A 56,909-nucleotide genomic window follows, 5' to 3' on the forward strand; every position below is an offset into this window, starting at 1 on the left:
TATACCAATAGGCATCGCAGGCGATAAAAAGCTTCGGGGTAATCTGGCCAAAGCGGTCCAGCACCCCTTGCTCACCGAAATCGGGAGAACAAGACGACCAGATGGCGCCGATCGAGGTTGCCGCCAGCATGGCGGCCACCGTTTCCGGCATATTGGGCATCATGGCGGCAATACGGTCGCCCTCACCAATACCGAGCGCGCGAAAGGCCTGCTGGAGCCGTGAGACGAGCGCGCGCAGGCGATCCCACGACCAGCGATCCCTGACCTTGTCCTCGCCGCGGAAAATAATGGCGTCGCCCTGCCCGCTTCCGCTCAGCAGGTTTTCGGCGAAGTTCAAGCGTGCCTGTGGGAAGAACCGCGCTTTCAGCATGCGGTCGCCGTCGACAAGTATATCTGCGCCGCGCTCTCCCTTCACGCCGCAGAAATTCCACAAGGCCAGCCAGAAATTTTCCCGATCGGCGAGCGACCAGGCATGCAAATCCTCAAAGCCTTTCAAAGCGAGACCGAAGTCTCCGTTGCAGTACTCCATGAAGACGTGGATCGGGCTATTTTCGATTCCATCTTCAGAGGGTATCCAAAGCGGTTGGTTTTCCTGCATTCAATCTCCTCCCCAATGCACGAGTTATATCATGCTGCATTGCATTATAAAGTGTGCAACGACGCGATCCGCCGCGCGTGGGGATTTGCATATGCCCGGTATTTCATATATCCGGCGAAATCAGGAAATAACGGGTAACCGGCTGAAATTCGGCGGAGCTCATGGGTACGTCAAGACAAGGCAGATGGCGAAGAAGGATCGGCCCCGCCTCGCGCTGGCTGCCGGCCTTTGCCCGTGTCTCCACCATTGCGCTGCTGATCGGGCTTGCCTTCTTCCTCGCACTCAGGATTGCTGCTCCCTATCTCATCACAACCGGCTTCGTGCGCTCGGGCATCGAAGATGCTCTGTCGAAATGGACCGGCTACCACGCCGAGATCAAAGGTAATCCGGTCCTCGAATTCTGGCCGACGCCGCGCATTACCCTCAACGACGTCACCATCCGCCAACCGCGCAAAAGCGGCGACAAGCTGCTCGGCCGCATCGAGAGCCTTTCGGCCGATTTCAGCCTGATCGATGCTCTGCGCGGCCGCACGCGCTTCCATGAATTTCACCTGCTGCGACCAAACCTTGCGCTCACGCGCGATGAGAATGGACTGATCGACTGGAGTTATGCCGGCCTTCTGGCCCGAGCGATCAGCGGCGTAAAGGACGAAAACGGCACGGAGGTTCTCGATCCGAAGCTCGATGCGGAGATCGGCGCCGTGACCGTCGAGGATGGGACACTGACGGTGACCGATACGCTCACGGGCAATGTCTATCACTTGGACAGCGTCGCGGCCGATATTGCCTGGCCGAAGCTGTCGAAAGCGATTTCGGCCGTGCTCATTGCCCGTTTCAACGGCCAGGATCTGAAGATCGACTTCGCCTCAGCTGCGCCGCTGCTGGTCTTTGCTGGCAAAAACGCGGAGATGAAAGCCTCGATTACCTCGAATCTCATGACAGCGCGCTTCCAGGGCGTCGGCAGCATGGTGAGCCTTTCGGCTGTATCAGGCAATATCAACGCCAGCTTTCCAGATGTGCCTGCACTGCTGAAATGGTCCGGCAGGTCGATGCCGGGAATCGAGACGCTAAAGAGCGCATCGATGACGTCAGATATGATGTCGGCGCCTAATGGTTTTCGCTTCAACAATCTCAGTATGGCGCTGAACGATGCGAGCGCCACCGGCGCGATGGATTTCACTGCCGCGCCCGGCAAGCGGCCGAAGATCGGGGGGACGCTCGCCTTCGATCAGATGAACCTCAAGCCGTTCCTCGACGCTTTCGCGCTGCGGCTTGCCGCCGGTGGTCTGGGCGATCTGCTCAAGCCGAGCCCTATCGGACCGCTGCAACTCCTTGATCTCGACGTGCGGCTTTCCGCGCGGCAGGCGCAAATGGGGATATTCTCGCTTGCGGATGTCGGCGCCAGCGTGATCGTGTCGGGCGAGGAGGCGAGGTTCGATATCGGCGACAGCCAGTTCGAGGGTGGCGAAATGACAGCCCACCTGGAAGCAACCCGCCGTGACTTCGATGGCGGCGGTAAACTGCAGCTTTCGATTCGCGACGCGGACTTCAACGCACTTGCACAGAAATTGCAGCTCAAGGGGCCGCTGCCGCATGCCATCGGCTCGCTTGATCTTTCGCTGCAGACGCCGAAGGCGATCTGGACGACAGGGCTGGCCGACGTCACGGGGAAGCTGAAGTTCTGGACCTCCGCCGGTTCCATTCCCGGCGTCGATATCTCTGCGGTTCGTGCGCAGGCAGCCCAGAAGGCATTTTTCCCTTTAAGCACCGCTGCAAACGGCGCATTCGCCTTCAACAGGCTGGATTTCCAGGCCGATTTTGCCAATGGCACCGCGGAAATCCATGATGCACGCTTTGCCGGCTCTGAGCAGACCCTCGCCCTGTCGGGCGTCATCACCTATGAATCGAACGGGCTTGCTCTCGCCGGTTCGCTGGAAGCAACTGATCCGGCAAGAGCAGTCGATCTGCCGCTCCTGCCCTTCTTTATCGGCGGCTCATGGCCGAATCCGGTGATTTCGCCGGTGCCGCTGCTCACCGCGCCCGGGAAAACCCAGCCTTAGGGTTGCTGTACGCAATCCCTGGAATTGGCGCTCCTGTTCCACGCAATTCCGGACGCAAAACCGCTACGCACTTTTTCTGGAATTGCTTTAAGCGGTCGCCGCCGCTGCCCGCTCGTCGCGCTCACGCTGCACTTCGCGGCGCTTGGTAATGGCGGATGCGCAGATGACGCCAGCCGTCACTATGGCAATCAGGATGGTGCAGACCGCGTTGATTTCCGGCGTCACGCCGAGACGTACCTGGCTGTAGATCTTCATCGGCAGCGTGGTTGCACCCGGACCGGACGTGAAGCTTGCGATCACGAGATCGTCCAGCGACAGGGTGAAAGCTAGGATCCAGCCAGAAAAGACCGCCGGCGAAATGATCGGCAGCGTGATTTCGAAGAAAGTACGCACCGGCGGTGCGCCGAGATCCTGCGCAGCTTCCTCGATCGACTGGTCGAAGCTCAGAAGCCGTGACTGAACGACGACCGCGACAAAGCACATGGTCAGCGTCGTATGAGCCAACGTGATCGTCCAGAATCCCCGGTCAAGACCGATGGCAACGAAAAGCAGCAGCAGCGACAGGCCAGTGATGACTTCGGGCATGACGAGCGGCGCATAGACCAGCCCTGAAAAGAGGAGGCGGCCACGGAAGCGGGTGAAGCGCACCAGCGTGATCGCCGCCATCGTGCCGAGGATCGTCGCAAAGGTCGCCGACAGCAGGCCAACGCGGATCGTCACCCAGGCAGCATCAAGCAGCGCCTGATTGGAGAGCAGCGAGATGTACCATTTGGCCGAAAAGCCACCCCAGACGGTGACGAGTTTCGACTCGTTAAAGGAGAAGACCACCAGCAGCACGATCGGCAGGTAGAGGAAGGCAAAGCCAAGCACGACGGAGATGATGTTGAAACGGGTCCATCTCAGCATGACTTATTTCCCCCGCTCTTCGGCCTTGGCCTGAATGTTCTGGAAGAAGACGATCGGGATCACCAGGATCAGCAGCAGGATGGTCGCGACCGCCGAGGAGACCGGCCAGTCTCTGTTGGCATTGAATTCGTTCCAGAGCGTCTTGCCGATCATCAGCGTCTGCGAGCCGCCGAGCAGATCGGGGATGACGAACTCACCGACGGCGGGAATGAAGACCAGCATGCAGCCGGCAATTACACCTGGGATCGACAGCGGGAAAGTGACGCGCCAGAAGGCCTGGATCGGCGTGCAGCCGAGATCCTGGGCCGCTTCGATCAGCGTGCCGTCCATCTTTTCCAGCGCCGAATAGAGCGGCAGCACCATGAAGGGCAGATAGGAATAGACGATGCCGATATAGACGGCAGTGCTGGTGTTGAGGATAATCAGCGGGCTGTCGATGACGTGCAGCGACAGGAGAAGCTGGTTGAGAAGCCCTTCCGGTTTCAGGATGGCGATCCAGGAATAGACGCGGATCAGGAAACTCGTCCAGAACGGCAGGATGACAAGCATCAGCAGTGTCGGCCTGATAGTACGAGGCGCCTGCGCCATGCCATAGGCAATCGGATAGGCGATCAGCAGCATCAGCAACGTCGAAATCGCCGCAATGACGAGGCTCGAAATATAGGCCTTGAAATAGAGCGGGTCGTCGATGAGGTAACCGTAATTGTCGAAGGAGAAGGTCGCGACCTTGCTCCAAAAACCGCTCCAGCCATCCGCAAGCGAAAAGACCGGCTCATAAGGCGGTATGGCGATTGCCGTCGTCGACAACGAAATGCGGAAGACGATGAAGAACGGCGCCAGAAAGAAAAGCAAAAGCCAGGCGTAGGGAATGATGATAACGAGGCGACTGTAGAAGCGTGAGGCAAGCGTTCCCATGATCTCAATCCTTCAGCAGCACGCCGCCGTCTTCATCGAAGGAGACCCAGATTTCCTGATCATAGGTGAAGGGGTCGTCGACGGCGCGCTGTGCGTTGAGGGAAGAGGCTCTGACGAATTTTCCGCTTGGCAGTTTTATGTGGAAGACAGTCATGTCGCCGAGATAGGCGATATCCCAGATCTCGCCCTTGGCGGCATTGACCGAGGCATTTGCGGGCGCCTCGCGCGTGACACGCATCTTTTCCGGGCGAATGGCGAAACCGACCGCGTTGCCGACGGTAGGAGTTTCGGTGGCGGCGGTGCGGATCGTAAAGCCGCTTTCGACTGATATCTCGACAGCCCCATTTGCCGCTGCGGTCACCTTGCCGTCGAAGATGTTCACGTCGCCGATGAAATCGGCCACGAAGCGGGAATTCGGCGCCTCGTAGATTTCGGCCGGGGTCGCCACCTGTACCACCTTCCCATGGCTCATGACGGCGATACGGTCGGCCATGGTCATTGCCTCTTCCTGGTCGTGGGTGACCACGACGAAGGTGAGGCCGAGAGTCTGCTGCAGATCCATCAGTTCGAACTGGGTTTCCTCGCGCAGCTTCTTGTCGAGCGCACCAAGCGGCTCGTCCAGCAGCAGCACCTTCGGGCGCTTGGCAAGCGATCGGGCGAGCGCCACACGCTGGCGCTGACCGCCGGAAAGCTGGTTCGGCTTGCGAGAGGCGAACTGTTCGAGCTTCACAAGCTTCAGCATCTGCGACACGCGCTCGCCTATCTCATCCTTCGGCATGCCATCCTGCTTCAGCCCGAAAGCGATGTTCTTCTCGACCGTCATATGCGGGAAAAGAGCGTAGGACTGAAACATCATGTTGACCGGCCGCTTGTAGGGCGGCGTCCCGGCGAGATCGGTGCCGTCGAGGACGATCTCGCCTGATGTCGGCTGTTCAAAGCCGGCGAGCATGCGCAGCAGCGTGGACTTGCCGCAGCCGGACGCGCCGAGCAGCGCGAAGAATTCGCGATGATAGATGTTCAGCGACAGATCATTGACGGCGGTAAAATTGCCGAAGCGCTTGGTGACATTCTTGAAAGCGATGAAGGGTTTTGCAGACGGATCGGTCCAAGGCGCAAAAGCGCGGCGGATATTACCGAGAGACTTCATATTATTCCCCGAAATACAATGTTCTGCCGGCCTCCACCCGGGCCGGGAATTAAAAGGCCCGGACGTTTCCGTCCGGGCTTGGTATCGACTTACTGGCCGGTGACGACCTTCGTCCAGATGCGTGTCGCAGTTCGCTGGGTCTTCGGATCCCACGGCCGCACCGTGAAGAGACCTTTCATCACCTCATCCGTCGGATAGACCGCCGGATCTTCCAGCACGTCCTTGCTGACAAATTGCTGTGAGGCCTTGTTGCCGTTCGCATAGAAGGTGAAGTCGCTGGCCTTGGCGATGACTTCCGGCTTCATCATGTAATTCAGGAATTCATGTGCTTCGGCCACATGCTTGGAATCGGCAGGGATCGCCATCATGTCGAACCACATCTGTGCGCCCTGCTTCGGGATCGAGTAATTCACCTCGACGCCGTTATTGGCTTCGGACGCACGGTCGCGTGCCTGCAGCATGTCGCCGGAATAGCCGAAAGCGATGCAGATGTCGCCGTTGGCAAGGGCGTTGATATATTCGGAGGAGTGGAATTTGCGGATATAGGGACGAACGGCCGTCAGCAGGTCCTCGACCTTCTTGAAATCCTCCGGCTTGGTGGAGTTCGGGTCGAGGCCGAGATAACGCAGCGCCGTCGTCATGACGTCCTTCGGCGTATCGAGCACATAGATGCCGCAGTCCTTGAACTTTTCGGCGACTTTCGGATCGAAGATGACCTCGAGGCCGGGCTTGACATCGGGACCGAGGATTTCGGCGACCTTCTTGACGTTATAGCCGATACCATCGGTGCCCCACATGTAGTCGACAGCGTATTCGTTGCCGGGATCATATTCGCCCGTGCGCTGCTGGATCACATCCCACATGTTGGAAAGGTTTGGCAGCTTGGACTTGTCGAGCTTCTGGAAGACGCCGGCCTGGATCTGGCGCTGCAGGAAGTCGGCGGTCGGGACGACGACGTCATAACCCGTGCCGCCGGCGAGCAGCTTAGTTTCCACGGTCTCATTGGAATCGAACGTGTCGTAGACAACCTTGATGCCGGTTTCCTTAGTGAAATCCTCAAGGATCGAATTGTCGATATAATCGGACCAGTTGTAGACATTGACGACGCGCTCCTGGGCGAAGGCCGGCGCAGCGGCGAGGAGAGCGACAACGGCGACTGCCGTCAGGTTGGCGATTCTTGACCTCATAATATCTCCTGTCTGCAGAGGTATCGCGCGCCCGGACACCTCTTCTTCCCTCTGGTTTGGCTGCAGATTAGAAAGGAATTTCAGAGCCTACAAGCGTAAATTCCTGCAGTGTCAATCATTTCACAATCACTGAAAATCGAAGCTTCCAAGGCCGGAGGAAGTCTCGCCCAGAGCGAGTGGACGCGTCAGCGGCGGCTCGGCCCGAGAAAGGCATCCGCGCCTTTCGCAAAGACGGCAGGCGGGGCCGATCGCGACCGGCGCGACATCGCTTCGTCCGTAGACCAGACCGTCGCGCAGGGCGGCATCGCAGCCGAGCAGCAGGGCCGTGCGCCGCACCCTTTCACCGAATTCCGCGACTGGCCCTTCGAGCGTGCGTGCAATCGTCAAGAAGACAGAACCATCCGGCATGGCGACGGTTTCAGCCAATATCCTGCCCGGCTCCTGAAAGGCTGCGTGGATAGCGAGCTTCGGACAGTTGCCCCCGAACCGAGCCTGCGGAAAGCCCAGGGCGCCTGCCCTGCGAATGACATGGCCCGCAGCATCGCTTTCCATCAGAAAGAACGGAATGCCAGCAGCGCCGGGACGTTGCAGCATGACGAGGCGTGACGCAGCCTGGCTGAAGGAAACGGCAAAACGAGCGCGAATGAGATCGATGTCATAGCGGGTGTTTTGTGCAGCCAGAAAAAAAGCGCCATAAGGCATCAGCAGGGCGAGCCCCGCGCTGCGCGTTACCTCGAAGCGGGCGATGCGCCTCGCCTCGTCGGAAGAGAGCGGCAGATCCTCAAGCGCGGCTTCGATCTCGGGCCGCAGGGCAAGCCTAGCCACTTCAATCGCAATTTCCTGTGCCTGATCGGCCGCCGAGAGACGCTCGGAGAGAAAAAGGCGCATCGAATGACGGTCGAAACGCCGGCGAAGATCCGGCATGACATGGACAGGCAGGATGCGCGTGCTGATGCCGTGCTCGTTCTTCAACCAATCCTTCAGACCAGTGCCGGCAGCAAGTCCGTTGGTGAAGCGTTCTGCCGCCGCCTCGATATCAGCGAAATAGGCGGAGCGGCGCTCCAGCACTTCCCTGACCTCGTCCAGCGGCAAGCGGCCGGTGGCGACAGGCGCACGACCTTCGCCTGCCATCAGGGCTGTCAGATCGGAAAGCCGGGCCGCCTGTTCGCGGTAGGCGCGGTAGAGCTTGATCATGCCACTTGCCGCATTGGGCGCTGCATCGGCCACCTCGACAAGCTCCTGGTCGCCCGGCAGTTCACCCGATAGCAACGGATCGGCGAAAACCTCCTTCAACTCGCCAAGGCCGCCGGCGGTTTCACCCTGCAGTTCATCGAGATCGATGCGGTAGGCGGCGGAAAGCTTCAGCAGCAGTTGGACGGTCAAGGGGCGTTGATTGCGCTCAATCAAGTTCAGGTAGGAGGGCGAGATTTCCAACGCCTTGGCCATGGCCGTCTGCGTCAGCGCCAGCGCGTTGCGGATGCGCCTGACTTTCGGGCCTGCGAATATCTTCCGTTCAGGCATGTCACATCCTTTACATCATGTTATTTACTAATTTTTACAAAATTACAAACAAACCTGTAAATTTTCCTCATCGTAACCTTTTTCCTGTTCTGAAATCAAAGGATTTCTGGACAATTCGTCCAATTTGTAAATCCTGTCATCATCGCTCGAGCGTGGGAAGTCAATGAGGAGATTGCCATGTCTGATTTTTACAAACTCATCCGCAATGCACCGGCTAACCGTTTCGACGGCATCGAGCGGCCCTATTCCGCTGATGACGTCGAGCGGCTGCGCGGCTCCGTAACGCTGCGGCATACCTTGGCTGAGATGGGGGCTCAGCGCCTCTGGCAGCTTCTGCATGAGGAGAATTTCGTCAACGCGCTGGGCGCGCTCTCCGGCAACCAGGCCATGCAGATGGTGCGCGCCGGGCTGAAGGCAGTCTATCTCTCCGGCTGGCAGGTTGCCGCTGACGCCAACACCGCATCATCAATGTATCCGGATCAATCGCTTTATCCGGCCAATGCCGGGCCGGAACTGGCCAAACGCATCAACCGCACCCTGCAGCGCGCCGACCAGATCGAGACGGCAGAGGGTAAGGAGCTTTCGGTCGAAACCTGGTTTGCCCCCATCGTCGCCGATGCCGAAGCCGGTTTCGGCGGGCCGCTCAATGCCTTCGAGATCATGAAAGCCTATATCGAGGCGGGTGCCGCCGGCGTTCATTTCGAGGACCAGCTGGCATCCGAGAAGAAATGCGGCCATCTCGGCGGCAAGGTGCTGATTCCGACTGCCGCTCATATCCGCAATCTGGACGCGGCGCGGCTTGCGGCCGATATCATGGGCGTGCCGACGCTTGTCATTGCCCGCACCGATGCCGAAGCGGCCAAGCTTCTGACCTCGGATATCGATGAACGCGACCATCCCTTCGTCGACTATGATGCCGGGCGCACGGTCGAAGGCTTCTATCAGGTGCGCAACGGACTGGAGCCGTGCATCGCACGCGCCGTTGCCTACGCGCCGCATTGCGACCTCATCTGGTGCGAAACATCGAAGCCGGACCTGGAGCAGGCGCGCCGTTTTGCCGAGGGCGTGCACAAGGTGCATCCCGGCAAGCTGCTCGCCTATAATTGCTCACCGTCCTTCAACTGGAAGAAAAACCTCGACGACGCGACGATCGCCAGGTTCCAGCGCGAGCTCGGCGCCATGGGTTACAAGTTCCAGTTCATCACGCTCGCCGGTTTCCACCAGCTGAATTACGGCATGTATGAACTCGCGAGCGGCTATCGCGAGCGGCAGATGGAAGCCTATTGCGAGCTGCAGCAGGCGGAATTTTCCGCCGAGGCGCGCGGCTATACCGCCACCAAGCATCAGCGTGAAGTCGGCACCGGCTATTTCGATGCCGTGTCGCTCGCAATCACCGGCGGCCGCGCTTCTACGACGGCCATGGGAGAATCAACCGAACACGCTCAGTTCAAGCCGGCTGCCGAATAGAGGAGGAAGTGACATGGCATCCATTGCACGCGTCCGCGAACGGACGGAAGAGCAGGCAAGCAGCATGACGGACAATCAGCAAGCGGCAATCCGTATGCTCGCCAATGATCTGCACAGGCTGAACCAATCAGTGATGACGGCGGTCGAGGCCGGTGTTTCGGTCGAGCTGGTGCGCTCTGCGCGGCATCACGGCGGTGAAGGAAACTGGGGCGATCTGCTGATACCCGTCATCGTCGCAAACAGGAGCTGACGCCAGAGGTCCGGCGGCACACAGTCTGCCGGACCTACGCTTTTTGACCCAGTTGTCGCCACAGCGGAGTCACCGCACAATGAGGATTCCCTCGGACGGAACTGCATATGCCCGGTTCGCCGCATGAAAAAACTCGAAGTTCGATCTGGTCTACGGCGCGCTTTTTGGCGAGACGTCGTGGCAGGAATTTACTCGATGCGCTGACGGCGACGATGCCGAACGCCAAGTCCGCGCTGTTCTCCCATGATGCTGCTGCGCGGACCGGCGGGCCCTCCCTTTCCTCAGGTCTCGAAAACGCGCAAACCGAGGCCTGCAATCGCTATTATGCGGCCATTAATCCCTGGATGTCGGCCGCAGGGCACTTCCAATTAACTACGGCTGGCGCGCCGGCCGGCGAAGAGGTCGGTATAGCTTTTCAGAAGTCTCGTCATGCGGTCGGTAACCGTGCGGATTTCAGGGCGATGACGATCCTCGGCATTCATGACGATCCATTGGCGATGCCGGAGTTGCGGCAGCTCACCTCCGCAACGTTCAAGCTCCGGATCGAGATCACCGACGAAGCAGGGCAACACTGCCTTTCCCGCACCCGCACGCACCAGATCCGGCAGGGAGCGCGGGCGGTTGACGGTTGCGACAATCGCGGATCGGACATGCTGATACGGCCAACGCAGGTAGGCGGAGATGGCGTCCTCTTCACTGACGGCGATCCATCTGATGTCGTCCTGGTTGGCATTGCGGCGAATATAGACGGCATAGGCGACCTCGCCCAACCGGCGGGCGGCGAGATTGCTTTCTTCCGGCTCAAAGGCGCGGATACCGATATCGCTTTCCCGGTAGTTCAGGTTCGCCCGCGCTTCGCCGATCGTCAGGGAGATACCGAACGCATCGCCCGGCATGCGGATTGCGGAAAAATTCTCCGTCAGCAGCCAGGAGATCCAGGTACCGGCGGCGATCCTCACCGTCGTGCCACCTTCGGCAGATTGCCGCCATGCCTCGACCTTGCGGGCGGCCGCTTCCATCTCCAGCAGATGATCAACCAGGGTCTGTCCATCTGATGTCAGGCGATAGCCGGTCTGGCTGCGGTGGAACAGCGCGCGGCCGAGTTCCTGCTCAAGATCAAGCATGCGACGGCCAATCGTCGCCGGACTGAGAGAAGTGGCAGAACTTGCGCCTGTCAGGCCACCGGTGCGGGCGACTTGCAGGAACAGCTGATAGGAATCCCAATTGGTGTTTTTCATGGCTGAAAAACATAATGGGATTTAGCCTGTTCAAGAAGCGAATTTTGATGTGTAGATCAAGCGATGTCCATAAGATGAAAGGACATCACCATGATCGACTATTTCGTGATGGCGGCCATCGGCGGCCGAAGGCAGCAAGCGAGACTGTTGCTGCCCGCTGGGCCACGCGACCGGATGAAGGAAGAAGACGCCTTTTACAATGAAGCTGGGAACAGCTTTCTGATACGACTTGCGGCCTGGCTGACGCTGGCGGCAGACAATGCTGACGGCTGCGCGAAGGTTCGGCCTGACGAAGCTGAATGCAGATGCGAGGCTGCCTGTATAACCGCTGCATGATTTGGCGGCCGATAAGATGGCCCCGAAACGGGGCCACCTTGTCATTCCCTACGGCCCCGGTCAGGCGGCGCGGTACAAGTGCATGTCGCTGTCGCCGTCGATCTTGAACTGCTGGACGAGATGCAGCAGCGCATCCGCCTCGTTGGCCAATTCGCGGCTGGCAGCCGTGGTTTCTTCCACCATTGCAGCGTTCTGCTGGGTCATCTGGTCCATCTGGTTGACGGTGGAATTGACTTCCTGCAGCGCGCTCGACTGGTCGTGGCTGGCGCGCGCAATCATTTCAACATGCTGGCTGATCGTGACGATCTGGGCGCTGATTTTGGCAAGAACCGTGCCGGTCTCCTGTACGAACTGCGAACCGGAATTGACCTCGTTCGTTGACTTGTTGATGAGCCCTTTGATTTCCTGCGCAGCAGCGGCAGAGCGCTGAGCAAGCTCGCGGACTTCCATGGCGACAACGGCAAAGCCCTTGCCGGCTTCACCGGCACGCGCGGCTTCGATACCGGCGTTCAGCGCCAGCAGATTCGTCTGGAAAGCGATTTCGTCGATGACGCCGATGATCTGCTCGATCTGGCGCGACGCGTCTTCGATACGGGTCATGGCCTCGATTGCATTGTTGACGACGACGGCGGAGTCATCGGCGCTGCGCTTGGCCTGACGGACAATCTGGTCGGCGTCCTTGGCGCGCTCGGCAGATGAGCGGACGGTGACCGTGATCTGGTCGACGGCAGCAGCGGTTTCTTCGAGCGATGCAGCCTGCTGCTCCGTGCGCTTGGAAAGATCCTCGGCGGACTGAGCCATCTGGTTGCCGTTGCCCTGGATCATCTGAACATTATCGCGGATCTGGCTCATCGTCGCCTGCAGGCGCATCATCGAACCGTTGAAATCCTGACGGAGCTGTTCGAGGCGGCCAATGAAAGGCGTATCGATCGTCGTCGAGATATCCCCCTGCGACATGCGCTCGAGGCCGGCGGCAAGCTCGTTGACGGCGAACTCGATCTGGCGGTCCATCTCGCGCTTTTCGGCGTCGTTGCGCTGGCGTTCATGTTCGGCAGCCTGGCGCTCTTCGTCGCTCTGCTCCTCGATGCGAATCTTGGAGATGGCATTTTCCTTGAAGATGCCGAGCGCACGAGCCATGTCGCCGATTTCGTCGTGACGCTTTTCGCCTGATATGTTGGTGTCGAGCGCACCTTCCGCTATACGGCGCATGGCGGCGGTGATCTGAGCGATCGGCCGCTGCAGCGTCAGCACCAGCGCGATGCCGCCGACGATGGACACCAGGATGCCGAGCGCGGTCGTGCCGACGGAGATGCTGTTTGCCTGTTCGCGTTCCGCGCCCGCAGTTTGCTTCTGCTCTTCCGCGAAGCTGGTCAGCTGGCCCCAGACACCGTCGAGTTGCTGACGCGCGGCGACATAGTCAGCCGTACGCTGATTGATCACATCAACGAGGCTTTGTGCACCCTTATCCATCGAAGCGAGGGCGGGTGTAATCGCATCGACGATATCACCGGCGAAATTCATACCCTTGGCGCTGGCCTGAAGGGTGTTCAGCATGGTGTTGAGCGTAGCGATTTCCTGGCTCAGGCGAACACGATTTTCCTTGTTCGGCTTGGCATTGAAATCGGCAAGCACGAGCTGCAGCGAATAAATGGAGCTTTCAAGGCGCCGCGTATCCTCCAGCACCGAGTTGGTCTGGGCGATGCGGCCGTCGAGTTCCACGAAGGTCGTCGTCGCCTCACGCATCATCTGCGTAGCGGTGAGCTGTGTGTAGGTCGACATCTGGCGGAAGCGGGAAACGAGACGGCCGAGATTGGCAACGCCATCATCCGTGCTGGCGTCGGGTGCTGCCGCCTGGGCCTTCAGATCACTGATGGTCTGCGCCATCGACTGAGTCATGCTCTTCTGGTTCTGCGGCACGGAAATTTCAATCATGCGCTGCGCCTTGACGATCGCAGGAAGCGCGTCGGTCACGACCTTCAGCTTGTCAGCCGACGTCTGCGCTTTGTTGAAGTCATTCATGGCGGCAGCCAGTGTATCGCCGCCCTTCAGGAGACGGTCGGCTGCGCGAAGCGTTGCCGTCGCGTTGCCTTCGTCGGTGCGGATATTTTCTTCCAGCTGCTTGGCGTCGTAACTGACGTTGAAGCGATTGGTAATCATCACCTTCTGGGCGTCGTCGATCTGCTTGCGAAGGGCCATTTCCTGCTCGTGCAGCGTCCAGAGTTTGCCGACGGTATCCGAAATGCCGTTGGTGCCCTCAATGGCAGCCTGGAGGTTTTCATGACCGGCACTGTCGCCGATCTGCGCCATGGTGGCGTTCAGCGTCTGCCCCTGGGTCTTGATATCAGCATGAAGTTTGTCGCGCGCCTGCTCGTTGGTGGTCTGCAGGAAGTCATCCATCGAGGCGTAGAGATCCTTGAACCCGCTCAGCGACTGGAGAACGCTGTTGGAAATCTCCATCCGGCCCTGCAGCAGACCTGAAGCATAAAGACCCGTCAGACCGACGGCAGAAATAGTGATGACGAATGGCAGGACAAAAATCAGAACCTTGGTCTGAATTTTGAAACGAGAGAGAATCTTGTCAATGAACATTGCGCGCCGTGCCTTTCATACACCACTCCTCCCGCCGGCGGCCTTCTGGCGCCAGCCGGGTGCATATCAGCTGATCTACTAACAGTTGGGGAACCCTAGAGGGCGGCAATCATTGCCAGTCCATTTCCAGCAAGACCGGAAAGACCCAAATATTCGTCTACAATGTGTCTGATTAGATATTAATTTTCGGATAAGCGATAAGAGCGCATTACCCTTGATTGCACAATAGTTGCACTTTGCGCACTGCAGAGTCGCGATCTATCAGTCGCGAGACCGGAACTTCCATTTCAAGCTGCTGTAAAGATCAGATGAAGTGGGAGAGAAGAGCAGCAATGCTGGCGGCGGTCGCGCCGGCTGCGAGCATCAGATAACGTAGAGTTACGAGCTTCGTATCAGGCTTCGCCTGGGCGATTGCGATGGCGCGGGCGCGACGAGTGTTTCTGTTCATTGCGAAACCTCACTTCTTATCTGTACACAACAATCCAACAAAACGGCTTGCCGGTAAAGCTTAATTTAGGAATGGCTTTGCCAACCTGCCATTGAGACAGGATGGCGCAGGCAACTTAAGAAGTCTTGAATCGCTCAAAAAGTTTCACGTCTACAAAGATTCAGCCCTACAAGGCTTCACCGGCAGCAAAACCGGACGCCCAGGCCCACTGGAAATTATAGCCGCCGAGCCAGCCGGTCACATCAACGCATTCGCCAATGAAATAGAGACCGGGAACGGCCTTGGCCTGCATGCTGCGTGAATCGAGGGCTGACGTGTCGATGCCGCCGAGCGTAACTTCCGCCGTGCGGTAGCCCTCAGAGCCGGAAGGCCTGACGGACCAGTTCTGCACGGCGTCGGCGAGTTTGGCCAGCAGTTTGTCCGACAGATCGGCCATATTGCCACTGATCGCCTCGCGTTCGACGATATATTGCGCCAGGCGCTTCGGCACGATCTCGCCGAGCGCGGTCTGCGGCGACTGACGCCCATTGGCCTGTTTCGCCTTCTTCAGATGCGCGGTAACATCGACATCGGGTTCGATATCGACGGTGATGGCATCGCCTTCTCGCCAATAAGAGGAAATCTGCAGGATGGCAGGGCCGCTGAGGCCACGGTGGGTAAAGAGCAGGGCTTCGCGAAAGGCAGTCTTGCCGTGGCGGATCTCGGCAGGCGCGGAGATGCCTGAGAGTGGCGCAATGCTTTCGAGCAGGATTGGGTCGAGCGTCAGAGGCACGAGGCCGGGACGCGTTTCGGTCACCGCAAGGCCGAATTGCTCGGCAATACGATAGGCAAAGCCCGTCGCGCCCATTTTCGGAATGGATTTCCCGCCGGTTGCAATGACGAGCGAGGCGGCCTCACAGATACCTTCCGATGTTAAGACTCGGAAACCGCCTTCGGACCTTTCAACTCCTGATATTTCCACTCCGAGATGCCAGACGGCGCCCGCCGCGCGCATCTCATCGAGCAGCATGACGATGATGTCCTTGGCGCTGTTGTTGCAGAAAAGCTGGCCGAGCGTCTTTTCATGCCAGGCGATCCCATGCCGATCCACCATGGCGATAAAATCCGCCGGTGTGAAACGAGCGAGCGCCGATTTGCAGAAATGCGGGTTGGCGGAAAGGAAATTCTTCGGAGAGGCATTGATATTGGTGAAATTGCAGCGACCACCACCCGAGATGCGGATCTTCTCGCCGACGGCACGGGCATGGTCGAGTACGGTGACCGAGCGGCCACGTTGACCGGCGCGAATGGCGCACATCATGCCCGCGGCACCGGCCCCGATGACGATTACATCGCTCTTGCGCTGCAAATCTGTTTTCCCTGCTGAAATCGCGTCTTCTTTTTCCATGAAAGGGCTGATGTCAACGCCTTCCACCCCCTCGCCAATTGCCAAACTCCGGTTATGATGGCGTTACGATCAACACAAACCGGTGTGTCATGTCCCCAAAAAAGACGACGCTGAAGCCTGCCAGAAACCTGCCCACCTCGACGAAAACCCCTCCCGATCCCGGATCCTCGCGTGGTGTTGCAAACTGGAAGGAAGCAGCGCAGTGGCTGAGGGCACGCGGGATCGAGGACATCGAATGCATCACCCCCGACCTCGCCGGGGTGCCGCGCGGCAAGATGATGCCGACCTCCAAATTCACTTCAAACACGTCGCTCGCCCTGCCATCAGCGATCTATCGCCACACGATCTCAGGCGAATATCCCGAAGAGACCGAAAGCTTCCGCTACGAACCGCGCGACAGCGACCTGAAGCTGGTGCCGGATCTTTCCACACTGTCCGTAGTGCCGTGGGAAACTGACCCGACCGCGCAAGTGATCTGCGATATCGTCAATTCCGAGGGGCAGGAAGTGCCTTATACGCCGCGCAACGTGCTGAAGCGTATCATCAGCCTCTATGCAGAGCGTGGATGGAAGCCGATCGTGGCGCCGGAAATCGAGTTTTATCTCGTCGCAATGAATGATGACCCTGACTATCCGCTGCATCCGCCGAAAGGCCGCTCGGGTCGTTCGATCCTCGGCGGCCAGGGCTACTCTATCGCCGGCATCAACGAGTTCGACGAGTTGATCGACGACATCTATCATTTTTCGGAGAAGCAGGGCCTCGAAATCGATACGCTGATCCACGAGGAAGGACCGGCGCAGCTCGAAATCAACCTCCGTCACGGCAATCCGATCGAGCTTGCCGACCAGGTGTTTCTCTTCAAGCGAACGATCCGCGAGGCGGCACTCAAGCACGATATCTACGCGACCTTCATGGCGAAGCCGATGCAGGGCCAGCCGGGTTCGGCGATGCATATCCACCAGTCCGTCGTCGATATCGACACGGGCAAGAATGTCTTCTCCAACAATGATGGTTCGGCGTCGAAGGAATTCTTCCACTTTATCGGTGGCATGCAGAAATACGTGCCGAGCGCGCTTGCCATGCTTGCGCCCTACGTGAATTCCTACCGGCGCCTGCAGCCGGATATGTCCTGCCCGGTCAACAATGCCTGGGGTTACGACAACCGCACGACGGCCTTCCGCGTGCCGGTTTCCGATCCGCAGGCCCGGCGCGTGGAAAACCGCCTGCCGAGTTCGGATGCCAATCCTTATCTGGCACTTGCCGCGTCGCTGGCGTCTGGCCTGCTCGGCATCACCAAGGAAATCGAGCCGACGGCGCCGACCGAGGATTCGGCCAACGAGGGCTCGATCGACCTGCCGCGCGGTCTTCTGGAAGCGGTGGCACTGCTGGAAGACGAGCCCGCCTTCGGGGAAGTCTTCGGCAAGGAGTTCATCGGGCTCTATGCCGGCGTGAAGCGGGGCGAGTTCGAAACCTTCATGCAGGTGATCAGCCCCTGGGAGCGGGAATTCCTCCTTCTGAACGTGTAAGGGGGCCGCCATGACGAAAGAGACATGGCAAAGCCCCATCGCACCCGGTGTGTCCTGGTATCAGGCAACAGTCGGCGAGCGCCCGGATTATCCGGCACTCGACGGTTCGAGGCAATGTGACGTCGCCATAATCGGCGGCGGCTACACAGGTCTTCAGGCCGCCTACAATCTCGCCAAGGCCGGCGTATCGGTCACGCTGATCGAGGCCAGCCGGCTTGGCGATGGCGCCTCGGGGCGCAATGGAGGGCAGCTCGGTACCGGTCAACGCTGGTGGCCGGAAGAGCTGGAGAAGAAGATCGGTTACGAACGTTCCAAGGCGCTTTTCGATCTCGCCGAGGATGCCAAGCGGCACCTCATGGATTTTGCGACCGAGCACCAGATCGACATGGACTATATGCCCGGACAGCTCAGTGTCGCCCACAAGGAAAGCTACAAGCGGGATTATTACGAGAATGCGGAGATTGCGGCCGCCCGCTACGACTATCCGCATATTCGTTTCATGGATCGCGAAGAGACGCAGGAGCGGCTCGGATCCAACCGCTTCCATTGCGGTGTGCGCGACACCGGCACCGGTCACATTCACCCGCTGAAGCTACTGATCGGTCTCGGTCGGGTGGCGGCCAATGCAGGGGCCGATATTTTTGAAATGACCAAGGCGACATCGATCGGCCAGGGTAGCGGCAAGGTGATCATCGAGACCGAGCGCGGCACGATCACCGCCAACAGGGCACTGATTGCGTGCAATGGCCATATCGGCAACCTGGAACCGATTACGGCAAGCCATGTGATGCCGATCCGCTCCTTCATCGGCGCGACAATACCGCTCGAGCGGTTCCCTGATGTGATACCGGGTGGCGAGGCGGTGGCGGATTCGCGTTTCGTCGTCCGCTATTTCCGCAAGTCGAAGGACGGACGGCTGCTCTTCGGCGGACGCGAGGCCTATACTGCCGATAACCCGCGTGACATCTCGCAGCATATCCGCCGGCAGATAGCCGAGATCTATCCCGCACTGAAGGATATCGAAATCACCCACGCCTGGGGCGGCTCGGTCGGCATCACCATGCCGCGCCAGCCTTTCGTGCGTGAGGTCATGCCTGGTGTCACGTCGATCGGCGGTTATTCCGGCCACGGCGTCATACTGTCAAATTACTGTGGCAAGCTTTACGCAGAAATGCTGCTGGGAAAATCGGCTGATCTCGATCTCTTCAAGGCGCTCGACATTCCCGCCTTTCCGGGCGGCGCGCGCATGCGGGCGCCGCTGCTTTTCCTTGCCCTGTCGTGGTTTGCCCTCCGCGACAAGTTTTAGTTCGATTGCGGATTTCCTCTCCGGGAAATTCGCTTTAAAACCGATGACCGACAGATTCATTGCACCGCACACTGGCTTTTTTAAATCGATTAGATTAAAACGGCCGCCAACCAAGCCTGATTGAGAGACAAGCTCATGAGCAGCCAAATCATTCCCGTTGAGCCTTTTGATTACGTCGTCTTCGGCGGCAGCGGCGACCTTGCCGAGCGCAAGCTTCTGCCCGCGCTGTATCATCGCCAGATCGAAGGCCAGTTCTCGGAACCGACCCGTGTCATCGGCGCTTCGCGCAGCTCGCTTTCGCATGAGGAATACCGCAAGTTTGCCAAGGACGCGCTCAAGGAGCACCTGAAAAAGGGCGAATACGAAGAGGTGGAAGTCGAAAAATTCTGCGCCCGTCTCTTTTATGTTTCCGTCGATGCCCGCACGGATACCGGCTGGGACGTTCTGAAGAAGCTGCTCGATGAGGGCAAGGATCGTGTTCGCGCCTTCTATCTCGCCGTCGCGCCTGGCATCTTCGGCGATATCGCCCAGAAGATCCATGACCACAAGCTGATCACCAAGGCGACCCGCATCGTCGTCGAAAAGCCGATCGGCCGTGATCTGGCTTCAGCCCTGCAGCTCAATGACAATATCGGCCGCGTCTTTAAGGAAGAGCAAATCTTCCGCATCGACCACTATCTCGGCAAGGAAACGGTGCAGAACCTGATGGCACTGCGCTTTGCCAACGCGCTCTACGAGCCGCTGTGGAATGCCAACTATATCGACCATGTGCAGATCACCGTTGCCGAATCCGTCGGCCTCGAAGGCCGCGCCGGCTATTACGACACGGCCGGCGCGCTGCGTGACATGGTTCAGAACCACATCCTGCAGCTCCTCTGCCTCACCGCGATGGAAGTCCCCTCCTCCATGGATTCGGAAGCCGTTCGCGACGAAAAGCTGAAGGTTCTTCGGGCTCTGAAGCCGATCAACGCCTCCAACGTCGAGCAGGCCACCGTTCGCGGCCAGTATCGCGCCGGCGCGTCTGGCAGCGGCCCGGTCAAGGGCTATCTGGAAGAGCTTGAAGGGGGCGTTTCCAACACGGAAACTTTCGTTTCCATCAAGGCCGAGATCAACAACTGGCGCTGGGCTGGCGTTCCCTTCTACATCCGGACCGGCAAACGCCTCGCGGGTCGCGTTTCGGAAATCGTCATCACCTTCAAGTCGATCCCGCACTCGGTCTTCGACCAGGCAGCCGGCCGCATCAGCCAGAACCAGCTGATCATCCGTCTGCAGCCGGATGAAGGCGTCAAGCAGTCGCTGATGATCAAGGATCCGGGTCCGGGCGGCATGCGCCTGCGCAACGTTTCGCTCGACATGAGCTTCGCTGAGGCCTTCAATGTCCGCAATCCCGATGCCTACGAACGTCTGCTGATGGATGTCATTCGTTCCAACCAGACGCTGTTCATGCGCCGCGACGAAGTCGAAGCCGCATGGCAGTGGGTCGATCCGATCCTCAAGGGTTGGGAATCCACCGGCCAGCAGGTGCAGGGCTACACAGCCGGCACCTGGGGACCGAGCCAGGCCATCGCGCTGATCGAACGCGACGGCCGAACCTGGCATGACGACATCTAGTCTAGGGTCTGAAGATATGGCATCGACACTGCATTCCTTCGCAAACGCCGCCGAACTCGCCGCCAACCTTGCGGATAAGGTTTCCGGCGCACTTTCGGCAGCCATCGCAGCATGCGGAGAGGCGAGCATCGCCGTTTCCGGCGGCTCCACGCCGAAAGCTTTCTTCCAGGCGCTTTCGACGCGCGATATCGACTGGGCCAAGGTGACGATCACGCTTGTCGACGAACGTTTCGTTCCCGCCGACAATCCGCGCTCGAACCATCTGCTGGTCGATGCCAATCTTCTCCAGAACAAGGCGAAAGCGGCGCGTTTCGTGCCGCTTTACCAGCCGGCAACCTCCGTCGAGGAGGCTGCAAAGCTGGCAACGGCAAAAAGTGCCGAGATCGGCATCCCTTTCGATGTCGTCATTCTCGGCATGGGCGGCGACGGCCATACGGCCTCGTTCTTTCCGGGCGGCACCAATCTGAGCGTGGCACTCGACGCAACGACGCCACGCGGTATCATTACCATGGATGCGGAAGGGGCCGGTGAACCACGCCTGACCTTCACCTTCTCCGCTCTCGAAGATGCGAAACTGCTTATTCTCCACATTGAGGGCGAAGGCAAAAAAGACGTTCTCGCCAAGGCAGAGGGCAACGGTGACGAGGCAGACATGCCGATCCGCGCCATTCTGCGCCGGGCCACTTCCCCGGTCGAGATCTACTGGGCTCCCTGATCCGGCCATAGAGCCGCCACAGCCCGGAAACAGATACAGACGAACCAGAACAAGGCAGGGATTTTCCATGTCCGCTCACGCACGCATTGCTGCGATCACGAATCGCATTGTCGAACGCTCGAAGCCGACCCGCGAGCGCTATCTGGAGCGCCTGCGCGCTGCCGCCTCCCAGGGTGTCAACCGTTCTGTTCTCGGCTGCGCCAATCTGGCCCATGGCTTCGCCGTCTGTTCCCCGGCCGAGAAAGATGCACTTGCAGGCGACCGCGTGCCCAATCTCGGCATCATCACCGCCTATAACGACATGCTCTCGGCCCACCAGCCGTTCGAGACCTATCCGGCAATCATCCGCGAGGCGGCTGCCCAGGCCGGCGGTATTGCGCAGGTCGCCGGCGGCGTTCCGGCCATGTGCGACGGCGTCACCCAGGGCCAGCCCGGCATGGAGCTCTCACTCTTCTCCCGCGACCTGATCGCCATGGCGGCAGGTGTCGGCCTGTCGCACAATATGTTCGATGCCGCCCTCTTCCTCGGCGTCTGTGACAAGATCGTGCCCGGCCTCGTCATCGCTGCGCTTTCCTTCGGCCACCTGCCGGCGATCTTCATTCCGGCCGGGCCGATGACGTCAGGCCTGCCGAACGACGAGAAGTCGCGTGTGCGCCAGCTTTTTGCCGAAGGCAAGGTCGGCCGCGCCGAGCTGCTGGAGGCCGAATCCAAGTCCTATCATGGCCCCGGCACCTGCACCTTCTACGGCACGGCCAATTCCAACCAGATGCTGATGGAGATCATGGGATTCCATATGCCGGGTTCCTCCTTCATCAATCCCGGCACGCCGCTGCGTGAAGCGCTGACGCGTGAAGCTGCCAAGCGGGCGCTCGCCATTACCGCACTCGGCAACGAATTCACGCCGGCCGGCGAGATGATCGACGAGCGCTCGATCGTCAATGGCGTGGTCGGCCTGCATGCAACCGGCGGCTCGACGAACCATACGATGCACCTCGTCGCCATGGCGCGCGCCGGCGGCATCGTACTCACCTGGCAGGATATTGCCGAGCTATCGGAATTGATCCCGCTGCTTGCCCGCGTCTATCCGAACGGGCTCGCAGACGTGAACCATTTCCAGGCAGCCGGCGGCATGGGCTTCCTCATCAAGGAACTTCTGAAGCAGGGCCTCTTGCATGATGATGTGCGCACCGTTTTCGGCCAAGGGCTCGAAGCCTATACTGTTGATGCGCAACTCGGCGAAAACGGCACGGTCGTGCGCCAGCCTTCACCGGAGAAGAGCCACGATCCAAAGGTGCTCGCCAGCATCGAGACACCTTTTCAACCGAATGGCGGATTGAAGATGCTGCGCGGCAACCTCGGCAAGGCGGTCATCAAGATCTCTGCGGTCAAGGCCGATCGTCACATCATCGAAGCACCGGCTGTTATCTTCCACAGCCAGCAGGAGCTGCAGGACGCCTTCAAGGAAGGCAAGCTTAATCGCGACTTCGTCGCTGTCGTGCGCTTCCAGGGACCGAAGGCCAACGGGATGCCGGAACTGCACAAGCTGACGCCGGCGCTCGGCGTGCTGCAGGACCGTGGCTTCCGCGTGGCATTGCTCACCGACGGGCGTATGTCCGGCGCGTCCGGCAAGGTGCCGGCGGCAATCCACGTCACGCCCGAAGCTGTCGATGGCGGCCCGATCGCCCGCATCAAGGACGGCGACATCATTCGTCTCGACGCGATCAGGGGCACGCTCGAAGTTCTCGTCGATGCCGCCGACATGGCCGAGCGCGAACCTGTCGTTATCGATCTCTCGGACAATGAATTCGGCATGGGCCGCGAGCTCTTTGCACCGTTCCGCCATGCGGTCGGCCCGTCCGACCAGGGGGCCAGCGTACTTTTCCACGCCCACTGACATCCCGTCATCAATGCAAAAGAAAAACCCGCGGCCAAACCGCGGGTTTTCCATATCCAGCGAGGCGCGAGGCTGCTACGCGCGGATATCGAGGACGTAGTCCTTATGAGCAGGGTGCGTGCTGTAGACGAAGATCTTGTTCAGTTCCTTCTGCGTCAGCAGGCGCAGGAAGCGAACCTCGATCGTGTTGTTCGGAAAGGTCTTCATCAAGAGGCAGCCCACCTTGGTGATGCGGGCGTCCGGAATATCAAGATAGAACTGCTTGGGCAGCGTATATTGCGTGAGGATCGCGAGGATCGCGCTGCTCATCGAGATACGGACGATATCACAGCGGCGCGAGGCGGCATGCATGACGCCCTTTTCCGTATATTCGATGCGCGCGGCGTTCATCGTGTCTTCCATCTTGAACCGCGATTCGCGGTCGTACATGAAAGACTCTTCCTTGGCCAGGAAGTGCGATTTCGGCGGTGTTGGATTCGATGCGGCCATGGCCTTGGTTCCCTCAGTCTTGATCGAAAAAAGGCTAGCACCGCATGTTTAACAGAAAGTGAGAATCCTTCCCCTCCACAGCCTCAGGAAGAAGGATTCCACCAAAAATGGATGATCACCTCCGATAAGTGTGACCCGCAGCATCGAAGAGATGCAGCTTCTGCCGATCGGCGACGAAATGCATCTTCTGACCCTTCTTCACATCATAGATGCCGGGCAGCTTGACGATAATCGGCTCGCCCTGAACCAGGCCCTCGATATAGAGCAGTGTCACTTCGCCTAGCGCTTCGACGATCGAGACTTCGCCCTCGAAGAGGTAGTCTTCATTCGCGGCTGCGATGCGCAGATCCTCCGGGCGAACACCGAAGCTCGCCTGCTTGCCCTTTTCGGACGCCGCAGTGGCCATGGCGAGCGTTACAGACTTGCCGCCGGTCAGCGTCACCGTTGTGTTTTCGCCGGCATTGGTGATGGTTGCCGGGATGATGTTCATAGCCGGAGAGCCGATGAACTTGGCGACAAAAAGGTTTGCCGGGCGCTCATAAAGCTCCAGCGGCGCACCGACCTGCTCGATATTGCCGGCGGAGAGAACGACAATGCGGTCGGCCAGCGTCATCGCCTCGACCTGATCGTGCGTGACATAGATCATCGTCGTATCGGCCATCTGTTCGTTGAGCCGGGCGATCTCGATGCGGGTTGCGACGCGCAGTGCTGCGTCGAGGTTGGAGAGCGGTTCGTCGAAAAGGAAGACCTTCGGGTTGCGGCATATGGCCCGGCCGATCGCCACGCGCTGGCGCTGGCCGCCCGAGAGCGCCTTCGGCAGGCGGTCGAGATATTTCGTCAGTTGCAGGCTTTCGGCCGCCGCCCGCACGCGGCGGTCGATTTCCTGCTTGCTTTCGCCGGCGATCTTCATACCGAAGGCCATGTTGTCGAAGACCGTCATATGCGGATAGAGCGCGTAGGACTGGAATACCATGGCGATACCGCGCTTCGACGGCGGCACGTCATTGACGAGCATGCCGTCGATATACATCTCACCGCCGGTGATATTCTCGAGGCCGGCGATCATGCGTAGAAGCGTGGATTTGCCACAGCCGGAGGGGCCGACGAAAACGATGAATTCGCCCTCGTTGATCTCCAGGTCGATACCGTGGAGCACGTCCACGGAGCCATAGGATTTGCGGATATCCTTAAGCGTCAGTCCAGTCATTTCCTCTCCCCTCCTGATCCTTAAGCGAGGCGGGCGAAATACGCCCCCCAAGCCGGAATATCGATCTTGTCGCCGTAATTGTTGCTGGTAAAGCCATGGCCTGTCAAAGCCTGCCATTCGCCCGCCGGCAGGCTGACATTCACTTCCGCTGCGCCCATGTTGAAAATGCAGAGCAGCGTCTCGTCCGCATATTCGCGCGTGAAGATCAGCGCGTCGCCCTGCGGTTCCTCGAACTCGATCTCACCCTTGGCGAAAGCCGGGTACTGCTTGCGGAAGGCGATGAAGCGGCGGTAGTGCTCGAGCACCGAGTTCTCGTCGCCCTGCTGGACACTGACGGCGCGCAGGATGTGCTCAACCGGCACCGGCAGCCAGGGCTTGACCGTCGAGAAGCCCCCTTGTGCGACCTGGCTATCCCAGACCATCGGCGTGCGGCAGCCATCACGGCCCTTGAATTCCGGCCAGAACTGGATGCCATAGGGATCCTGCAGATCCTGATAGGCGAGATCGGCTTCGGTGAGCGCCAGCTCCTCGCCCTGATAGAGGCAGACCGAACCGCGCAGCGTCATCAAGAGCGCGGCGTAGAGCTTGGCGAAAGCGTCGTGATCGGCGACCAGCGAACCCCAACGACTGACATGACGCATCACATCGTGGTTGGAGAAGGCCCAGCAGGCCCAGCCATCAGGAGCGGCCGCACCAAAATCCTTCATGACTTCCTCGACGCGCTCAGGCGTAAGCGGATCGGGCGCCAGGAATTCGAAGGCGTAGCACATGTGCATCTTGTCATTGCCGGACGTATATTCGCCGACAATTTCAAGACCGCGCTGGCTGTCGCCTACTTCTCCAACGGCAGCGATCGCCGGATATTCTTCCAGTACCGCACGGAAGCGCTTCAGGAATTCGAGGTTCTCCGGGCGATTCTTGTCGTAGAGGTGCTCCTGGAAATTATAGGGGTTCACGGCCGGAGCAGTCGATGCGTTGCGGCGTTCCGGCGGGAGCGCCGGATTGTCGCGCAACAGCTTATCGTGGAAGTAGAAGTTGATCGTATCGAGACGGAAGCCATCGACGCCGCGCTTCAGCCAGAAGCGGACGACATCGAGCAGGCGGTCCTGAACTTCCGGATTGTGCAGGTTCATATCCGGCTGCGAGGTCAGGAAGTTGTGCATGTAATATTGCATGCGCGTCGGATCCCAGGCCCATGCCGAACCTCCGAAGATCGACAGCCAGTTGTTCGGCGGCGTGCCGTCCGGCTTGGCGTCTGCCCAGACATACCAGTCTGCCTTGGCATTCGTCTTGCTCGTCCGGCTTTCGACGAACCATGGGTGTTGATCGGAAGAGTGTGAGATGACGAGGTCGATCATCACTTTTATTCCGAGGCGGTGTGCCTCCGCGATCAGCGTGTCGAAATCGACGAGTGTGCCGAAAATCGCATCGACGTTTTCATAGTCCGACACGTCATAGCCAAAGTCGCGCATCGGCGAGGTGAAGAAAGGCGAAATCCAGATGGCGTCGGCGCCGAGGCTTGCCACATGCGGCAAGCGGGCGGTGATGCCCTTCAGGTCGCCGATGCCGTCACCGTTCGAATCCTGGTAGGAACGCGGATAGATCTGATAGATCACCGCGCCGCGCCACCAGTCCTTGTCGGCAGTCAGATCGGATTGGAAAGCCACACTCATGGGATATCCTGTTTGAAATTGCGTCTTGGGATGGATCAGCCTCCCTTGACCGACCCCGCCAACAGGCCCCGCACCAGATAGCGCTGCAATGAGAAGAAGACGAGCAGCGGGATGATGATGGTGACGAAGGCCGACGCCGTCAGGATTTCCCAGTTGCCGCCGCGCGAGCCGAGCAGCGCATTCAGCGCTCCGGTCAGCACGAGGTGATCTTTGTCGGTACCGAGGAAGACCATGGCGACAAGCAGGTCGTTCCATACCCACAGGAACTGGAAGATCGCGAAGGAGGCGAGCGCGGGGAAGGACAGAGGCAATACGATGCGTGTGAAGATCTCGAAATCGCTCGCACCGTCGACGCGGGCGGATTCGATGATTTCCTTGGGCAGGCCGGCGATATAGGCCCGAAGGAGGTAGATGGCGAGCGGCATACCGAAGGCGGTATGCGCCAGCCAGATACCGGGATAGGTCTTGGATGGCTGATTGATCATCGCGCCGATCTCATTATAGAGACGCAGCAACGGAATGAGCGACATCTGCAGCGGCACGACGATGAGGCCGACGACGAGCGCGATCAGCAGCGCGCGGCCGGGAAATTCCATCCAGCTCAGCGCATAGGCGGCGAAGGCGGCGATCAGGATGGGGATGATGGTCGCCGGAATGGTCACCGTCAGCGAGTTGATGAAAGATTGACCAATGCCCTCGCTCGTCAGAACGGTTTTATAGTTCATCATCGTGAATTCGGGCGGCGCCGATGCCGCGACATAGATACGGCGCGGACGTTCGTCGGAAGCGAAGGCTGCATTCCTCATGTAGCGGTAGCTGCCGTCGCTATTGATGAGCAGGCTTTCGCCATCGCCGAGATCGGCGGTCTGGCCGGCCTCGAAGGCTGAAGGCTGCTGCACACGTACGCCAAAGGCCTTGACCGAACGACCGGGCTGGTCTGCCAACACGTTGCCCGTGATGACGTAGATATCCCCCTCCTGCTTCTGTTGATCGGGCGTGCCGAGGCGCACCGCGACGGTCTGCGTGGAGCCGGCAAAGGCGGTCCACCAGCCGGACGCGGTGATCTGGTCCCTGTCGCGGAGCGCGCTGACGAAGATGCCGAGTGTCGGCACCAGCCAGACGATGACGATAACGAGAACGCAGAAGTGAACGAAGAGACGGGCTGGGCCGATCTTGAAGTAACTTGCAGCTCTCGTCATCTCAGCGCCCCCTCAACTCGGCATTGGCGCGACGCACGTTCCAAACCATGATCGGGGTCACGGCTAACATGATGACGAGGGCGATAACGGCACTTCGGCCGGAATCACCACCGCCGCGGAACAACCAGTTGAACATCAGGTTTGCCAGCACCATGGTCTGCCACTGGCCGTTGGTCATGGTGAGCACGATATCGAAGACCTTGAGGACAAGGATAGTGATCGTGGTCCAGACGACCGCAATCGTGCCCCAGACCTGCGGCACCATGATGCGCCAGAAGATCTGCCAACCATTGGCGCCGTCAATGACGGCCGCCTCGATTGTCTCTTCCGGAATGCCACGTAACGCTGCCGAGAGGATGACCATGGCAAAACCGGTCTGGATCCAAATCAGAATCACCATCAGGAAAAAGTTGTTCCAGAAGGGAACGGAGATCCAGACCTGTGGCGTACCGCCGAAGGTCTGCACAATAGCGTTCAGAAGACCGATCTGCACATCGTTGCCGCCGCGATATTCGTAGATGAATTTCCAGATGACAGAGGCGCCGACGAAGGAGATCGCCATCGGCATGAAAACGATGCTCTTGGCGATATTGCCCCACCAGATACGATCGGTCATTACAGCTATGATGAGGCCGAAGAAGGTGCATGCGGCCGGCACGACGGCGAGCCACAGAATGTTGTTGAAGATCGACTGGCGGAATTCGCGGTCGGTCAAAGCCCATTGATAGTTCGCCACGCCGACGAACTGGTTTCCCGACCGGTCGTAGAAGGACAGGATGAAGGTCGCGACGACAGGATAGACGAGATAGACGATCAGCAAGAACAATGCCGGACCGAGGAACAGCCAGGGGCGGATCATCGCGCGCCGGTTCAGATTGGTCGCGGCCTGACGGATATCACCGTCCTTCACCGGTAAGGCGAGATCGAGGATCTTGTTCGAGAAAAAGAAATAGGCCGAGCACGCGAAAACGGCGACGACCACGACGCCCAAAGCGGACACTATCTGCAACAGCATTTCGTCCTCCCCTGCTTCCCTGTCTTATTTTGAAGGGTTAACGCCGGATACCGTCAATCCACCTTGTGTCTTTGACCACAGGATCCGACACGGCCGGGTCTCCCCTCTGGAACCCGGCCGTGCATTCCGGTACCGCCGCCGGTCGCGGCGGCACGAACTGACAGGAAATTACTTGATGCCGTCCCAGGCGCTCTGGATTTCAGCTGCGGCGTCCTGGGCGGACTTGCCACCGACGAAATCGACCATGCCGGTCCAGAAGGCACCTGCGCCGATCTTGCCGGGCATCAGATCCGAACCGTCAAAGCGGAAGGTGGTGGCCGAGGTCAAAATCTCGCCTTCCTTCTTCATCTGCGGGTTGGCATAGGCATCGACATTCACACCCTTATACGGGGTCAGGAAGCTCGACTGCGCCATCCAGAGTTCATGCGCGATCGGCGTCTTCAGGAAGTCGATGAAGGCGCGGGCCGTCGGAGAGTCCTTGGTGATGGAGACGAGCGTGCCAGCACCCAGAACCGGCTTGCCGAGGTCAGCATGCGCAGCATAGGTCGGCATGTAGAAGAAGTCGGCATCCGTGCCGAGCTTCGTGCCTTCCGGGAAGAAGCTCGGAATGAACGAAGCCTGATGGTGCAGGTAGCACTTCGGCGGAACGGCGAACAGGCCCTTCGGGCTGTCGCGGAAGTCGGTCGAAGCCACGGCTGCAACGCCGCCGTCGACGTACTTTTCGTTCTTGGCGAACTTGCCGAATTCGTCGATCGCGGCAACAACGGCCGGATCGGTGAACTTTACTTCATTGGTCGTCCACTTGTCGTAGACGTCGGGCTTCTGGGTGCGCAGCATGATGTCTTCGACCCAGTCGGTTGCCGGCCAGCCGGTCGCGCCGCCCGAACCAAGACCGATGCACCAGGGAACACCGCCGTCCTTGACGATCTGGTCGGTCAGGGCGTGCAGTTCTTCCATTGTTGTCGGGACTTTGTAACCCCCTTCCTGGAAGTTTTCCGGAACGTACCAGACGAGCGACTTCACGTCGGCCTTGTACGGGAAGGCGAAGTAGGCCTCCTTGCCATCCTTGCCCTTATAGGTGCCATAACCGACCCAGCTATCGCCAGCGCCGTAATTGTCCTTGACCCACTTGGAATTGTCGTCGCCAAGCGGCGTCAGGAAGCCCTTGCTGGCGAGATCGGCCAGAAGGCCTGGCTGCGGCAGGATTGCGATATTCGGCGGGGAGCCTGCCTGCGTATCGATGACGATCTGCTGCTCATAGTTTTCAGAGGACGAATATTTGGCGTCAATGCCGGTCGCTTCGACAAAGTAGGCGAGGATGCTCTGGAAGAAGGCCTCGTCTTCGCCACGCCAGGGGCCGAAGATCGTCAGTTGCTGACCCTTCAGGTTGGCATGGCCAGCCTTGAAGTCGTCATAGCTCTTCCAGTTGAACTTGGCATCCTGGCCCGGTGCAAACTTCAAATCCGCGGCCGACGCAGCGCCGGCAAAAAGCGCCGCAAATGCGACGCCCATCAAAAATGATTTCTTCATGTGATCAACCTCCCATCACAATCCCAAATGCGCCGAATTCCATTGAAACGGAAATCTCAAAGCGCTTTGACACACCAACTCATTCACTTTCAATGGAATGAAGTCAAGCCATTTCACGAAAACGGCTGGAATACCGGCGCAGCATCGCGTTGCAGCAAGGCTCCATGGGAAATATGGAGCGATTTTTCTTGAGTCAAGCGCGGCAGCTGCTACATAATTGAAAGCGCTTTGGATGCCACTGGGAGGCGGCGGCCACTATTGTTACGGCCGCAGGGCAGGCCGGGAGGAAGCATAACAGGTGAATCTCAAACAGCTATCGGAACTGCTGGGGCTTTCGCAGACCACTGTGAGCCGCGCGCTCAATGGCTATCCTGAAGTCAACGAGGCGACCCGGGAACGCGTGCTCCGAGCCGTCAAAGAGACAGGATACCGCCCGAATAAGGCAGCCCAGCGGCTAGCGACCGGAAAAGCCGGTTCGATCGGCCTGGTCATGCCCACAGCACCCGGCCATCAGTCCGACGTGCATTTCGGCGAGTTCCTGACCGGTCTCGGCGAAGAGGCGGTCCGCCACGACTTCCACTTCGTCATCATGCCGGCAGATCCGGATGATGAGGTAGGAGCACTTCGGCGGTTGGCGATCAGCGGCAATGTGGATGCCCTCTTCGTTGCCTATATGCGCGGCCACGACCCGCGGCTCGCCATGCTGAAATCGCTTTCTATGCCCTTCGTGGTGCATGGCCGCTCCTTCGGCACGGAGCCGGATTACCCCTATCTCGACATCGACAACGAGACCGCTTTCTACGATGCGGCGCGGCTTCTGCTGCAGCTTGGCCACACGCGCTTTGCGCTGATGAACGGCCCGGCCCACCTCGATTTCGCCATTCGCCGCAGGAACGGTCTGATTGCCGCGCTCGGCGAGCGCGGGCTGGAGCTTTCGGAGGACTGCACGAGCCATACCGTCATGACGGATGAGGAAGGGCTGATTGCCATGGAGCGCTTCCTGCAACTCGCCGAGCGGCCGACTGCCATCCTGTGCTCTAGCACGGTTCTGGCCCTCGGCGCGATCCGGGCCGTCAATCAGGCAGGATTGAAGCTCGGCGAGGATATTTCGCTGATCGCCCATGACGACGTGTTGCCGCTCTTGAAGCCGGAGAATTTCTCCGTGCCACTGACGACGACCCGCTCGTCACTGCGCGCCGCCGGCGTGCGTATCGCGCAGCGGCTCATCAGCACTGTCAAGCAAGCCGGCCCTTTCCCCGAGCAAGAGCTCTGGAAGACGGAACTGATCGTCAGGGCCTCGACGGGCCCTGCCCCGCAAAGCTGATCGGCGCTCTCGATTTGATCAGAATGATGGCGGCGCAAGTCCTGCCGAACGATGGGCGGCGATCACAGTATTGGCCATCAGCATGGCGATCGTCATCGGGCCGACGCCGCCAGGAACCGGAGTGATCACTGCAGCGACCGGAGAAACCTCCGCAAAAGCAACATCGCCAACGAGGCGGGTCCTACCCTCGCCCCGCTCGGGTGCCGCGATGCGGTTGATGCCGACGTCGATGACGGTGGCACCTGGCTTCACCCAGTCGGCCTTGACCATTTCCGGACGGCCGACCGCGGCCACCAGGATATCAGCGTTGCGGCAGACTTCAGCGAGGTTCTTCGTGCGCGAATGAGCGATCGTGACCGTCGCGTTGGCGTTCAGCAAGAGCTGCGCCATTGGCTTGCCGAAGAGATTGGAGCGGCCGATGACGACAGCATTGAGGCCGGAAAGGTCCGCACCATGCGTACGGCGGACGAAAACCATGGCGCCGGCCGGCGTGCAGGAAACCAGACCCGTCTTCAGATCGCCGGTCGCAAGCTTGCCGGCGTTGACGACGCTCAAGCCATCGACATCTTTTTCCGGCAGGATCGACTGGATGATCGGCTCGCTGTCGAGATGTTTCGGCAGAGGCAGCTGCACGAGGATACCGTGGATCAATGGATCGGCATTGAGCGAAGCGACGAGTGCTGCAAGCTCCTCCTGCGTCGTCTCGACCGGCAGCGTGTGCTGGACCGATTTGAATCCGCATTCCTTGGCCATGCGACTCTTGGAACTGACGTAAGTATGGCTCGCCGGATCGTCGCCGACGATGATGACCGCAAGGCCCGTCTGAATGCCTTTGGCGGCCTGAAGCGCGGAATTTGCTGATTTCACGGTTTCAATTACGGAAGCGGCAACCTGTTTGCCATCGATTACTGTCGTCACGCGTCTTCTCCGCCCATTTCGCGCCAGTCTATTCGCCCGCGGCGGGAATGATTTCCCGATAACGCCCTATCCCGTTTAAAAACGGCAAATGCAAGAGCAATTTGTTGTCGGGCGGTCGCCTATCGCGCCGCCTGGTAGGTGCGAAAGCGATCGCGCAGGCTGGCAATCTGCGAGCGCAGCGCATCGACTTCGCCGGCCGTCTGGGTAGCCTCCGGGGCATGCATAGGCCCGGGGGCCGGGGCCGGGAAGGGAGCTAGGACGGGAACTTGGACTGGCGCGTGTTGTGGCTGCCGGCGGAAGAGACGCGGCAGGAAAGCAAGCCCGAGACCGATCGCCAAACCGACAAGACCGCCGATCAGCGAACGGACACCGAAACCATCGTCGCCGGAAGCTGGCAGCACGAGAGGAGGCTTGCGAACCGTGACTTGGCCCGGAGCGATGGCACCCGTCGTGGAAACTTCCTCTTGCAGCCGCGAGCGGGCAGCAGACGCCTTTTCCCGCAGTTCGGTCAGCTTGGCGAGATCGACGCCGGTATCGCGGCTCTGGGCAATCAGCGCGTTGCGGCGATCGCTGAGCTGCTTGCGCGTGTCGACGGCGGTTTTGACAGCTGTATTTGCGTTCTGGGCGAGGTGCGCCAGCTCCTTGCCGATGCTGTCCTTCAGACCATCGACTTCGGACTGCTGCTGGAGCAGGCGTGGATGGCGCGGGCCAAGGTCGGCCGAAAGCTGCGCCAACGTGGTCTTGGCGATCGCATATCTGTCGCGCAGGTCCTGCAGGGCGGGCGAGACCATATCCGGCGCGAGCGAACCTTCCAGCACGTTCGAGAGTTTGGCGGCCTTCAGCCTGTCCGCCTGCTCTTTGGCAGTCAGGATATTGTCGTCGGCATTTTTCAGATCGGCATCCAGGCTGGCGATCTGGCGCTGCAGTTGTGTCGCAACTTTGACGTTGCCCTCGCCGTTTTTCTGGCTGAAGGCTATGAGTTCTGCCTGAGCCTGATCATTTTCCTTCTTCAGGGCAATGGCCGTCTCGGCCGCCTTGCCGGCAGCGCTGCCGCCGGTGACCGCATCGGACAGTCGCATGGCGATGCGCGTCGACTTGCCGGCATCCCCCGTCTTTACCATCAGGCGTATCGTGCCGGCACGGTCATCGGGAATAACTGCTACGGCAGATTTCAGTGCGGCCTCTGCGCGCGATGCCGGATCGGCGGCTGCGCCGCTGCCGGAGAGAAGATCGAAGGCGACACCAAGCGCATTGGCGCTGCTACCGGCAAATTCCGGATCGCGGTCCAGCTTCAGTGCCGCGACGGCGGAGGTGATGACAGGTACCGATGAGAGCCTTTTGACGGTATCCCCGACCAAGGCAGTCTGATTGCCTGTGCCGGCATCCACGGCAAGCGTCGTTTCTGCAGTGTAAAGCGCCGGTGAGGATGGCATCAGGATCGGAGCGGCAGCACCGCCGAACGAGAGGATGGCTGTGATGAGGGCGCTCCTGATCCAGTTCGGACGCCGCACTTCGCGCGAAAGCGTCGAAATGGCCGCTTTCTCTGCAGGAGCAACGTGATGAACCGTGGCAGATTGCGCCGCAGTCTCTGGCGCTGGGCGAGAGCCTTCGGAAGCGGGAGCAGCGGCGATATCGTTTGCAGCCTGCAGGCGCGAACCGAGGATCGTTTCGATCCGGTCCACCAGCGGTTCAGTCTGGCGCGCCTTCGCACGCTGTTCGTCGAGCAACCGACCTATGGCGCGCAGCAACTCGGCTTCGGAAGGACGAACCTCCGGCGAACCGGGGCTCTTTTCGACCCGACTTTGCTGTTGGCCGCGCGACGAGGTGATTGCGCGATCATGAAAACTGTTTTTCGCCCTGGAATCGTGCATTGACGTCAGATCTCATGCGCATGATAGCCGAGTTCGCTCAACCGCGCCGACGCGGATGATTAAGCTACTCTAAATATATATGGCAAAGAAATGGTTAACCGGAGCCTGCAGAAATCTGCAATCAGCCGGCTTTCTTCATCTGTTCGATTTTCTTCTGTTCGCCGGTAGCATGCGCCGCCGCCGACGACCGTTCATCCGGCTGAGCGAGGATGCGCGCCCGCCGACTGAAGCGATATTGAAGGACCCGGAGCAGGAAGATCGGAATACCGATGATATAGCGGCGCCAGAGGCGCGCCGGTTCCTGCACCAGGCGATAGGCCCATTCCAGGCGCATCATGCGAACCGTCTTCGGTGCGCGCGGCACAGTACCCGAGACGAAATCGAAAAGTGCGCCGACCGTCAGAACGAGACGCGCGTGATCCGCGCGGATATTCTGGTGGACCCACTTTTCCTGCAGCGGCGTGCCCATGCCAACGATCAGGATATCGAGCTTCTGGCGCTCCACCTCGGCGATCACGGGTTCGGAACTGGCCTTGTCGAAGAAGCCATCGGAGATGACGACAAACTCGTGCCAGGGCGTATGCTTGGAAAAGTTTTCAGCCGCTTTCTCAACGACCTCGCGCGCGCCGCCGATAAGGCCGATGCGACGCGGCGTTTCCATGAAAGTCAGGAAGGCCGGCACGAAATCGGTGCCGTTTAGATTGGCAGGGAACGGCGCACCGTGCGTGATCCGGGAAGCGATGTTGAGACCGACGCCGTCGGGCAGTACGAGATTACGCGACATAATCTGATGGTACTCATCGTCGCGCAGAGCCGTCAGCATGTTATGGGCGTTGACGAAGCAAACTACGGTTTGCCCAACGGGGATGGAAGCCAGCTCGTTGATGAAGACCAGCGCATCGTCCCAAGCGAGATCGCAGACCGACAGATCGAAAATCGTCCGACGCGATGCAAGCACCGCGAAGTTCGCAATCAGATTCATTCCAACCTCCTGTCGAGGATGCGTCATGCGCCAGGCGTCCCGGAAAATAAGCCGACATTTCCGCAGCGGAGCTCTTATAAGGGCCAGCAGCGACACGCTTAAAGCGACCTCCCCACCCCGTGGCGATATCCTCCCAAGCCTGTGCCGCGTTTGTATCAGCTCGATTTCAAACAAGCCTTAGGAAAAAGCCTTGGATTTTCATGCGCGCATAAGTCGTTCATTAACCAAGGAGAGGACGCAAAAACGGCGCCTAGCGGCGCCGTTTCCGAACAAACGGTAGCTGGCAATCAGTGACCGGAGGATGCCGCCGGCGTGTCGGAAGCCGGCGCGGTGTCGATGATCTTGACCGGCGCGCCAACCTTCGCCGGCTTGCCTCCGGACGTTTCCTTCACGTCTTCCTTCGAGAGATAGTCGAGCTGTTCCAGCATGACTTCGGCAACATAGTCGCCGCCGAGACGCTCGTTCATGCCCTTCTTGATCTCTTCGCGAAATGCGCCGGGATCGAAGGTCTTGATGTTGGAAACATCGACCATCTTGTTGCCGACGAGCAGGCTGAAGAGTTCGTCGGTCGTCATCTCCGTGATCGGCAGGTTCAGGCCCGCGATCATATCCTTGCGCATCATGAAAGAGATGCGGCCGAGAAAATAACCGTTGACCGCACCATTGCCGATGACAGGCACGGTGATCGTCTCGCCCTTCACCAGCTCAAGCGCGCTCTGCCTGGTATCCGATGCAGCCGGCGCCGGCGCTGTGGCCATGTTCACCGAGAAATAGACCGATGCCAGCGTTACAGCGCAGACCCAGACACCTGTGAGGACGAGCTTGATCATCAGGCGTCTCGCGCGACAAACTGTTCCTGGGAATAGGTGCCATCGGCGTCTGCATCCTGCACGGCATTCTTCAGGAGATCGGCTACGGCGCGAACAGCTTCGAGATGTGCCTCGACGCGACGGGCGTTCAGTACCAGTTTCTTCTTGAGGCCGTGAAGCTGCTCAAGATGCGAAGCGGCCAACTCGGCCGGATCAGTGTCGCGGAAGAGCATCGAGAGCTCGTAGAGGCACCGGCTCTTGTGCGTATTGGAGACCTTGAGATCGAACTGCGGATCGCTGCCGATTCGGTTATTCTCATTGTCGATTATCATTTCGAGGCGCCCGAGAACGGATTTAATCCGGTATTCGTTCGAAACTATTTCCATTTTATCCTCGATTATGCGTCGCTTGTTGCGGACTTACTGTCGGCAGTCGGGGTGCCGAAGGTCTTGCGCTGAAATTCGTCGATCATACTCATGGCAGTCTTGCGATCGTCCTCGTCCGTAGAGGCATTGACGATCTTGCCTTCCTGGCGACGCAGCTGCTCGGCATACATCTGTTTGGCAATGCCGATACCGTCGCCCTTGGCCATGACGTTGCCGAGCTGCTCAGCCATCATGCCCTTCCAAATGTCGCCCGTTGCGCCCTTGCCGAAGACATTCTCGGCATCGCTCGGCAGCATGGACTTCACGAAGTTCTGCAGAACCATAGCCTCGAATTTCCGGTAAGTTTCCGGCACTTCCTCGGTCTTTTCGCGGTTCTGGATATTGTGCAGGCCGGTCTTCTGCTTGACGTGGTCGAGAATATCGACTGCGGAAGAAAAGCCGTTGCCGGCCTCAGCCAGGCTGTTTGCTGCAAAGGCTGCGCGGTTGGCCTTCAGCTTTTCCTGGGCAGCCTGAACCTCCATGGGGTCGGCCGCCTTGACGACGTCCATCACCAGATCGCTGGGGGGTGAAATAGCCACGTTACAATCCTCTAATGTAAGATCGTGGCGATTATTATTTTTGAAGCTTGCTGGAGGCTGGCGTTGCAAACTGCTGATCGATTACGTCGTAGACGGCATTGTCATCAGCCTCTCGACGCTCGGCCTGGAGGGCCTCGAGCATGCTTTCTTCCAGCCGGTCACCCTTGGCGCGCTCGCGCGTCAGGCGCATTTCGTGCACCTGCTGCATGCCCGTCAACTGCTGGTCCTTGATGCTCAGCCTGCCGAAGCGGTCGGCATAACTCTGCGAAAAAGCGCGATGGATCGGGTCCAACGATCCCAGCGCAAGAATGGCGACATCCATGGCCGCATTGACCTCAGCCCGCTGGCGACTGGTCTCAGCCAAATCGTACTCGGCCATCTTTTCAAGATGCCGCTGCACCCCGACCAGGCGCTTGAGCTTGTCGGACCGTTTCTTCTCGATCATCGCCCTCACCTCCCCACGAATATGCCGGCGAATGACTGGCCGAACTGGCTGATCAAGGCAGCGATGGAGAAATAAAGCAGGAAGAGGCCACCCATCAGCAGATAGGGCGTGGAGATGAAGTAGACCGGGATCTGCGGCGCGAGCTTATTGATGAAGCCGATCGAGATGTTGAAGATCAGCCCATAGATCAGGTAGGGGCTCGCGAGCCGCAGCATGATGTAAGTGCTCTGCTCCAGCGTGTCGGTGAAGGTAATGAGCGTAGCGCGCATCTGCAACAGCCCGCCGAAGGGCATGGTCGTGTAGGAATCGATCAGCGCGCGAAAGACGATGTGATGGAAGTCCATGATGAAGAGAACCATCAGACCGGTCATCGTGATGAAAGCCGTCAGGCTGATTTCGGCCGAATCTTCGACGATGTCAGTCGTACTCGGCTGGGTGTAGCCGACCATCATGGACACGATCGTGGCCGCGAACTGCAGACCGAGCGTATAGAGGCGGGCCAGCATACCGTACATCACGCCGATCAGCGATTCGCTGAAAATGAGGCCGATATAGGTGCCGGAACTGGTATGAACCGAAGGATAGACCGTGTCCCAAAGTACCGGCAGCACGGCAAGCGAAAGCGCGCCTGCGATGAAGACCCGCAATTGCTCCGGAACACGGGCGGAGGAAAAACCCGGAAGGGTGAGTACGCAGCCACCGATCCGGCAGAAAACCAGAAACAGCGCCAGAACTGTCCCTTGCGGGTCTGAAATCATGAAATCGAGCCCAGAATCTTGATTTCGATGCCCTTGGCCAGTTCCACATGCGAGAGAACGGGAAGCGTTGCGAAGAGTCGCTCGATGATCATGCGCACATAGGAGCGTGTTTCCGGCGACGTGACAAGGGCGAAAGGCAGGCCCCTATCCATGAATTCACGGATAACCTTCGTCGCCTGCTCGCTGAACTCTTCCAGCGTGCGCGGATCGATGTCGAATTCGACGACTTCACCCTTGCCATCGCGCTTGAGAGCCTGGTGGAAGGCGAGGTCCCATTTGCTGCCGAGACGCAGCACGCGCAGCACGCCGTTATCGGCAAGGTCACCGCAGAGCTGCTGGGCCATGCGGATGCGGACGTGCTCGACGATCTGCTCCGTCTTTCTGACATGCGGGGCGAGTTCGGCGACAGCTTCCAGAATGAGGTGCAGGTTGCGGATCGAGACCCGTTCGGCAAGCAGCAGCTTCAGTACCGCCTGGAGACCCGAATAGGACATGTGGGACGAGCAGATCTCATCGGCGAGCTTCTTGTATTCAGGGTCGAGGCGATCGATCAAGATCTTCACGTCCTTATAGGAAAGAAGCTGCGGCAGGTTGTTTCTGATGACCTCGCTCATATGCGTCAGCACGACCGAGACGTTGTCGATCGGCTGGAAGCCTTCGCGCTTCAGATCGTCGGCGAAGTTTTCGAGGATCGAAACCGCCGGCATTCCGAAAGCAGGTTCGCGGATTTCGTCACCCGGAATGCTCGGCTTGCGGCCTGCGCCGGTGACGACGAGCACTTCGCCGACACGCAGCAAGTTCGAAGCGACCGTCGTGCCGTGAATACGGATCTGGTACGACTTTTCGGGGATACCGATATCGTCGGTGACCTTGATTTCCGGCACGACGAAGCCGTATTGGGTCGCAAACTTCTTGCGCATCTTGCCGACGCGGAAGGCGAGCTCCTGGTGGGCGCCGAGCAGACGGGTCGAAACCATTTTGCCGAGGGCAAGCTCGATCTCGGAGGTTCGGAGCACCGATTTGACCGAGTCCTTTTCGAGCTCCTTGTTCTGGACGACCTTCTTTTCCTCGGCTTCGCGGCGGATCTTGTTCTCTGCTTCGACCTGACGCGGAATGAACCAGGCGCCGAAGGCGAGCAGGCTGCCGAGGACGACGAAGGGCAGCGTCGGCAGGCCCGGCATCAGGCCGAGTACGAACATCAGGACAGCCGAGACGGACAGTGCGCGCGGATAGCCGCTGAGCTGATTGACCACCGCCTGGTCGGTGGAACCAACCGTGCCGCCGCGGGAAACGAGAAGGCCGGCGGCCAGCGAAACGATGAGGGCCGGCATCTGCGAGACGAGGCCGTCACCGACCGAGAGCTTGACAAAGACGTCGGCGGCTTCGCCGATCGGCATACCGTGGCGGAAGTAACCGATGATGATCCCACCGAAGACGTTGATGCTGGTGATGAGCAGACCTGCGACCGCGTCACCACGCACGAACTTCGACGCACCGTCCATCGCACCGAAGAAGGAGCTTTCCTCCTCCAGCTCCTTGCGGCGGCGCTGGGCTTCCTTTTCGTCGATGATACCGGCCGACAAGTCGGCGTCGATCGACATCTGCTTGCCGGGAATCGCATCAAGGGTGAAACGCGCGCCGACTTCCGCGATACGCGTCGCACCTTTGGTGATGACGATGAAGTTGATGGTAATCAGGATCAGGAAGACGATCAGACCGATGACGAAGTCGCCGGACATGACAAGGCTTGCGAAGCCGGCGATGACGCCGCCTGCAGCATTATGTCCCTCGTTACCATGCGAAAGGATGACGCGCGTCGTCGCGATGTTCAGCGCCAGTCGGGTCATCGTCGCGATTAGAAGGATGGTCGGGAAGGACGAGAAATCGAGGGGCTTCTGGATCCACAGCGCGACCATGAGGATCAGCACCGAGAAGGCGATCGAGAACGCTAGGCCCATGTCGATCAAAAACGGCGGGATCGGCAGGAAGAGGATGCAGATGATACCGACGATGCCCAAGGCAAAGCCGATGTCACGCATGCTGGGAGCGACTTTCGGAAGGGGTAGTGCAGGTGGTTGCGCCATAGCGATTCCGTCTCTTCATGAGAGGAGGCGGATATCAGAATCCGCCCAGTTCGGATCGACAGCTATACGGCGAAGCTTGCGCGAAGTTGGCTCAGAAGCCGGACTGGATGCGCGAGAAGACCAGATTGGTAAAGATCGAAATCTGGGAGCCCACGAAGGGGGCGGAAATACCGATCGTGACCAGAACGGCGACGATCTTCGGGACGAAAGTGAGCGTGGCTTCCTGAACCTGTGTGAGCGCCTGGATTAGCGCGATCACGAGACCGACGACCATTGCCGCGATCACCGCGGGGCCTGCGGCAATCAGAACGGTCCAGATCGCAGCCTGGAACAGGTCGAGTGCATCAGCTTCATTCATCGTCAGGCAACCTCATATCGCCCAGAAAGTAGCAGTCCGGCCGTGGCCGGACTGGGATTGGCCGGCTTCATCAGAATGAACTGATGTCAGACCCCATCCGTTCCATCGGTGCCGTCATCACCCGAGGTATTGTCGGAACCGCTGCCGTCGCTCGAACCATTGGTCGGCGCCGAATCGGCAAGGGAAATGCCGGCTTGGATGAGAATTTTACCGCCATTGTCGAGCGTTGCAATGAGGCCATCGGAATAAACCTTGACAGATTCAACCGTGCCCTTGGTCTTGCCGTCGGCACTTTCCATGTACTTGCCGATATAGCTGCTCGCCTGGGTCAGGCTGGAGCTCGTCAGCAGGGTGTCGAGCTTCGAGTTCGTCTGGATCGTCTGCTCGACTTGCGAGAAGCTCGCGAGCTGCGACATCTGCTCGCTGGCATCCATCGGATCGGTCGGATCCTGGTTCTTCAACTGCGCGACCAGGAGCTGAAGGAAGTTATCGTAGTTCAGCGTGGCCTTCTGCTGCGCGGCGTTGGACGAGCCATACGTGCTGCTGCCACCGCCTACGCCTTGTGTTCCGTCTACCGCCATGGTGCGATCTCCCTGCGAATCTGCTCGACCATGGTCGGCGGCAGCTCGTGATTGTTGAGGATGCTGTCTTCGATCGCGTAAAGACCGCGTATGGCCTTCAGCGCGTCGAAGGCGCGACCGGTCGAAACGAGTGCATCGATACGCTTCAGCTCGGCGAGGATTTCCTCGTTCTTGAAGCATGTGAGCAGCATCGTGATCGACTTGCGGAACATCGCCGTCGAGTGCTCCTTGCCCTCGGGATTGATGAGGATCATCTGGGCAATGAAGTAGAGCTGGCGAAGCGGCGTAGTTGCGCCTTCCGGCTGCAGCACGTGGTTTTCGAGAAGGAACGTCACATCATTCAGGAATTCCAGTGCGACCTTACGGTCGACACGCAGGACGGCGCCGTTGATGAAGATTCTTTCTCCGGCTTTCAGAGAAATGCGAAGTGTACTTTTCATTTAAGTCCATCCCTGATGATGGTGGTAACGTCGATGATGCCCTGATAATTATTCGACTGACGTTTTCTTATTCGATCGCATTCCTTCAATATCCAGATCGCTATCGAGATAAGGTTCGCCCTGAGCTCGACTTCCAGCTGGTTGTCGGGATGCTTCAAATCCTCAATGAAGCTGATCCACACTCTTCGTGTATAGAAAAGTGCTTCAATGGCTTCCCGGCTGTACTTCTCTTTATCGCGCGCCACCGAAAGCAGTTCGATCGAACGTTCGAGAACCTGCCATTCTCGCTCCTTCGCGTCGGCAACCGAGTCTTGCATGACCTCGGCATAAGAGAACTGATACATTCATGCATCCTTCTTTATATTGCGCGCCTTTGATCATCAAAGGTAGTTTACGAGACTCAGCTGCTGGATCTTCGATACGATCGTGTAAGCGGTTTCGAGCTGTGTTTCCAAAGTCTTGACGAGCGTCGATGCCTCGTAGGGATCAACGCCCTGGATATCGACGAGCTTGGTCTGCATGATGTTCGCCTGCGCATCGAGGGCGTCATTCGCCTTCTCGACACGCTCCTGTGACAGGCCGAGCTGGCTCGCCTGGGTGACGATGCCGGTGGTGGCCCGGGTCGTGTAGGTGATCGCCTTGGAGGAGACGGCGCTCATCGCATCGGTGCTGAGGTTCTGGCCGAACAGCGCGGCTGTCGTCACGGTCGCAAGAGCGAAGTAGCGCATGCCCTCGGAATTGGCGCTCGTCGAAGATTCAACGACTTCCGAATTACTGATGCGGCTCGTCATGTTCTGGCTGGACGCCTTGGACCAGCCGGTCGTCGGGTCCGTCCAGGCCGTTTCGCTGAACATCGGCTCGACCTTGGTTTCGATGAAGGTCTTCATTTCGTCGCCGGTGATCTGATTCACCGGCTTGCCGAGCGTCACAGCATAGGCGTTCAACGCGGTAACGATCGCCGCAGACGTCGCGGTCGTCTTGTCCGTCAGCGGCTGAATGTCGGTGTTGATGCCGGCAAAGAGATATTCGCCGTTCACCATGGAGTTCGACGTATCCATCATCGTAGAGAGCGCGCTCGTCGCCGACTGAATGGCGACCGTGACGCTGCCCGGATCGTGGCTGCTCTGCAGTGCGGTCAGCTTCGACAGGAAGCTGTCGCCGGCCGTCTTCATCTTGTCGAGGCCTGTCTGGGCCGATTCCATGCGCGCGCCGACCAGAGCGTTGCTCAGTTTGATCGAATTGATACGGTCGACTTCGCGAGTAAAATCGATGCTCTTGGCCGCGTAACCGCCAAGCGACACACCAATATCGGCGTAAGTACCGGTGGTCGCTTCCATCGTCGCCTTCGTCATCTGGTTCTGCGCCTGGCGGATCGTTAGCCGCATGGCGTTCTGGATGGCCGAACTTGAAATAAATGAGCTCTTCATGGCTTAACTCGCAATATCCAGCAATGACTTCAACATTTCGTCAACGGCATTCAAAATCTTGGTGGCCGCCTTGTAGGACTGCTCTATGTCGAGAAGGAGCGTCAGTTCCTCATCGAGGTTGACGCCGGTTTCATTGGAATAAGCTTCATCAGTTCGCGCCGAGGCAGCTTGGGTATTTTCCGCTGCCGTGGTCGCGTCGCTGCGGTTCTGCTCGAGCCAGCCGATGGAATTGGTGGCAAAGGTCAGGATGCTGACATTCGAGTCGAGTCCCGTCGTCGGATCGAACGGAATGCCAGAGTCCATCGCTGTATAGAGCCGATCGAGTTCAGCAGAGTAGCCGCTGGAACCCGTCGTGTTCGCGGCCGTGCTGGTTGCGTTGATGTTGCCATCACGCAGCCGCATCGGATCGCCGCCCTTGGCGGTGACGACGCGGTCATTGATCGCAATCGTCCCGGCAATGCCATTGATGAGAGTGCCTGCAGGCGGGACCCCACCGGCGGTGCCGTTTGCCTGGGTCCAGACGAAGAGACCCGGATTGCCGTCTTCCTGGTAGAGATTGACAAGGCCGCGAGCGACCTCGTCGAGCTGGCTCTGGAATTTCGGCGCGATATCATCGCGGATTTGCAGGAGCGAGGCCAGGCTTCCTTGCGCGTTGGTCGATGCGCCCGAACCCATGTTGACGGCTACACCGTCGACATAAACCTTGTTGCCGACGGTTCCTGCCGCATAGGACTGCGTCGGTTCGAAACTTACCGCGCGCGGAATCGTCTCGAAAAGAGTGGTGCCATCGGCAGTATAAAGAACCATATCGTTGTTGCTGCGCGTCACTGTAGACACGCCAACGATCTGGTTGATCTGCTTGAGAACTTTCTCGCGGTCGTCGAGAGCGTTCGACGGATCCTCATTGCCGGCCGTCGCCTTCCTAACGGCATTGTTTGCCGTCTCGAACTGCTTCAGCAGGCTGTTCAGCGAGTCGACCTGATTCTTGATCTGCTTGTCGGCATCGGCACGCTGCTGCTGCACCGCCTTGGAGGCATTGTTCAGCGAAGTGACGACGTCCTGCGCCGCGGTGATCGCACCCTGGGCAGCGATCAGATCGCCGGGGGTCGCGCGGAAGGTTCCAAGCTTGTCGCGGAAGGTGCGAAGAGCAGTCTCAGGCGACGTTTCGTTGTCGTTGCCGCCCATAATCGACTTAAGATCCTGAAGGCCGCTCAACAGAGTCTGTTGAGCGCTATCCTGCGAGGATGCCCTGAGATATTGCTTCAGCAGCGCATCTTCCTGTGCGCGGCTGATCTTGACCACCTGGGCTCCGTTCAGCGAGGTGGTGAGCATCGCCTGCCGGCGCACATAGTCCTTGTTGCCGGCGTTCGAGATATTGTTCGATACGGTGCTGCTCTGCGTGCCCGTATTGTTGAATATGCTCTGCGCGGTATTAAGTGCTGAAGTGAGCGACATGGCTTACCCGTTACCCTGATTAACGCTTGAGGTTGACGAGAACGTCCATGAGATCGGAACCCGTCTGAAACACCTTGGAGTTGGCGGTGTAGCTGCGCTGGGATTCGATCATTTCCGTCAATTCGCCGGCGAGGTCGACATTCGAGCCTTCGAGGGCGCCAGACTGGATCTTGCCCAAGCCGCTGGTCTGCGGGAAGCCGGTAACGGTAACGCCCGACTTGCCGTTGGCCGAGTAGACGTTGCCGGACATCAGCGTCAACAGGTCCGGGCTCGGCACATTGGCGAGCGGGATCTGGAAGACCGGCTTGGTGCTACCGTCATCGTATTTGGAGTAGACGATACCGTCGGCATCGATGGTAATGTCCACGGGCGAATTCGCACCCTGACCGTCGACGTTACCGGAGCCTGAGAAGTTGTCGCCGACCTGGGAAAGGTCGAGGGTCATCTTGATGGTGAGGCCCGTCTTCGGATCGACAATGTTTGTCGTCGACGGAGCCGCAGGGACCGTCATCTCGCCTTTGTCATTGAACTGGATGGTGGTGACATTCACGGCCGCGGAAGAATAGGGGAACGAGCTCGTGCCCGTCGTCGCCTTGTCCGCATTCCGGTAGACCGCCATTTCCCACTGGGTCGTGCCCGCTGCTGCCGGCGGCGATGCCGGATTGGGAACCTTGGTGTAGTAAATGTCGTACATCACCTTACTGCCAAGCTTGTCATAGGTGACCATCGAGTATTTCTGCGTATCCGTGGTCGCCGATGCGTTGTTTGCGCTCGGCAGGTTGGCCGCGGTCGTCTCGATCTTCGCGCCGGGCTTCAAGTTACCGGTCCAGGTACCGTTTGCGGTCGGAACGGCCTGTAGCTTCTGGTCGCCGAGAACGTTGATCGGAACGAGGCCGTCGAAACCGTTGACGACGACAGCCGGAGCCGAGGCACCCCACGGATAACCCATGAGCGTGAAGCCAGCCGAGTTGACGAGGTTGCCGCTGTCGTCCTTGGTAAAGTCGCCGGCGCGCGTCAGAACCGGAACCCCATCGCCGCCCTGGACGATGAAGAAGCCGTCACCGGAGATGGCGAGGTCGTAACCCGAGGTCGTGTAGGAAATATCGCCCTGGTCCGAAACAGCCTGACGAACCGTCGTCGTCACGCCGCCCGAGTTGTAGTTGCCGGAGCCCGACGGCAGGACCAGCGACGAGAACGCGGTCGAAACTGCCTTGTAGCCGGTGGTGTTCACGTTGGCGATGTTATCCGAGACGGTGCTGAGGCGGTTTGCCTGCGCGTTCATCCCCGAGACCGCCGTCTTCATGCTGCCGAAAATGCTCATCTGAAAACCTCGTTTTACCTGCTAAGTGCAACAGTATTTGGCGGGCCTTGCGTGAAGCTGTCTGTTATTGCCGGGTCGCCGATCGAAATATTACGGCCTGCCGACGCGGCGCGGCCCGCGCCGAAATATCAATTCCAATCAATGCAATAGCCAAGAAAGCGCTTGGAATCGACTGGATCGAAACCGAGCTTCTTGCGCAGCTTCTTGCGCAGCTTGGAGATGTGGCTTTCGACGACGTTTTCTTCGACTTCCTCGTCGAAGATGCCGTAGATCGCATTGAAGATCTGGGTCTTCGTGACGCGACGGCCGCGATTGGCAATCAAATATTCAAGGATGCGGCGTTCGCGGCGCGGCAAGGCGAAGATCTCGCCGTTAATCTCAGGATCGCGGCCATCCGAGAAGACGCGGATCGCGCCGATGTCGGTGTAGTTGGCGATCGCCTTCAGCCGGCGACGGATGGCAGCGGCACGCGCGAGAATTTCGCGGGGATGCACCGGCTTGCGTACAACGTCGTCCACGCCGCAATCGAAAAGGGCAAGGGTGTTTTCCAGCGACGGCTGGTCGCTGACGGCGATCACAGGCGCCATCGAGCGATCCCTGATCGCGCGCGGCAATTCCAAAGCGCGCTGGCCCTGTCCGATCAGGAATGCCTCAACCGCGGCGATATCCGAATCGGCTGCCGTCTGCACCCATTCGCCGAATTCATTAGGATCAAAGCCGGTAGAGGGAATGCCCTCCCGGCCAAAAAGAGAAGTGTAACCATCCTTCACGAGCTCACGCTCATCAACCACTACGATCATTCGTCCGCCTCCGAATCAGTGTGGCACATCGATGATCTATGGGTACGAATCGCGCGAATCGGCGACAACTCGGGAAAGTTAATGGCAGAAATTAATAATTGATTAAGAATTGGGTGCCGATTTGATCTACATATAGTATGCCGTTAGTGTTATTCACACAAAAATTTCGTGGAAAAGTTAACAAGCGCTTAATTACGCCTTGCAGGCGGGAATCATGCCGGATTCCTGCCACACTCTGACACATTTTGGTCGTAATTCGCCAATTCAATTACTAATTGAATCAATTTTCGCAGAAATTGCTCGCATTAGGAGTCCACTTGCCGTAGCCGGTGGCAACCAGATTCGCGATAACGCGGCAAACATATTGCTTCTGCGCAGGATTATTGTTCGGTCCCGCGTGGTATCTTGCTACCGCCATTGTCCACGTCTCATGACGATCGTGAAGGTTGCGCAAGAACTTCGCAGCGTACTCGACGTTGCGATGAGGATCGAACATTTCCTCCACGGAGGTGAAGTTGTCGCCGTGGAAATAGTGATTGATCTGCATACATCCGATGTCGATGAGCTTCGCGCCGTCTCTGCTAGCGGCGTCGAATTGCCGCAACGCAGCTTCCTCGGAGGACGGAAACAGTGCCTTCCCTTCGATGTTCATCGCATATGGATAAAGCGATCCCCTGCGTCCGGTTTCCGTCAGTCCGACCGAATAGAGAATTCCCTCGGGAATGCCGTATTTGGCTGCTGCGGACTGGATTTCACGCTCACAGGCGCCAGTAGAAGCCGAGGCGCTAGAGGTAGACGCTGCCAGAGCTGCGGCTGCCAGCATCGACAGTAGAAGCGTTCTCAACACCGTTCCCGCCCGCACCATTAAAGCCTCCATTCGTCTGCTGCGCTGTTTGGTTCTGGCGCTCGCGCGCCTCGCCACCCTGGCCCTGTCCCTGCTGAGCAAGTGATTGCTGCTGGGATGACTGACCCTGGCTGTTCGCCTGGTTACCGGCATCAGCCCGCTCCACGGGAGCCATGCTGATGGTCACGTTATCGACTGCGTAACCCTGACTGCGCAGCGCCTCGAGAATCTTGCCGTGATCTTCCTTGAGCTGGCGGTAGGCAGCACCCGTCTCGACCTTGAGGTCGACGTTCAGCGTATCGCCTGACAGACGCATCGTGGCCGTGACGAGGCCAAGATCGATCGGGCTCATCTGGATCTTGAGGGTATTCACAACCTTGCCTGTGCTCGTCCATTCGGCGGCGTTCGACAGAGCGGAACTCGGCTGCATGGCCCGCGCCCATTCGCTGTCACCTGAAAGCGCCGCTGTCACGGTTGCGGAATTCGGATTCTGCACCAGGCCCAGATAGCGGCGTGATTCCAGAACGGACACATTTTCAACGCCCGACTTTGCCGACTTCTCCGAGCCGGCCTCTTCGGTGCCGATATGGATGTCCATCGACTGGCCGCGGCCATCGGCACGGCTGATCCTGAACGTCTTGCCTTCGACACCTTCGGCGTTCTCCGTTCCCGGTACACGCGCGTCGTCGTGATGCGGGGCAACGGCTGCCAACGCATCCGATACATGCATATCGGCCTTGGCGCCGTGGACGCCTTCGGTTTTCGCGTCCTTCTTGCCGGCGTCATCGATCTTCGCCGAGGCCTGATGCGCGGATGCCTGGAGAACACCCGCGGCATCGCCGGGATCCTTCTTCAGAAGGCCGAGGACATCGGCGACATCGCCGTCGCCAGCTTCGATGTCCGCACCTGCATCAACATCGGTATCGCCATCAAGCTCGTTGGTCTTCGTGTGCTTGGCGGGCTTGCCCACCGCTTGCGCGACGATCTCGGCTGCCTGATCCTTGGCGCCCGGCTTGCCCAACCCAAAGGCAATCCCCGTCTTGCCCTGGTCCTTTTCGGACTTCACAGGGATCTTGCTTGCGTTTGCGATCGTTTCAGGCTGCGCGTCCACCTGCCCCTTGATCGAGGTGTCGTCGAGGTCAATCAGCGGCTTAGGATTACGGCCGCGCGAGTTGCGCGCCGCGGCCTCGGCGCTATCGTCAGCGGCGTGTTGGTCAGACGTATCGACTGCATCCTGATCGGCATTGCCTGCCTTGGAGAGGACATCGGAGAAGCCGCCGTTCTGATCCGCAGCCTCGCCTTTGCCGGCCCCCCGGCCGGCTCTTACGGACGCAGACGCATCCGTACCGGGCGCTCCGCCCGAGACGCTGATATCCATCATCATCTTACTTGCCTTCCTGGCCCAGGAGACCGTCGATCTCGTCGAGCTTGGATCGATTGGTCGTCACGAAAGAGGTGAATGAAGGGTCGACATCCTGGCCCCCCGTGCCAGCGGAAGCGGCGCCTTCGACAACAGGTTCCGGAGCAGCGGCCGGCGCTCCTTCCGGTTGCGCAGCCGTGGCGGCTGCGGCCTGTTCAGAAGTAATTTCTTGATTAGTATTATTAGGAGTGGAGCCTTGTGTCAGGCTTGCCGGATCCGGAGCCCGCAATATCTGCTCGGCAACGGATCTTGCGGCGGCTTGCAGCGCCTGGTCCTGCGGCGAGAGCGATGCCCCGGAAATATTAGCAATGTACTTGGCAGCCTCGTCAATATTATCAGTGGGGACATTCGCCATGCCGTTATAGAAATCGGCGAGCGGTCCGAAGGGATTATCGGTCCCCTCACCCAGCGATTGGACGCGCTGGGCGGCCATACGAGCGAGATCGGGCTTTCCGGCAATCGCGGCAGCGCGCGCGACACGCAGATAGACTTCTCGCTGGCGCGGCGCATCCATGAAGGACAGAATATCGACGACCGTCTGCGGATTGACATCGTGGTCGTGGCTGACGATCAGTTTGACGAAGAGATCGGCAAACTGGCTGGCGTAGGGCGAGTGGAGGAAGCGGCGGACGTAGCGCTGCGAATAGGCGAGCCCCTTGTCGACCTGCCCAGTTTCCACGCAGATGGCGACCGAGCGGCGAAGTGCCGCCTCTTCCACGATGGTGCCGGGTGCATTGAGCCGCGCCCTGTCATAGAGGGTAAGCGCATCAAGCGGTTTCGTAGCGATCAGCACATTGCCGCCGATCAGCGCCAGATAGGGACCGATCTTCTTGCCTTCATATTCCTTGGCGGTTTCTTCCAGCGTCTTGGAGACAAGCAGCCCCTTGCCGTTCAGATATTTCCGCAACACGTCTGTGACGCGATTGTCGAAATAGCCGTTGACGTCATGAGAGACGAGATATTCGAGCGTCTGGGGATTGCCGCCGCTCATGACGTAGATCAGCGCCGCATCGACGTTGCGGTCGTCATCATAGACCGATGGATCGACGGTTCGCAGTCGTTGATCGATCTTGCCGAGCATGAAGCGCTGCATCTCACCGGCGGAGTGATCGCCTGTTACAACCGAATCTTGGACGAACTGCAGGGAGCGCAGCATCTTGTACGGCGCGAGATCGTCCGGATCCGCAGCATGACCGAGGGCAGGCGCCATCATCGCCAGACTGAAGATCGCATATTTGAAATAGCGATGCTGCCTGCGCGTCATGCGACTATCCTTGATCTGCCTGAACGAGGATCTCGATCCGGCGGTTTGACGCGTTGTAGGGATCCTCGGGCACCTTCAGTCGACGGTCAGCGAAACCGGAAACCTGCGAGATCCGCTTCTCCTCAAGGCCGCCGCGAACGAGCATGTAATAGGCGCTCTGGGCACGGTCCATCGACAGACGCCAGTTTTCGTTGAGATCACCCTTGAACTGGCGACCGTCCGTATGGCCGCGGATGGCGACGGCACCGCCCCTCTGCTTCAGGATCGCGCCGATCTTTTGCATCGCGAGGACCATTTCCTGACGCGGCACTGCAGAGCCGATGTTGAACATGGAGTCGTCGTTCTGGTCGGAAATGCTCACCAGCAGTCCGCCCTCGGATGCCGTGACCGTCAGCCCCTCGGCGAGCTTGCCGGCTACGCCGGAAATCTGCTGGGCGATCTCCTGCTGCAGCTCCTTGGCCTCTTCGGCCTGCTGCTTCTTGTCTTCGGCCTTATCGGCATCCTTCGTCTTGTCGGCGTTCTTGGATTTGTCCGCCTTCTTGTCCTGCTGCTTGTCTGCCTGCTTCTCTGCTGAAGCGTCCACGGCTGCACTATTGGCATCCTTGCTCAGCAGAGTAGTCGGCTGAGTATTCTCAACTTTGGCAAGCTCGTTTGGCTCGGCTTTGGAATCGAGCGGCGAAGGCTGCTGCGGCTTGCCGGCGGTAGTCACCTCAACCTGCTTGGTCCAGAAATCCGGATCGAAGGGATCGCGATAGGCTTCGCCACCATCGGCACCGGTGGCCGGACCTGAATCCGCGGCACCGCCGTCGCCCTTCGCACTGACGTTTGCCTGCTGGCCAACTTCCTGGGCAATTTCGGCAAGAACCGAATAGGGATTCTCGAAGAAATCGGCTTCCGAATAATTGGTCTTGTCGCCAGAGGTCGAGGTCTGGTCGTCGCCATCGGCGGCAGACTTGCCCTCGTTCGGGTTATCTTCCTTCTCCTTCGATTTTTCCTGGTTCTGTTCGCCCTTGGCCTGGTCGACGGGCTTCTTCAAGCCCTTTTCAGTCGGCTTTTCGTCGGAGAGTTTGATCGGGTTGAAGTAGGTCGCAATCGAGGCCTTGGTTTCCTCGTTGGCGGCGTTGACGAGCCACATGACGAGGAAGAAGGCCATCATTGCCGTCATGAAGTCGGCATAGGCAATTTTCCATGCACCGCCATGGGCGCCATCGTGATCTCCACCGCCATGTTTCTTGACGATGATGATCTCGTTCTTGCCATGGTGATGATTTTCGCCGTCGCTCATTCGGACACTTTCTTCAAGCTAGCCGCCCAGGCGGAAATACGGGTCACGAGCACGGTTTCGCCAAGCTCGACGGCGAGGTCGACATCATCGGCCTCAAGATGACGGACCAGTGCTGCATGCTCCCCGAGTTCACCTTTGAGAATATCGAACAGGTTCGCCGGGCCACGCACGATGATCGGAGCCGCGGCGCCGTCAAGGATCGCTTCCCGCAGCAGGACGGCAAGATTCTCGGTTGCCTTTTTCGAGAGCGCCTCAGTCATGACAGGCGCGATGGCCGTCGCGGTCACTTCGCTGATGAGCGCTGAAATCTCTTCAGCCATGTCGCGGATACGAGATGCGATCACAGCAGCTGCTTCGATCTCGTAGCGGAGTTTCAGCTCCTCGATCTCACGGGCGTGCGCTTCGGCGGCAGCCCGGGTTTCGCGTTCGTATTTTTCGCTCAGTTCCGTGGTCGCTGCTGCGAAGCCTTCCGAATAGGCTTCGCGCCGCTCCGCCTCGACGTCGACTACGGGCTCCTGGGGCAGCTCAGCAAATGCAGAAACTGTTTCCGCCGCAAAATCGTCGACATCGACGATCGGTGCCGAGGGATTCGACTCACCGAAATCCTTCAAATACCGGGAAAGCATAATGCTCATAAAAAACCGTCCAGTATTCGGGAGACACGCGGCATGCCCCCGCTTGAAAACGACATCTTCCTTGCCGGCACGCCGATCCGGTTCGGGAGAGGCTCAGGGCCTGTCGCCGGCATGGATTCGGACGCTACCTTCATGCCGGAAACTAGAAACCCAAACTTGCGCGAGGATGAATGACGCCGCCCTCGCGCTGTCATTATTCGAGCAAGATGAGAATCTTGCTGGCGGCCGTATTGAGGATGGAGATTGCCTCGACGGCCATCTGCTTCTGGGTTTCGATAGCCTTCTGGCGGGTCGAGGCCTCATCCATATCGGTGTCGACGAGGGCGCCGACGCTCTTGTCGACAGTGTCGGACAGGTCTGCGGTATAATCGATCTGGTCGTCGATGCGGGCCTTCATAATACCGATCCCTGCCGCCGAATTGGTAAGCTGCTTGAGCATGGCGTCCGTGGCCGTCAGCATGTCGGTAAGCTGCGCATCGGTGGTTGATTTGCCGATGGAGATCTCCGTGCCGGTCGCCGGTGTCGCCGAGTTTACGTTCAACAGATAATAATTGCGGACCGGCGTACCGTCAGCGTTGCCATTGACCTCCTTGGTGAACAGGCCGCCATTGGCATTGTTCTTGTCGATCAGGATGGTCTGGGACGATGGAAAGTTGATGGTCTGCGCCTGATACTCGCCTGTGGGAGCGCGCACGAAGCTGCCGATGATCTGCCACTGCGGAGGTGCTGCCGGCTGGCCATTCAGCAGCCAGTTTTCGCCAGCGAAGGAGGTCGATTCGACCATCGTTTGCAGCTGGTTCTTGTACTCGGTGATTTCCGCGTTGATCTTGTCCTTGTCGGCGCCGGGCTCGCGCGCAGCAACCAGCTTGGCTCTGAGATCGCCGAGAAGATCGATGGCGGAGTTCATCGCCGTGTAGGTCGAATCGACCTTTGCCGCACCGAGGCCAAGCGCATCGCCGATAGTGCCAAGATTGGTGCTGTCGCCACGCATAACGCTCGCGATCGACCAATAGGTCGCATCGTCGGCAGCAGTCGCGACACGTTTTGCCGTCGAAATCTGCTGCTGTACGTTGGTAGATTCCTTATTGATGCTGCGCAGCACTGCAAGCGCACTCACCGCGGCCGCGTTGGTAATCTTGACGGTCATCGACATGGTCTCGGAAAGGTGAAGGGATCAGGCCGGTTTTGCCGGCGGCGACTGAGCTGGCTTCATGCCCCGGCAGGTTTTCCCACACCGGTGTGTCGCAAAACAAATCAATTGCGAGCAACGTTAACCCGATATCAATCACTTCCGCAAGAGCCGAAGAAGAGATTGAGCCAATACCTGCCGATACCGCGCAATCATTTGAAATTAAAAGAAAAACCGCGCCGGCTAGGCGCGGTTTCCAGGCTGCCGTCGGAAAGCGGCATAAGGTTTGGTCCAGGTTCAGCCGCGGCTTAGCGCTGGAAGAGCGTAAGGACGTTCTGAGCGCTGGAATTTGCGATTGAGAGCGACTGGATGGCCAGTTGCTGCTGCGTCTGCAATGCCGTTAGCCGGCTTGATTCCTCTTCCATATCGGCATCGACGAGGCGGCCGACACCTGAGTCAATCGAGTCGCTCAGAGCACTGACGAAATTCTCCTGCAACTCGATACGGTTGGAAATGGAACCGAGCTGAGAGGCGGCCTTCGTCATCGCTTCAAGGCCTGATTCGATTGCCGTCAATGCCATTGCAATTTCCGCCTGACCAAAGGTGGTGATGTCCATGGTGTAAATCGAGCCAATCGTTCCGTTGGAGCTGCCGATGATGCCTGTACTTGAATCGATGGTGCCGGTTGTGGTCATGCCGAACAGAACGTTGCCATTGGAAGCCGCGTTCAAGACATAGTCGGTCGTCTTGACGGAGACATTGCCGTTGCCATCGCGGACGAAGGTGGAAACGACACTTTTGGTCGTGTTGCCAGCAACCCAGTTTTCACCGGAGAAGGAAGCCGACTGAGAAATGCTCATCAGCTGAGCCTGGAGCTGGCTGATTTCTTCCTGGATTTTCGTCTTGTCGACGCCCTTTTCGGTTGCGGCGACGATCTTGGCTTTGATTTCCGTGACGACATCGATGGCGTTGTCCATCGCCGTGTAAGCGGTGTCTACTTTCGCAGCGCCGAGGCCGAGGGCGTCGGAGACGGCCGAGACGGCCTTGTTGTCCGAACGCATGGTCGTTGCGATCGACCAATAGGCGGCGTTATCTGCTGCCTTTTCCACGCGATAGCCCGAAGATACGCGATTTTGAGTATCCTGAAGATTATTGCTGATGCCGCGGAGTGTCTGGAGAGCGGCCATAGCCGCGACGTTCGTCAATATGCTTGTCATGAAATGATTGCCCCTTGTTGGCAGACATTCGTAAAAGGGACATTCGGGAATAGCGCCCGGGAACGACGATCAGCCTTCATGCCTGTTAACCCGTTCTTAAATTTGGTTAACTCGCCGTCTCGTTGAGAGGCAGAAAACAGCAATATGGTTAATCAATCGTTAACGGACATTAAAAAAGCCGCGCTCCATCGAAGCGCGGCTCGAGTTGTATAGGCCCGCCGGCTACCCGGCGGATTATATTTCGCGATCCTATTAGCCGCGGAAGAGCGACAGGATGTTCTGCGAAGAGGAGTTGGCGATCGAGAGCGACTGGATCGCGAGCTGCTGCTGGGTCTGCAGAGCAGAGAGCTTGGAGGACTCTTCTTCCATGTTGGCGTCGACGAGGCGGCCGATACCGGAGTCGATCGAGTCGCTGAGCGCGTTGACGAAATCATCCTGCATCTGGATGCGGGTGGTGATCGAACCGAGCTTTGCACCGGCAGAGGTCATGGCCTTCAGGGCGCTTTCGACATTGCTCAGAGCGAGGCCGAGGTCACCCAGGGTCATGTTGGTGATGTCGAGCGAATAGACCGAGCCGATCGAACCTGCGGAAGAGCCGAGGATACCCGTGGAAGTGTCGATCTGGCCGCCGCTCATGCCGAACAGAACGTTGCCGGCCGAGCTGTTGTCCAGGACGTAATCGGTCATCTTGACGGATACGCCATTCGAACCATCGCGGACGAAGGAGGAAACGACGCTCTTCGTGCCGTTGGCGCCGGCAACCCAGTTTTCACCGGAGAAGGAAGCCGACTGAGCGATGCTCACCAGCTGGTCCTGCAGCTGGTCGATTTCTTCCTGGACCTTCTTCTTGTCAACGCCGTTTTCGGTCGCGGCAACGATCTTGGCCTTGATTTCGCCGACGACGTCGATGGCGCTGTCCATGGCGGTGTAAGCGGTGTCAACCTTGGCAGCACCGAGGCCGAGAGCGTCAGAAACAGCCGAGAGGGCCTTGTTGTCCGAACGCATGGTCGTTGCGATCGACCAGTAGGCGGCATTGTCGGCAGCCTTGCCGATGCGGTAGCCGGAGGAAACGTGATCCTGGGTCTTCTGAAGGCCCTGGTTGATGCCGCGCAGCGTCTGGAGAGCTGCCATTGCAGCGTTATTGGTGTTGATGCTCGTCATAGATTGCTTGCCCCTTTTGGCAGATGTTAGGAAGGGACATTCCGGATTTGGGCCGGCCCACAGCGATCAGCATCATGCCTGTTAACCATTCTCGTTAGGGTTAACTCGCCGTTTCGATGGGCCTAGAAAACAGCAAGATGGTTAAGGAAAGCTAAACTTGAAAATGAAATTTCGTAAAAATATCTGATAGTTAGGAGAGTTTGCATTAACCTTATGTTAAAACATTCGAGGCCGGGGGTTCCCCGGCCTCGACATTTTCGGTGATGTGGCTTGCCCGCCCTTAGCGGAAGAGCGACAGGATGTTCTGCGAAGAGGAGTTGGCGATCGAGAGCGACTGGATCGCGAGCTGCTGCTGGGTCTGCAGAGCGGCGAGCTTTGAGGACTCTTCTTCCATGTTGGCGTCGACGAGGCGGCCGATACCGGAGTCGAGCGACTTGCTGAGCGCGTTGACGAAATCATCCTGCATCGTGATGCGGGTGGAGATCGAACCGAGCTTTGCACCGGCAGAGGTCATGGCCTTCAGGGCGTTTTCGACGTTGGTCAGAGCGAGGCCGAGGTCACCGATGGTCATGTTGGTGATGTCGAGCGAATAGACCGAGCCGATCGAACCTGCGGAAGAGCCGAGGATACCCGTGGAAGTGTCGATCTGGCCGCCGCTCATGCCGAACAGAACGTTGCCGGCCGAGCTGTTGTCCAGGACGTAATCGGTCATCTTGACGGATACGCCATTCGAACCATCGCGGACGAAGGAGGAAACGACGCTCTTCGTGCCGTTGGCGCCGGCAACCCAGTTTTCACCGGAGAAGGAAGCCGACTGAGCGATGCTCACCAGCTGGTCCTGCAGCTGGTCGATTTCTTCCTGGACCTTCTTCTTGTCAACGCCGTTTTCAGTCGCGGCAACGATCTTGGACTTGATTTCGCCGACGACGTCGATGGCGCTGTCCATGGCGGTGTACGCGGTGTCAACCTTGGCAGCACCGAGGCCGAGAGCGTCAGAAACAGCGCCGAGAGCCTTGTTGTCCGAACGCATGGTCGTTGCGATCGACCAGTAGGCGGCATTGTCGGCAGCCTTACCAACGCGGTAACCCGTGGAAACGTGGTTCTGCGTGGTGTTCAGGCCCTGGTTGACGTTACGCAGCGTCTGGAGAGCTGCCTGAGCGGAAGTGTTGGTGTTAATGCTCGTCATAAGTGTGTCCCCTAGAA

53 protein-coding genes (1 of these 53 cut by a window edge) are annotated in these 56,909 nt (G+C 59.0%); 11 read left to right on the top strand and 42 right to left on the bottom strand.

Annotated features, from left to right (window positions below):
* Positions 1–598, bottom strand: partial view of an acetoacetate--CoA ligase gene (locus FHX08_RS13810; protein WP_132652595.1) — the start only. Its footprint begins 1,355 nt before the window's first position; the window shows 598 of its 1,953 coding nt (coding positions 1–598); the start codon lies at positions 596–598; its stop codon lies off the left edge, out of view.
* 161 nt (positions 599–759) lie between these two features.
* On the opposite strand from FHX08_RS13810, the gene FHX08_RS13815 reads away from it, so the two are divergent.
* Positions 760–2,658, top strand: a complete 1,899-nt coding sequence (locus FHX08_RS13815) for an AsmA-like C-terminal region-containing protein (protein WP_132652596.1) — start codon at positions 760–762, stop codon at positions 2,656–2,658.
* A gap of 87 nt (positions 2,659–2,745) precedes the next feature.
* On the opposite strand, the gene FHX08_RS13820 is transcribed toward FHX08_RS13815, so the two are convergent.
* The 5 genes from FHX08_RS13820 to FHX08_RS13840 form a co-directional block, all read right to left on the bottom strand.
* The gene (locus FHX08_RS13820; protein WP_132652597.1) at positions 2,746–3,564 is read right to left on the bottom strand and encodes an ABC transporter permease; all 819 of its coding nucleotides are present in this window, start codon (positions 3,562–3,564) and stop codon (positions 2,746–2,748) included.
* Between the two features lie 3 nt (positions 3,565–3,567).
* Positions 3,568–4,479: an ABC transporter permease subunit gene (locus tag FHX08_RS13825; protein WP_132652598.1), complete on the bottom strand. Its 912-nt coding sequence runs from the start codon at positions 4,477–4,479 to the stop codon at positions 3,568–3,570.
* A 4-nt stretch (positions 4,480–4,483) separates the two neighbouring features.
* A complete protein-coding gene (locus FHX08_RS13830; protein WP_132652599.1) occupies positions 4,484–5,626 on the bottom strand; it encodes an ABC transporter ATP-binding protein in 1,143 nt (380 codons plus the stop codon).
* 89 nt (positions 5,627–5,715) lie between these two features.
* Complete coding sequence (locus tag FHX08_RS13835; protein ID WP_132652600.1) at positions 5,716–6,813, bottom strand: polyamine ABC transporter substrate-binding protein; 1,098 nt, start codon at positions 6,811–6,813, stop codon at positions 5,716–5,718.
* A gap of 126 nt (positions 6,814–6,939) precedes the next feature.
* On the bottom strand, positions 6,940–8,334 hold the full coding sequence (locus FHX08_RS13840; protein ID WP_184327258.1) for a short-chain fatty acyl-CoA regulator family protein: 1,395 nt from the start codon (positions 8,332–8,334) through the stop codon (positions 6,940–6,942).
* A gap of 177 nt (positions 8,335–8,511) precedes the next feature.
* Here FHX08_RS13840 and aceA point away from each other — a divergent pair, with 177 nt between their 5' ends.
* Both aceA and FHX08_RS13850 read left to right on the top strand, forming a co-directional pair.
* Complete coding sequence (aceA, locus tag FHX08_RS13845; protein ID WP_132652602.1) at positions 8,512–9,801, top strand: isocitrate lyase; 1,290 nt, start codon at positions 8,512–8,514, stop codon at positions 9,799–9,801.
* Between the two features lie 13 nt (positions 9,802–9,814).
* On the top strand, positions 9,815–10,051 hold the full coding sequence (locus FHX08_RS13850; protein ID WP_132652603.1) for a hypothetical protein: 237 nt from the start codon (positions 9,815–9,817) through the stop codon (positions 10,049–10,051).
* 368 nt (positions 10,052–10,419) lie between these two features.
* Here FHX08_RS13850 and FHX08_RS13855 read toward each other — a convergent pair whose 3' ends face one another.
* On the bottom strand, positions 10,420–11,289 hold the full coding sequence (locus FHX08_RS13855; protein ID WP_132652604.1) for a LysR family transcriptional regulator: 870 nt from the start codon (positions 11,287–11,289) through the stop codon (positions 10,420–10,422).
* A 90-nt stretch (positions 11,290–11,379) separates the two neighbouring features.
* Here FHX08_RS13855 and FHX08_RS13860 point away from each other — a divergent pair, with 90 nt between their 5' ends.
* Positions 11,380–11,625 carry a hypothetical protein gene (locus FHX08_RS13860; protein ID WP_132652605.1) on the top strand — a complete coding sequence of 82 codons (246 nt, stop codon included), beginning with the start codon at positions 11,380–11,382 and terminating at the stop codon, positions 11,623–11,625.
* 60 nt (positions 11,626–11,685) lie between these two features.
* On the opposite strand, the gene FHX08_RS13865 is transcribed toward FHX08_RS13860, so the two are convergent.
* The 3 genes from FHX08_RS13865 to FHX08_RS13875 all read right to left on the bottom strand — a co-directional run bounded on the left by FHX08_RS13865 (position 11,686) and on the right by FHX08_RS13875 (position 16,049).
* Complete coding sequence (locus tag FHX08_RS13865; protein WP_132652606.1) at positions 11,686–14,214, bottom strand: methyl-accepting chemotaxis protein; 2,529 nt, start codon at positions 14,212–14,214, stop codon at positions 11,686–11,688.
* A 304-nt stretch (positions 14,215–14,518) separates the two neighbouring features.
* A complete protein-coding gene (locus FHX08_RS13870; protein ID WP_165911859.1) occupies positions 14,519–14,662 on the bottom strand; it encodes a hypothetical protein in 144 nt (47 codons plus the stop codon).
* A gap of 166 nt (positions 14,663–14,828) precedes the next feature.
* On the bottom strand, positions 14,829–16,049 hold the full coding sequence (locus FHX08_RS13875) for an NAD(P)/FAD-dependent oxidoreductase (RefSeq protein ID WP_132652607.1): 1,221 nt from the start codon (positions 16,047–16,049) through the stop codon (positions 14,829–14,831).
* Positions 16,050–16,138: 89 nt separating this feature from the next.
* On the opposite strand from FHX08_RS13875, the gene FHX08_RS13880 reads away from it, so the two are divergent.
* From FHX08_RS13880 to edd, 5 genes are all read left to right on the top strand, one after another.
* On the top strand, positions 16,139–17,575 hold the full coding sequence (locus FHX08_RS13880; RefSeq protein ID WP_132652608.1) for a glutamine synthetase family protein: 1,437 nt from the start codon (positions 16,139–16,141) through the stop codon (positions 17,573–17,575).
* Between the two features lie 10 nt (positions 17,576–17,585).
* The gene (locus tag FHX08_RS13885; RefSeq protein ID WP_132652609.1) at positions 17,586–18,881 is read left to right on the top strand and encodes an NAD(P)/FAD-dependent oxidoreductase; all 1,296 of its coding nucleotides are present in this window, start codon (positions 17,586–17,588) and stop codon (positions 18,879–18,881) included.
* A 135-nt stretch (positions 18,882–19,016) separates the two neighbouring features.
* Entirely contained in the window at positions 19,017–20,492 is a 1,476-nt protein-coding gene (zwf, locus tag FHX08_RS13890; protein WP_132652610.1) for a glucose-6-phosphate dehydrogenase, read from the top strand.
* 16 nt (positions 20,493–20,508) lie between these two features.
* Complete coding sequence (gene pgl, locus FHX08_RS13895; RefSeq protein ID WP_132652611.1) at positions 20,509–21,207, top strand: 6-phosphogluconolactonase; 699 nt, start codon at positions 20,509–20,511, stop codon at positions 21,205–21,207.
* A 67-nt stretch (positions 21,208–21,274) separates the two neighbouring features.
* Positions 21,275–23,101 carry a phosphogluconate dehydratase gene (gene edd, locus FHX08_RS13900; protein ID WP_132652612.1) on the top strand — a complete coding sequence of 609 codons (1,827 nt, stop codon included), beginning with the start codon at positions 21,275–21,277 and terminating at the stop codon, positions 23,099–23,101.
* A 75-nt stretch (positions 23,102–23,176) separates the two neighbouring features.
* Here edd and FHX08_RS13905 read toward each other — a convergent pair whose 3' ends face one another.
* The 6 genes from FHX08_RS13905 to FHX08_RS13930 all read right to left on the bottom strand — a co-directional run bounded on the left by FHX08_RS13905 (position 23,177) and on the right by FHX08_RS13930 (position 30,214).
* On the bottom strand, positions 23,177–23,590 hold the full coding sequence (locus tag FHX08_RS13905) for a hypothetical protein (RefSeq protein ID WP_183728680.1): 414 nt from the start codon (positions 23,588–23,590) through the stop codon (positions 23,177–23,179).
* Positions 23,591–23,705: 115 nt separating this feature from the next.
* Positions 23,706–24,797, bottom strand: coding sequence for an ABC transporter ATP-binding protein (locus tag FHX08_RS13910; RefSeq protein WP_132652613.1), 1,092 nt, complete (start codon positions 24,795–24,797; stop codon positions 23,706–23,708).
* Between the two features lie 20 nt (positions 24,798–24,817).
* A complete protein-coding gene (locus FHX08_RS13915; RefSeq protein ID WP_132652614.1) occupies positions 24,818–26,470 on the bottom strand; it encodes an alpha-glucosidase in 1,653 nt (550 codons plus the stop codon).
* A gap of 35 nt (positions 26,471–26,505) precedes the next feature.
* Positions 26,506–27,669, bottom strand: coding sequence for a carbohydrate ABC transporter permease (locus tag FHX08_RS13920; protein ID WP_132652615.1), 1,164 nt, complete (start codon positions 27,667–27,669; stop codon positions 26,506–26,508).
* Between the two features lies 1 nt (position 27,670).
* Positions 27,671–28,684: a carbohydrate ABC transporter permease gene (locus FHX08_RS13925; protein ID WP_132652616.1), complete on the bottom strand. Its 1,014-nt coding sequence runs from the start codon at positions 28,682–28,684 to the stop codon at positions 27,671–27,673.
* A gap of 168 nt (positions 28,685–28,852) precedes the next feature.
* Positions 28,853–30,214: an ABC transporter substrate-binding protein gene (locus FHX08_RS13930; protein ID WP_132652617.1), complete on the bottom strand. Its 1,362-nt coding sequence runs from the start codon at positions 30,212–30,214 to the stop codon at positions 28,853–28,855.
* Positions 30,215–30,512: 298 nt separating this feature from the next.
* Between FHX08_RS13930 and FHX08_RS13935 the strand changes: the two genes are divergently transcribed.
* Complete coding sequence (locus FHX08_RS13935) at positions 30,513–31,538, top strand: LacI family DNA-binding transcriptional regulator (protein WP_132652618.1); 1,026 nt, start codon at positions 30,513–30,515, stop codon at positions 31,536–31,538.
* Between the two features lie 18 nt (positions 31,539–31,556).
* Here FHX08_RS13935 and folD read toward each other — a convergent pair whose 3' ends face one another.
* The 22 genes from folD to FHX08_RS14045 all read right to left on the bottom strand — a co-directional run bounded on the left by folD (position 31,557) and on the right by FHX08_RS14045 (position 52,199).
* Complete coding sequence (folD, locus tag FHX08_RS13940; RefSeq protein ID WP_132652619.1) at positions 31,557–32,456, bottom strand: bifunctional methylenetetrahydrofolate dehydrogenase/methenyltetrahydrofolate cyclohydrolase FolD; 900 nt, start codon at positions 32,454–32,456, stop codon at positions 31,557–31,559.
* Positions 32,457–32,575: 119 nt separating this feature from the next.
* Positions 32,576–34,327, bottom strand: coding sequence for a succinoglycan biosynthesis protein exop (locus FHX08_RS13945; protein WP_132652620.1), 1,752 nt, complete (start codon positions 34,325–34,327; stop codon positions 32,576–32,578).
* Positions 34,328–34,448: 121 nt separating this feature from the next.
* Positions 34,449–35,309: a WecB/TagA/CpsF family glycosyltransferase gene (locus tag FHX08_RS13950; RefSeq protein ID WP_132652621.1), complete on the bottom strand. Its 861-nt coding sequence runs from the start codon at positions 35,307–35,309 to the stop codon at positions 34,449–34,451.
* Positions 35,310–35,596: 287 nt separating this feature from the next.
* Positions 35,597–36,139 carry a hypothetical protein gene (locus tag FHX08_RS13955; RefSeq protein ID WP_132652622.1) on the bottom strand — a complete coding sequence of 181 codons (543 nt, stop codon included), beginning with the start codon at positions 36,137–36,139 and terminating at the stop codon, positions 35,597–35,599.
* Positions 36,139–36,504, bottom strand: coding sequence for a hypothetical protein (locus FHX08_RS13960; RefSeq protein ID WP_132652623.1), 366 nt, complete (start codon positions 36,502–36,504; stop codon positions 36,139–36,141). Before FHX08_RS13960 ends, FHX08_RS13955 begins: the two co-directional genes overlap by 1 nt.
* A gap of 11 nt (positions 36,505–36,515) precedes the next feature.
* Positions 36,516–37,082 (bottom strand): rod-binding protein, encoded by a 567-nt coding sequence (locus FHX08_RS13965; RefSeq protein WP_132652624.1) that lies wholly within the window; start codon positions 37,080–37,082, stop codon positions 36,516–36,518.
* 34 nt (positions 37,083–37,116) lie between these two features.
* A complete protein-coding gene (locus FHX08_RS13970) occupies positions 37,117–37,527 on the bottom strand; it encodes a hypothetical protein (RefSeq protein WP_132652625.1) in 411 nt (136 codons plus the stop codon).
* A gap of 5 nt (positions 37,528–37,532) precedes the next feature.
* Positions 37,533–38,285 carry a flagellar biosynthetic protein FliR gene (gene fliR / locus FHX08_RS13975; RefSeq protein ID WP_132652626.1) on the bottom strand — a complete coding sequence of 251 codons (753 nt, stop codon included), beginning with the start codon at positions 38,283–38,285 and terminating at the stop codon, positions 37,533–37,535.
* Positions 38,282–40,369: a flagellar biosynthesis protein FlhA gene (flhA, locus tag FHX08_RS13980; protein ID WP_132652627.1), complete on the bottom strand. Its 2,088-nt coding sequence runs from the start codon at positions 40,367–40,369 to the stop codon at positions 38,282–38,284. Before flhA ends, fliR begins: the two co-directional genes overlap by 4 nt.
* Positions 40,370–40,460: 91 nt before the next feature.
* Complete coding sequence (gene fliQ / locus FHX08_RS13985) at positions 40,461–40,727, bottom strand: flagellar biosynthesis protein FliQ (RefSeq protein ID WP_132652628.1); 267 nt, start codon at positions 40,725–40,727, stop codon at positions 40,461–40,463.
* A gap of 86 nt (positions 40,728–40,813) precedes the next feature.
* Positions 40,814–41,308, bottom strand: a complete 495-nt coding sequence (gene flgD / locus FHX08_RS13990; RefSeq protein ID WP_132652629.1) for a flagellar hook assembly protein FlgD — start codon at positions 41,306–41,308, stop codon at positions 40,814–40,816.
* Positions 41,299–41,748 (bottom strand): flagellar biosynthesis repressor FlbT, encoded by a 450-nt coding sequence (flbT, locus tag FHX08_RS13995; protein WP_132652630.1) that lies wholly within the window; start codon positions 41,746–41,748, stop codon positions 41,299–41,301. Before flbT ends, flgD begins: the two co-directional genes overlap by 10 nt.
* Positions 41,745–42,092, bottom strand: coding sequence for a flagellar biosynthesis regulator FlaF (gene flaF / locus FHX08_RS14000; RefSeq protein ID WP_007825020.1), 348 nt, complete (start codon positions 42,090–42,092; stop codon positions 41,745–41,747). The genes flbT and flaF overlap by 4 nt, the downstream gene beginning before the upstream one ends.
* A 36-nt stretch (positions 42,093–42,128) precedes the next feature.
* Positions 42,129–43,175 (bottom strand): flagellar hook-associated family protein, encoded by a 1,047-nt coding sequence (locus FHX08_RS14005; protein WP_132652631.1) that lies wholly within the window; start codon positions 43,173–43,175, stop codon positions 42,129–42,131.
* 3 nt (positions 43,176–43,178) lie between these two features.
* On the bottom strand, positions 43,179–44,630 hold the full coding sequence (flgK, locus tag FHX08_RS14010; protein ID WP_132652632.1) for a flagellar hook-associated protein FlgK: 1,452 nt from the start codon (positions 44,628–44,630) through the stop codon (positions 43,179–43,181).
* Between the two features lie 19 nt (positions 44,631–44,649).
* Positions 44,650–45,951, bottom strand: coding sequence for a flagellar hook protein FlgE (locus FHX08_RS14015; RefSeq protein ID WP_132652633.1), 1,302 nt, complete (start codon positions 45,949–45,951; stop codon positions 44,650–44,652).
* 128 nt (positions 45,952–46,079) lie between these two features.
* Complete coding sequence (gene rem, locus FHX08_RS14020) at positions 46,080–46,751, bottom strand: transcriptional activator Rem (protein ID WP_132652634.1); 672 nt, start codon at positions 46,749–46,751, stop codon at positions 46,080–46,082.
* 280 nt (positions 46,752–47,031) lie between these two features.
* On the bottom strand, positions 47,032–47,595 hold the full coding sequence (locus FHX08_RS14025; protein WP_132653214.1) for a lytic transglycosylase domain-containing protein: 564 nt from the start codon (positions 47,593–47,595) through the stop codon (positions 47,032–47,034).
* Positions 47,537–48,976 (bottom strand): flagellar hook-length control protein FliK, encoded by a 1,440-nt coding sequence (locus tag FHX08_RS14030; RefSeq protein ID WP_132653215.1) that lies wholly within the window; start codon positions 48,974–48,976, stop codon positions 47,537–47,539. Before FHX08_RS14030 ends, FHX08_RS14025 begins: the two co-directional genes overlap by 59 nt.
* Before the next feature lie 4 nt (positions 48,977–48,980).
* A complete protein-coding gene (gene motC / locus FHX08_RS14035) occupies positions 48,981–50,279 on the bottom strand; it encodes a chemotaxis protein MotC (RefSeq protein ID WP_132652635.1) in 1,299 nt (432 codons plus the stop codon).
* Positions 50,280–50,283: 4 nt separating this feature from the next.
* Positions 50,284–51,564, bottom strand: a complete 1,281-nt coding sequence (locus tag FHX08_RS14040) for a MotB family protein (RefSeq protein WP_184327259.1) — start codon at positions 51,562–51,564, stop codon at positions 50,284–50,286.
* Positions 51,561–52,199, bottom strand: coding sequence for a hypothetical protein (locus FHX08_RS14045; protein WP_132652637.1), 639 nt, complete (start codon positions 52,197–52,199; stop codon positions 51,561–51,563). Before FHX08_RS14045 ends, FHX08_RS14040 begins: the two co-directional genes overlap by 4 nt.
* Positions 52,200–52,232: 33 nt before the next feature.
* On the opposite strand from FHX08_RS14045, the gene FHX08_RS14050 reads away from it, so the two are divergent.
* On the top strand, positions 52,233–52,373 hold the full coding sequence (locus FHX08_RS14050) for a hypothetical protein (RefSeq protein WP_184327260.1): 141 nt from the start codon (positions 52,233–52,235) through the stop codon (positions 52,371–52,373).
* 19 nt (positions 52,374–52,392) lie between these two features.
* On the opposite strand, the gene FHX08_RS14055 is transcribed toward FHX08_RS14050, so the two are convergent.
* The 4 genes from FHX08_RS14055 to FHX08_RS14070 form a co-directional block, all read right to left on the bottom strand.
* A complete protein-coding gene (locus FHX08_RS14055; RefSeq protein WP_132652638.1) occupies positions 52,393–53,346 on the bottom strand; it encodes a flagellin in 954 nt (317 codons plus the stop codon).
* 290 nt (positions 53,347–53,636) lie between these two features.
* Positions 53,637–54,545 carry a flagellin gene (locus FHX08_RS14060; protein ID WP_132652639.1) on the bottom strand — a complete coding sequence of 303 codons (909 nt, stop codon included), beginning with the start codon at positions 54,543–54,545 and terminating at the stop codon, positions 53,637–53,639.
* 252 nt (positions 54,546–54,797) lie between these two features.
* Positions 54,798–55,706: a flagellin gene (locus FHX08_RS14065; RefSeq protein ID WP_132652640.1), complete on the bottom strand. Its 909-nt coding sequence runs from the start codon at positions 55,704–55,706 to the stop codon at positions 54,798–54,800.
* A 280-nt stretch (positions 55,707–55,986) separates the two neighbouring features.
* Positions 55,987–56,892, bottom strand: a complete 906-nt coding sequence (locus FHX08_RS14070) for a flagellin (RefSeq protein WP_132652641.1) — start codon at positions 56,890–56,892, stop codon at positions 55,987–55,989.
* Positions 56,893–56,909 lie beyond the last annotated feature (17 nt).

The organism is Rhizobium sp. BK529, from assembly GCF_014194105.1.
Taxonomy (GTDB): Bacteria; Pseudomonadota; Alphaproteobacteria; order Rhizobiales; family Rhizobiaceae; genus Rhizobium.

Bases quoted from the DNA above. Each gene is read 5' to 3' on its own strand.
- motC (WP_132652635.1), bottom strand. From the start codon at position 50,279: ATGACGCGCAGGCAGCATCGCTATTTCAAATATGCGATCTTCAGTCTG.
- zwf (WP_132652610.1), top strand. From the start codon at position 19,017: ATGAGCAGCCAAATCATTCCCGTTGAGCCTTTTGATTACGTCGTCTTC.
- FHX08_RS13880 (WP_132652608.1), top strand. From the start codon at position 16,139: ATGTCCCCAAAAAAGACGACGCTGAAGCCTGCCAGAAACCTGCCCACC.
- FHX08_RS13905 (WP_183728680.1), bottom strand. From the start codon at position 23,590: ATGGCCGCATCGAATCCAACACCGCCGAAATCGCACTTCCTGGCCAAG.
- FHX08_RS13970 (WP_132652625.1), bottom strand. From the start codon at position 37,527: ATGATCGAGAAGAAACGGTCCGACAAGCTCAAGCGCCTGGTCGGGGTG.
- FHX08_RS13885 (WP_132652609.1), top strand. From the start codon at position 17,586: ATGACGAAAGAGACATGGCAAAGCCCCATCGCACCCGGTGTGTCCTGG.
- FHX08_RS13850 (WP_132652603.1), top strand. From the start codon at position 9,815: ATGGCATCCATTGCACGCGTCCGCGAACGGACGGAAGAGCAGGCAAGC.
- flgD (WP_132652629.1), bottom strand. From the start codon at position 41,308: ATGGCGGTAGACGGAACACAAGGCGTAGGCGGTGGCAGCAGCACGTAT.
- FHX08_RS13930 (WP_132652617.1), bottom strand. From the start codon at position 30,214: ATGAAGAAATCATTTTTGATGGGCGTCGCATTTGCGGCGCTTTTTGCC.
- FHX08_RS13855 (WP_132652604.1), bottom strand. From the start codon at position 11,289: ATGAAAAACACCAATTGGGATTCCTATCAGCTGTTCCTGCAAGTCGCC.
- FHX08_RS13835 (WP_132652600.1), bottom strand. From the start codon at position 6,813: ATGAGGTCAAGAATCGCCAACCTGACGGCAGTCGCCGTTGTCGCTCTC.
- FHX08_RS14045 (WP_132652637.1), bottom strand. From the start codon at position 52,199: ATGAGCATTATGCTTTCCCGGTATTTGAAGGATTTCGGTGAGTCGAAT.
- FHX08_RS13960 (WP_132652623.1), bottom strand. From the start codon at position 36,504: ATGGAAATAGTTTCGAACGAATACCGGATTAAATCCGTTCTCGGGCGC.
- FHX08_RS14070 (WP_132652641.1), bottom strand. From the start codon at position 56,892: ATGACGAGCATTAACACCAACACTTCCGCTCAGGCAGCTCTCCAGACG.
- FHX08_RS13860 (WP_132652605.1), top strand. From the start codon at position 11,380: ATGATCGACTATTTCGTGATGGCGGCCATCGGCGGCCGAAGGCAGCAA.
- pgl (WP_132652611.1), top strand. From the start codon at position 20,509: ATGGCATCGACACTGCATTCCTTCGCAAACGCCGCCGAACTCGCCGCC.
- FHX08_RS14055 (WP_132652638.1), bottom strand. From the start codon at position 53,346: ATGACCGTCAAGATTACCAACGCGGCCGCGGTGAGTGCGCTTGCAGTG.
- FHX08_RS13820 (WP_132652597.1), bottom strand. From the start codon at position 3,564: ATGCTGAGATGGACCCGTTTCAACATCATCTCCGTCGTGCTTGGCTTT.
- flbT (WP_132652630.1), bottom strand. From the start codon at position 41,748: ATGAAAAGTACACTTCGCATTTCTCTGAAAGCCGGAGAAAGAATCTTC.
- FHX08_RS14005 (WP_132652631.1), bottom strand. From the start codon at position 43,175: ATGAAGAGCTCATTTATTTCAAGTTCGGCCATCCAGAACGCCATGCGG.
- flhA (WP_132652627.1), bottom strand. From the start codon at position 40,369: ATGGCGCAACCACCTGCACTACCCCTTCCGAAAGTCGCTCCCAGCATG.
- fliR (WP_132652626.1), bottom strand. From the start codon at position 38,285: ATGATTTCAGACCCGCAAGGGACAGTTCTGGCGCTGTTTCTGGTTTTC.
- FHX08_RS13920 (WP_132652615.1), bottom strand. From the start codon at position 27,669: ATGACGAGAGCTGCAAGTTACTTCAAGATCGGCCCAGCCCGTCTCTTC.
- FHX08_RS14060 (WP_132652639.1), bottom strand. From the start codon at position 54,545: ATGACAAGCATATTGACGAACGTCGCGGCTATGGCCGCTCTCCAGACA.
- FHX08_RS14065 (WP_132652640.1), bottom strand. From the start codon at position 55,706: ATGACGAGCATCAACACCAATAACGCTGCAATGGCAGCTCTCCAGACG.
- FHX08_RS13945 (WP_132652620.1), bottom strand. From the start codon at position 34,327: ATGCACGATTCCAGGGCGAAAAACAGTTTTCATGATCGCGCAATCACC.
- fliQ (WP_132652628.1), bottom strand. From the start codon at position 40,727: ATGAATGAAGCTGATGCACTCGACCTGTTCCAGGCTGCGATCTGGACC.
- FHX08_RS14015 (WP_132652633.1), bottom strand. From the start codon at position 45,951: ATGAGCATTTTCGGCAGCATGAAGACGGCGGTCTCGGGGATGAACGCG.
- FHX08_RS13950 (WP_132652621.1), bottom strand. From the start codon at position 35,309: ATGAATCTGATTGCGAACTTCGCGGTGCTTGCATCGCGTCGGACGATT.
- FHX08_RS13870 (WP_165911859.1), bottom strand. From the start codon at position 14,662: ATGAACAGAAACACTCGTCGCGCCCGCGCCATCGCAATCGCCCAGGCG.
- FHX08_RS13910 (WP_132652613.1), bottom strand. From the start codon at position 24,797: ATGACTGGACTGACGCTTAAGGATATCCGCAAATCCTATGGCTCCGTG.
- FHX08_RS14030 (WP_132653215.1), bottom strand. From the start codon at position 48,976: ATGATGGATATCAGCGTCTCGGGCGGAGCGCCCGGTACGGATGCGTCT.
- FHX08_RS13865 (WP_132652606.1), bottom strand. From the start codon at position 14,214: ATGTTCATTGACAAGATTCTCTCTCGTTTCAAAATTCAGACCAAGGTT.
- FHX08_RS13875 (WP_132652607.1), bottom strand. From the start codon at position 16,049: ATGGAAAAAGAAGACGCGATTTCAGCAGGGAAAACAGATTTGCAGCGC.
- FHX08_RS13955 (WP_132652622.1), bottom strand. From the start codon at position 36,139: ATGATCAAGCTCGTCCTCACAGGTGTCTGGGTCTGCGCTGTAACGCTG.
- aceA (WP_132652602.1), top strand. From the start codon at position 8,512: ATGTCTGATTTTTACAAACTCATCCGCAATGCACCGGCTAACCGTTTC.
- flgK (WP_132652632.1), bottom strand. From the start codon at position 44,630: ATGTCGCTCACTTCAGCACTTAATACCGCGCAGAGCATATTCAACAAT.
- flaF (WP_007825020.1), bottom strand. From the start codon at position 42,092: ATGTATCAGTTCTCTTATGCCGAGGTCATGCAAGACTCGGTTGCCGAC.
- FHX08_RS14050 (WP_184327260.1), top strand. From the start codon at position 52,233: ATGCCCCCGCTTGAAAACGACATCTTCCTTGCCGGCACGCCGATCCGG.
- FHX08_RS14040 (WP_184327259.1), bottom strand. From the start codon at position 51,564: ATGAGCGACGGCGAAAATCATCACCATGGCAAGAACGAGATCATCATC.
- FHX08_RS13915 (WP_132652614.1), bottom strand. From the start codon at position 26,470: ATGAGTGTGGCTTTCCAATCCGATCTGACTGCCGACAAGGACTGGTGG.
- FHX08_RS13825 (WP_132652598.1), bottom strand. From the start codon at position 4,479: ATGGGAACGCTTGCCTCACGCTTCTACAGTCGCCTCGTTATCATCATT.
- edd (WP_132652612.1), top strand. From the start codon at position 21,275: ATGTCCGCTCACGCACGCATTGCTGCGATCACGAATCGCATTGTCGAA.
- FHX08_RS13830 (WP_132652599.1), bottom strand. From the start codon at position 5,626: ATGAAGTCTCTCGGTAATATCCGCCGCGCTTTTGCGCCTTGGACCGAT.
- rem (WP_132652634.1), bottom strand. From the start codon at position 46,751: ATGATCGTAGTGGTTGATGAGCGTGAGCTCGTGAAGGATGGTTACACT.
- FHX08_RS13815 (WP_132652596.1), top strand. From the start codon at position 760: ATGGGTACGTCAAGACAAGGCAGATGGCGAAGAAGGATCGGCCCCGCC.
- FHX08_RS13840 (WP_184327258.1), bottom strand. From the start codon at position 8,334: ATGCCTGAACGGAAGATATTCGCAGGCCCGAAAGTCAGGCGCATCCGC.
- FHX08_RS13925 (WP_132652616.1), bottom strand. From the start codon at position 28,684: ATGCTGTTGCAGATAGTGTCCGCTTTGGGCGTCGTGGTCGTCGCCGTT.